This window comes from Ferrimonas sp. SCSIO 43195 (assembly GCF_023716685.1).
Lineage (GTDB): Bacteria > Pseudomonadota > Gammaproteobacteria > Enterobacterales > Shewanellaceae > Ferrimonas > Ferrimonas kyonanensis.
Map to the genome: position 1 here is coordinate 229,123 of NZ_CP072679.1, position 57,429 is coordinate 286,551.

52 protein-coding genes, 7 tRNA genes and 7 rRNA genes (2 of these 66 cut by a window edge) are annotated in these 57,429 nt (G+C 53.5%); 60 read left to right on the forward strand and 6 right to left on the reverse strand.

Annotated features, from left to right (window positions below):
• From gspL to cysQ, 5 genes are all read left to right on the forward strand, one after another.
• On the forward strand, positions 1–539 hold the 3' portion of the coding sequence (gene gspL / locus J8Z22_RS01065) for a type II secretion system protein GspL (protein ID WP_252008409.1). It extends 661 nt beyond the left edge of the window; the window shows 539 of its 1,200 coding nt (coding positions 662–1,200); its start codon lies off the left edge, out of view; it ends in the stop codon at positions 537–539.
• Positions 536–1,012 (forward strand): type II secretion system protein M, encoded by a 477-nt coding sequence (locus J8Z22_RS01070; protein ID WP_084144392.1) that lies wholly within the window; start codon positions 536–538, stop codon positions 1,010–1,012. Before gspL ends, J8Z22_RS01070 begins: the two co-directional genes overlap by 4 nt.
• Position 1,013: 1 nt before the next feature.
• Positions 1,014–1,766, forward strand: a complete 753-nt coding sequence (locus tag J8Z22_RS01075) for a type II secretion system protein N (protein WP_028112680.1) — start codon at positions 1,014–1,016, stop codon at positions 1,764–1,766.
• Positions 1,767–1,881: 115 nt separating this feature from the next.
• Positions 1,882–2,433 carry an ADP compounds hydrolase NudE gene (gene nudE, locus J8Z22_RS01080; protein ID WP_028112681.1) on the forward strand — a complete coding sequence of 184 codons (552 nt, stop codon included), beginning with the start codon at positions 1,882–1,884 and terminating at the stop codon, positions 2,431–2,433.
• A gap of 25 nt (positions 2,434–2,458) precedes the next feature.
• Positions 2,459–3,271: a 3'(2'),5'-bisphosphate nucleotidase CysQ gene (gene cysQ, locus J8Z22_RS01085; RefSeq protein WP_252008411.1), complete on the forward strand. Its 813-nt coding sequence runs from the start codon at positions 2,459–2,461 to the stop codon at positions 3,269–3,271.
• 28 nt (positions 3,272–3,299) lie between these two features.
• Here the strand turns inward: cysQ and mnmH are convergent, their stop codons facing one another.
• Together mnmH and selD are read right to left on the reverse strand one after the other, a co-directional pair.
• Positions 3,300–4,397, reverse strand: a complete 1,098-nt coding sequence (gene mnmH, locus J8Z22_RS01090) for a tRNA 2-selenouridine(34) synthase MnmH (protein WP_028112683.1) — start codon at positions 4,395–4,397, stop codon at positions 3,300–3,302.
• Positions 4,397–5,437, reverse strand: coding sequence for a selenide, water dikinase SelD (gene selD, locus J8Z22_RS01095; protein ID WP_252008413.1), 1,041 nt, complete (start codon positions 5,435–5,437; stop codon positions 4,397–4,399). The genes mnmH and selD overlap by 1 nt, the downstream gene beginning before the upstream one ends.
• 275 nt (positions 5,438–5,712) lie before the next feature.
• Here selD and J8Z22_RS01100 point away from each other — a divergent pair, with 275 nt between their 5' ends.
• A complete protein-coding gene (locus J8Z22_RS01100) occupies positions 5,713–7,014 on the forward strand; it encodes an endonuclease/exonuclease/phosphatase family protein (RefSeq protein ID WP_252008415.1) in 1,302 nt (433 codons plus the stop codon).
• Between the two features lie 24 nt (positions 7,015–7,038).
• Here the strand turns inward: J8Z22_RS01100 and J8Z22_RS01105 are convergent, their stop codons facing one another.
• Complete coding sequence (locus J8Z22_RS01105; RefSeq protein ID WP_252008417.1) at positions 7,039–7,908, reverse strand: alpha/beta fold hydrolase; 870 nt, start codon at positions 7,906–7,908, stop codon at positions 7,039–7,041.
• Between the two features lie 7 nt (positions 7,909–7,915).
• Positions 7,916–9,037, reverse strand: coding sequence for a fatty acid desaturase (locus J8Z22_RS01110; protein WP_252008419.1), 1,122 nt, complete (start codon positions 9,035–9,037; stop codon positions 7,916–7,918).
• Between the two features lie 145 nt (positions 9,038–9,182).
• Here J8Z22_RS01110 and fabR point away from each other — a divergent pair, with 145 nt between their 5' ends.
• Together fabR and J8Z22_RS01120 are read left to right on the forward strand one after the other, a co-directional pair.
• Positions 9,183–9,824 (forward strand): HTH-type transcriptional repressor FabR, encoded by a 642-nt coding sequence (fabR, locus tag J8Z22_RS01115; RefSeq protein ID WP_252008421.1) that lies wholly within the window; start codon positions 9,183–9,185, stop codon positions 9,822–9,824.
• 86 nt (positions 9,825–9,910) lie between these two features.
• Positions 9,911–10,627: a hypothetical protein gene (locus J8Z22_RS01120; RefSeq protein WP_252008424.1), complete on the forward strand. Its 717-nt coding sequence runs from the start codon at positions 9,911–9,913 to the stop codon at positions 10,625–10,627.
• Positions 10,628–10,693: 66 nt separating this feature from the next.
• On the opposite strand, the gene trmA is transcribed toward J8Z22_RS01120, so the two are convergent.
• A complete protein-coding gene (gene trmA, locus J8Z22_RS01125) occupies positions 10,694–11,794 on the reverse strand; it encodes a tRNA (uridine(54)-C5)-methyltransferase TrmA (RefSeq protein ID WP_252008426.1) in 1,101 nt (366 codons plus the stop codon).
• A 135-nt stretch (positions 11,795–11,929) separates the two neighbouring features.
• Here trmA and murI point away from each other — a divergent pair, with 135 nt between their 5' ends.
• The 13 genes from murI to birA all read left to right on the forward strand — a co-directional run bounded on the left by murI (position 11,930) and on the right by birA (position 27,484).
• The gene (gene murI, locus J8Z22_RS01130; RefSeq protein WP_252008428.1) at positions 11,930–12,697 is read left to right on the forward strand and encodes a glutamate racemase; all 768 of its coding nucleotides are present in this window, start codon (positions 11,930–11,932) and stop codon (positions 12,695–12,697) included.
• 395 nt (positions 12,698–13,092) lie between these two features.
• Positions 13,093–14,649 (forward strand): 16S ribosomal RNA (locus tag J8Z22_RS01135).
• A gap of 233 nt (positions 14,650–14,882) precedes the next feature.
• A 23S ribosomal RNA gene (locus tag J8Z22_RS01140) occupies positions 14,883–17,772 on the forward strand.
• A 94-nt stretch (positions 17,773–17,866) separates the two neighbouring features.
• A 5S ribosomal RNA gene (rrf, locus tag J8Z22_RS01145) occupies positions 17,867–17,981 on the forward strand.
• A gap of 45 nt (positions 17,982–18,026) precedes the next feature.
• A tRNA-Asp gene (locus tag J8Z22_RS01150) sits at positions 18,027–18,103 on the forward strand.
• Between the two features lie 1,305 nt (positions 18,104–19,408).
• Positions 19,409–20,965 (forward strand): 16S ribosomal RNA (locus J8Z22_RS01155).
• Positions 20,966–21,029: 64 nt separating this feature from the next.
• Positions 21,030–21,106: transfer RNA gene (locus tag J8Z22_RS01160), tRNA-Ile, on the forward strand.
• A gap of 35 nt (positions 21,107–21,141) precedes the next feature.
• Positions 21,142–21,217, forward strand: a tRNA-Ala gene (locus J8Z22_RS01165).
• A gap of 367 nt (positions 21,218–21,584) precedes the next feature.
• A 23S ribosomal RNA gene (locus tag J8Z22_RS01170) occupies positions 21,585–24,474 on the forward strand.
• 93 nt (positions 24,475–24,567) lie between these two features.
• Positions 24,568–24,682: ribosomal RNA gene (gene rrf, locus J8Z22_RS01175) — 5S ribosomal RNA — on the forward strand.
• Positions 24,683–24,742: 60 nt separating this feature from the next.
• A 5S ribosomal RNA gene (rrf, locus tag J8Z22_RS01180) occupies positions 24,743–24,857 on the forward strand.
• Together the 16S, 23S and 5S rRNA genes with 3 tRNA genes alongside form the textbook arrangement of a ribosomal RNA operon.
• 625 nt (positions 24,858–25,482) lie before the next feature.
• The gene (murB, locus tag J8Z22_RS01185) at positions 25,483–26,535 is read left to right on the forward strand and encodes a UDP-N-acetylmuramate dehydrogenase (RefSeq protein WP_245595646.1); all 1,053 of its coding nucleotides are present in this window, start codon (positions 25,483–25,485) and stop codon (positions 26,533–26,535) included.
• Positions 26,525–27,484, forward strand: a complete 960-nt coding sequence (gene birA, locus J8Z22_RS01190; RefSeq protein WP_028115011.1) for a bifunctional biotin--[acetyl-CoA-carboxylase] ligase/biotin operon repressor BirA — start codon at positions 26,525–26,527, stop codon at positions 27,482–27,484. Before murB ends, birA begins: the two co-directional genes overlap by 11 nt.
• A 4-nt stretch (positions 27,485–27,488) precedes the next feature.
• On the opposite strand, the gene coaA is transcribed toward birA, so the two are convergent.
• A complete protein-coding gene (coaA, locus tag J8Z22_RS01195) occupies positions 27,489–28,439 on the reverse strand; it encodes a type I pantothenate kinase (protein WP_028115012.1) in 951 nt (316 codons plus the stop codon).
• 199 nt (positions 28,440–28,638) lie between these two features.
• Here coaA and J8Z22_RS01200 point away from each other — a divergent pair.
• The 39 genes from J8Z22_RS01200 to secY form a co-directional block, all read left to right on the forward strand.
• Positions 28,639–28,714: transfer RNA gene (locus tag J8Z22_RS01200), tRNA-Thr, on the forward strand.
• 18 nt (positions 28,715–28,732) lie between these two features.
• Positions 28,733–28,817 (forward strand) — tRNA-Tyr (locus tag J8Z22_RS01205).
• 38 nt (positions 28,818–28,855) lie between these two features.
• Positions 28,856–28,930: transfer RNA gene (locus J8Z22_RS01210), tRNA-Gly, on the forward strand.
• 8 nt (positions 28,931–28,938) lie between these two features.
• A tRNA-Thr gene (locus tag J8Z22_RS01215) sits at positions 28,939–29,014 on the forward strand.
• A 111-nt stretch (positions 29,015–29,125) separates the two neighbouring features.
• A complete protein-coding gene (gene tuf / locus J8Z22_RS01220) occupies positions 29,126–30,310 on the forward strand; it encodes an elongation factor Tu (protein WP_252008430.1) in 1,185 nt (394 codons plus the stop codon).
• 229 nt (positions 30,311–30,539) lie between these two features.
• On the forward strand, positions 30,540–30,911 hold the full coding sequence (gene secE / locus J8Z22_RS01225; RefSeq protein WP_028115014.1) for a preprotein translocase subunit SecE: 372 nt from the start codon (positions 30,540–30,542) through the stop codon (positions 30,909–30,911).
• A gap of 3 nt (positions 30,912–30,914) precedes the next feature.
• On the forward strand, positions 30,915–31,460 hold the full coding sequence (gene nusG, locus J8Z22_RS01230) for a transcription termination/antitermination protein NusG (RefSeq protein ID WP_028115015.1): 546 nt from the start codon (positions 30,915–30,917) through the stop codon (positions 31,458–31,460).
• 115 nt (positions 31,461–31,575) lie between these two features.
• Positions 31,576–32,004 (forward strand): 50S ribosomal protein L11, encoded by a 429-nt coding sequence (rplK, locus tag J8Z22_RS01235; protein ID WP_028115016.1) that lies wholly within the window; start codon positions 31,576–31,578, stop codon positions 32,002–32,004.
• Positions 32,005–32,008: 4 nt separating this feature from the next.
• Entirely contained in the window at positions 32,009–32,713 is a 705-nt protein-coding gene (gene rplA / locus J8Z22_RS01240; RefSeq protein WP_028115017.1) for a 50S ribosomal protein L1, read from the forward strand.
• A gap of 234 nt (positions 32,714–32,947) precedes the next feature.
• Positions 32,948–33,451 (forward strand): 50S ribosomal protein L10, encoded by a 504-nt coding sequence (gene rplJ / locus J8Z22_RS01245; protein WP_028115018.1) that lies wholly within the window; start codon positions 32,948–32,950, stop codon positions 33,449–33,451.
• A gap of 50 nt (positions 33,452–33,501) precedes the next feature.
• The gene (gene rplL / locus J8Z22_RS01250; protein ID WP_028115019.1) at positions 33,502–33,867 is read left to right on the forward strand and encodes a 50S ribosomal protein L7/L12; all 366 of its coding nucleotides are present in this window, start codon (positions 33,502–33,504) and stop codon (positions 33,865–33,867) included.
• A gap of 231 nt (positions 33,868–34,098) precedes the next feature.
• Positions 34,099–38,127: a DNA-directed RNA polymerase subunit beta gene (gene rpoB, locus J8Z22_RS01255; protein ID WP_028115020.1), complete on the forward strand. Its 4,029-nt coding sequence runs from the start codon at positions 34,099–34,101 to the stop codon at positions 38,125–38,127.
• Between the two features lie 79 nt (positions 38,128–38,206).
• Positions 38,207–42,406: a DNA-directed RNA polymerase subunit beta' gene (gene rpoC / locus J8Z22_RS01260; RefSeq protein WP_028115021.1), complete on the forward strand. Its 4,200-nt coding sequence runs from the start codon at positions 38,207–38,209 to the stop codon at positions 42,404–42,406.
• A 251-nt stretch (positions 42,407–42,657) separates the two neighbouring features.
• Positions 42,658–43,032 (forward strand): 30S ribosomal protein S12, encoded by a 375-nt coding sequence (gene rpsL / locus J8Z22_RS01265; protein ID WP_028110710.1) that lies wholly within the window; start codon positions 42,658–42,660, stop codon positions 43,030–43,032.
• A gap of 82 nt (positions 43,033–43,114) precedes the next feature.
• Positions 43,115–43,585: a 30S ribosomal protein S7 gene (gene rpsG, locus J8Z22_RS01270; RefSeq protein WP_028115022.1), complete on the forward strand. Its 471-nt coding sequence runs from the start codon at positions 43,115–43,117 to the stop codon at positions 43,583–43,585.
• Positions 43,586–43,665: 80 nt separating this feature from the next.
• Positions 43,666–45,765 (forward strand): elongation factor G, encoded by a 2,100-nt coding sequence (fusA, locus tag J8Z22_RS01275; RefSeq protein ID WP_028115023.1) that lies wholly within the window; start codon positions 43,666–43,668, stop codon positions 45,763–45,765.
• 59 nt (positions 45,766–45,824) lie between these two features.
• Positions 45,825–47,009, forward strand: a complete 1,185-nt coding sequence (tuf, locus tag J8Z22_RS01280; protein ID WP_252008432.1) for an elongation factor Tu — start codon at positions 45,825–45,827, stop codon at positions 47,007–47,009.
• Between the two features lie 305 nt (positions 47,010–47,314).
• Positions 47,315–47,626 carry a 30S ribosomal protein S10 gene (gene rpsJ, locus J8Z22_RS01285; protein ID WP_028110655.1) on the forward strand — a complete coding sequence of 104 codons (312 nt, stop codon included), beginning with the start codon at positions 47,315–47,317 and terminating at the stop codon, positions 47,624–47,626.
• A gap of 29 nt (positions 47,627–47,655) precedes the next feature.
• A complete protein-coding gene (gene rplC, locus J8Z22_RS01290; protein ID WP_028115024.1) occupies positions 47,656–48,294 on the forward strand; it encodes a 50S ribosomal protein L3 in 639 nt (212 codons plus the stop codon).
• Between the two features lie 17 nt (positions 48,295–48,311).
• Positions 48,312–48,917 carry a 50S ribosomal protein L4 gene (gene rplD, locus J8Z22_RS01295; protein WP_028115025.1) on the forward strand — a complete coding sequence of 202 codons (606 nt, stop codon included), beginning with the start codon at positions 48,312–48,314 and terminating at the stop codon, positions 48,915–48,917.
• The gene (rplW, locus tag J8Z22_RS01300) at positions 48,914–49,216 is read left to right on the forward strand and encodes a 50S ribosomal protein L23 (RefSeq protein ID WP_028115026.1); all 303 of its coding nucleotides are present in this window, start codon (positions 48,914–48,916) and stop codon (positions 49,214–49,216) included. The genes rplD and rplW overlap by 4 nt, the downstream gene beginning before the upstream one ends.
• 18 nt (positions 49,217–49,234) lie before the next feature.
• Positions 49,235–50,059, forward strand: a complete 825-nt coding sequence (gene rplB / locus J8Z22_RS01305; protein ID WP_084144608.1) for a 50S ribosomal protein L2 — start codon at positions 49,235–49,237, stop codon at positions 50,057–50,059.
• Positions 50,060–50,077: 18 nt separating this feature from the next.
• The gene (rpsS, locus tag J8Z22_RS01310; protein WP_028115027.1) at positions 50,078–50,359 is read left to right on the forward strand and encodes a 30S ribosomal protein S19; all 282 of its coding nucleotides are present in this window, start codon (positions 50,078–50,080) and stop codon (positions 50,357–50,359) included.
• A 10-nt stretch (positions 50,360–50,369) separates the two neighbouring features.
• The gene (rplV, locus tag J8Z22_RS01315) at positions 50,370–50,702 is read left to right on the forward strand and encodes a 50S ribosomal protein L22 (protein WP_028110661.1); all 333 of its coding nucleotides are present in this window, start codon (positions 50,370–50,372) and stop codon (positions 50,700–50,702) included.
• A gap of 10 nt (positions 50,703–50,712) precedes the next feature.
• Positions 50,713–51,399 (forward strand): 30S ribosomal protein S3, encoded by a 687-nt coding sequence (gene rpsC / locus J8Z22_RS01320; protein WP_028115028.1) that lies wholly within the window; start codon positions 50,713–50,715, stop codon positions 51,397–51,399.
• 11 nt (positions 51,400–51,410) lie between these two features.
• The gene (gene rplP, locus J8Z22_RS01325) at positions 51,411–51,824 is read left to right on the forward strand and encodes a 50S ribosomal protein L16 (protein ID WP_028115029.1); all 414 of its coding nucleotides are present in this window, start codon (positions 51,411–51,413) and stop codon (positions 51,822–51,824) included.
• Positions 51,824–52,015: a 50S ribosomal protein L29 gene (gene rpmC / locus J8Z22_RS01330; protein WP_028115030.1), complete on the forward strand. Its 192-nt coding sequence runs from the start codon at positions 51,824–51,826 to the stop codon at positions 52,013–52,015. Before rplP ends, rpmC begins: the two co-directional genes overlap by 1 nt.
• On the forward strand, positions 52,015–52,266 hold the full coding sequence (gene rpsQ / locus J8Z22_RS01335) for a 30S ribosomal protein S17 (RefSeq protein ID WP_028115031.1): 252 nt from the start codon (positions 52,015–52,017) through the stop codon (positions 52,264–52,266). Before rpmC ends, rpsQ begins: the two co-directional genes overlap by 1 nt.
• Positions 52,267–52,431: 165 nt before the next feature.
• On the forward strand, positions 52,432–52,800 hold the full coding sequence (gene rplN, locus J8Z22_RS01340) for a 50S ribosomal protein L14 (protein ID WP_028115032.1): 369 nt from the start codon (positions 52,432–52,434) through the stop codon (positions 52,798–52,800).
• 11 nt (positions 52,801–52,811) lie between these two features.
• Complete coding sequence (gene rplX, locus J8Z22_RS01345; protein WP_028115033.1) at positions 52,812–53,123, forward strand: 50S ribosomal protein L24; 312 nt, start codon at positions 52,812–52,814, stop codon at positions 53,121–53,123.
• A gap of 16 nt (positions 53,124–53,139) precedes the next feature.
• Positions 53,140–53,679 (forward strand): 50S ribosomal protein L5, encoded by a 540-nt coding sequence (rplE, locus tag J8Z22_RS01350; RefSeq protein WP_028115034.1) that lies wholly within the window; start codon positions 53,140–53,142, stop codon positions 53,677–53,679.
• Between the two features lie 11 nt (positions 53,680–53,690).
• Positions 53,691–53,996 carry a 30S ribosomal protein S14 gene (rpsN, locus tag J8Z22_RS01355; protein ID WP_028115035.1) on the forward strand — a complete coding sequence of 102 codons (306 nt, stop codon included), beginning with the start codon at positions 53,691–53,693 and terminating at the stop codon, positions 53,994–53,996.
• Between the two features lie 20 nt (positions 53,997–54,016).
• A complete protein-coding gene (rpsH, locus tag J8Z22_RS01360) occupies positions 54,017–54,409 on the forward strand; it encodes a 30S ribosomal protein S8 (protein WP_028115036.1) in 393 nt (130 codons plus the stop codon).
• 11 nt (positions 54,410–54,420) lie between these two features.
• Entirely contained in the window at positions 54,421–54,954 is a 534-nt protein-coding gene (gene rplF / locus J8Z22_RS01365) for a 50S ribosomal protein L6 (RefSeq protein ID WP_028115037.1), read from the forward strand.
• A 9-nt stretch (positions 54,955–54,963) separates the two neighbouring features.
• Positions 54,964–55,314, forward strand: coding sequence for a 50S ribosomal protein L18 (rplR, locus tag J8Z22_RS01370; protein WP_028115038.1), 351 nt, complete (start codon positions 54,964–54,966; stop codon positions 55,312–55,314).
• 15 nt (positions 55,315–55,329) lie between these two features.
• Positions 55,330–55,830, forward strand: coding sequence for a 30S ribosomal protein S5 (gene rpsE / locus J8Z22_RS01375; protein ID WP_028115039.1), 501 nt, complete (start codon positions 55,330–55,332; stop codon positions 55,828–55,830).
• A gap of 6 nt (positions 55,831–55,836) precedes the next feature.
• Positions 55,837–56,016, forward strand: a complete 180-nt coding sequence (rpmD, locus tag J8Z22_RS01380; protein ID WP_028115040.1) for a 50S ribosomal protein L30 — start codon at positions 55,837–55,839, stop codon at positions 56,014–56,016.
• 1 nt (position 56,017) lies between these two features.
• Entirely contained in the window at positions 56,018–56,452 is a 435-nt protein-coding gene (gene rplO, locus J8Z22_RS01385) for a 50S ribosomal protein L15 (protein ID WP_028115041.1), read from the forward strand.
• A 14-nt stretch (positions 56,453–56,466) separates the two neighbouring features.
• On the forward strand, positions 56,467–57,429 hold the 5' portion of the coding sequence (gene secY / locus J8Z22_RS01390; protein WP_028115042.1) for a preprotein translocase subunit SecY. 360 nt of this gene lie beyond the right edge of the window; 963 of the gene's 1,323 nt are visible here — the first part of the coding sequence; its start codon is at positions 56,467–56,469; its stop codon lies beyond the right edge, outside the window.

Genomic DNA, 57,429 nt, shown 5'->3' on the forward strand with positions numbered 1-57,429 from the left:
GTATGGCCCAGTCGCGTTGCAACCTGCTCAGCGGTGAGTACGCCCCCAAGCGTGAATATGGCCGGGTCTGGCAGATCTGGGGCAAGGTAGCGGCGGTGGCGGCGGTGACCCTGTTATTGTCCATTGCCTATCAGGGCATGCAGTGGTATCAGCTCGACAGTAAGCGGGCGGCGGTCCGGGCCGAGTCCGATGCCATCTACAAGCGACTGTTCCCCAACGAGCGGGTGAACGCGGCGCTGCATCCAAGTCAGCTGATGGCGTCTAAGGTGCGCTCCCTGGGCGGTGGCAGTCAAAAGGGGCAGCTGCTGACCATGTTTGTGCAGTTGCAACCGGCCTTTGCCGCCATTCCCGATCTGAAGCCGGTGTCGCTGCGCTACAACGCCGATCGTGGCGAGATCAGGTTGCAGGTCAATGCCAAGAGTTTCGCTCAGTTTGAACAGTTTCAGCAGCACGCCGGTGGCCAGTTTGTGGTGGAAACCGGGGCGATGAACAATGAGGAGCAGGGGGTCAGTGGCGCCCTGACGGTGAGGACACGATGATGGCAGCAGTGAAACTCTGGTGGAGTAAATTGAATCCCCGTGAGCGGCAGATGCTGACTCTGGCGGCGCCGTTTCTGGTGGTCGGGCTGTTCTATTGGATGGTCTGGCAACCTCTGGGCAGCGCGGTGACTCAGGCCGAGCGCGGTCTCAAATCGGAGCAGGCCAAACTGGCCAGCCTGAAGGCCGATGCCAGTCGTTACCTGAATCAAAAGTCCGGCAGTGGCACCCAGGCGCGAGGCAGCCTGAGCCAGTTGGCTACCGAGAGTGCCAGACAGTTTGCCTTGTCCATCGATCGCATGCAGCCCCAGGGCGACAAGTTGCAGGTGTGGCTGGATGAGAGCAGTTTTGATGGTTTGTTGAATTGGTTGTCCTTCCTGTCTGAGCAAGGGGTACGGGTGGAAGCACTGGATCTGTCCAGAGCCGATACCAATGGCAAGGTAGAAGTTCGGCGCTTACAGCTGGTGAAGGGGTAACATGCGTTTTGTAAAATATGGCGTCGCCGCACTGGCGTTGTACATTGTGTTCCTGGTGATTACGGTGCCGGTCTCCGTGGTCTGGCAGTGGGCGCCCAAACCCAAAGGGGTGCAGGTGCAGGGGCTGGACGGCAGCCTGTGGCAGGGCCGGGCTGCAACCCTGACGGTGTCGGGACGCACCCTGGAAAACCTCAGTTGGAACGTGGCTCCCTGGTCACTGCTGCAAGGGAAAGTGGAAGCGGCGGTGTCGGTGAATGGCGCAATCAGTGGTCGCGGTACCGTGGCTTATGGCCTGTCTGGACTGGAGGTACAAGGCCTGCGTTTGGACAGTCCGGTTTCGGTGCTGGTGGGCAAACGACGGTTGCCGTTTCGAACCCAGGTGGCGGGTGACATCAACCTCAACCTGGCCGATGCTGCCCAGGGGCAGCCTTGGTGTGAGCGCCTCGATGGCCGCTTGATGGTCCAGCAGTTGGATGTGAATAATCAGTTCGGCCAGTTTCCTCTGGGCAACCTCAGCAGTAAGCTTAGCTGTCAGCAGGGCAATCTGATGTTGACCATGACCGAGCAGGACAATCGCATTGGCGTCTCCGGAACCGCCATGTTGAAAGCCAACATGCAGGTCGAGCTGGATGCTCGAATTCGGGCAACCGACAGTCAACCGGAAGCACTGACCAAGTCTCTGGGTTTTCTGGGTCAGGCGGATGCCAGTGGCGCTTATCCGCTGCAGTACTCGGGTCGCATCCCCGGGTTTTAGGTCGGGTTTGTCACTACAGGGTCGCTTCGGCGGCCCTTTTTATTATGTGACCAATATCAAATCGGCAGGCGAATGTGTATGCTAATCCCATACGCAACCCTGAATCCTGGAATCCATGAGTTCGCAACAAAAACCGCAGATTATCCACACCGAACTGGTGGCCAAGAGCCGATTGTTTCGGGTCGAGCAGGTCCATCTCAAATTCAGTAATGGCGTCGAGCGCGTGTATGAGCGGATGCAGGGCGGATCCCGTGGCGCGGTAATGGTGGTGCCGATGCTGGATGAGCACACCGTGTTGCTGGTCAAGGAGTACGCCGTTGGCACCGAGACCTATGAACTGGGTTTTGTGAAGGGGCTGATTGATCCTGGCGAAGATGCGCTGCAGGCCGCCAACCGTGAACTGCAGGAGGAGGCCGGTTTTCAAGCCGAACGGCTGACGCCACTGATGGAAGTGGCCTTAGCGCCTGGTTACTTTTCAAGCAAAATGAATATCTTGCTCGCTCAAGGACTGACGCCCAGCAAGTTAGAAGGGGATGAGCCTGAACCGCTGGAACTGGTGCCCTGGCCCATTGCCGATCTGGACGGGTTGTTGGCGCGCGCGGATTTCTCCGAATCCCGAGCGATCAGCGCCTTGTTTTTAGCGAGAAAAGCGCTGAAACTTAGTTAGAGATTTGCCGCGGTAGGTAGAGGTTGTGGAAAGAGATAACACGCTGTTAGAACCCGTCATTGAGATTGCGCGTCAGGCTGGCGAGCAGATTCGAACGATTTACGAACACGGTCATTATCAAGAGATCACCAAATCCGACAACACCCCGGTGACCAGCGCCGACCTTGCCGCCCATGAGCTGATCGTGGCGGCCCTGACCAAACTGGCGCCGGAGATTCCGATCCTGTCGGAGGAAGACGCCGACATTCCATTGAGTGACCGCCAAGGCTGGGGGCGTTACTGGTTGATCGATCCTCTCGATGGCACTCAGGAGTTTATCGCTGGCAGTGGCGACTTCGCGGTAAACATCGCCCTGATTGACAATCACGTGCCGGTGATGGGGGTGGTGTACGCGCCGATCTCCAAGGTGTGCTACTTTGCCGTGCAAGGTATGGGAGCGTTTAAGCGCGCCAATGGCGTTAACAGCGCCATTCACAGTCGTGAGGCCTCTCAGGTTGATAAGGAGATGGTGATCGCCGTCAGTCGCCGTCAGCGTCTGGAAGCGGTAACCGATCTGCTGGAGCCCGGACGCAATTACCGCTTTGTGCCCTTTGGCAGCGCATCGCTGAAGAGTTGTATGGTGGCCGAAGGGGAAGCGGACGTGTATTTGCGCCTGGGGCCGACCGGCGAGTGGGACACCGGGGCATCGCAGTGCATTGTCGAGCAGGCCGGCGGCCGGATTCTGGATATCGATTTGCAGCCATTGTCCTACAATGAGCGCGAGAGCCTGGAAAATCCCAACTATCTGGTTATGGGGGCACCAACGCTACCCTGGCGAGAGATACTGCAGCACGGATAAAAAAACGGCCCTCGGGGCCGTTTTTTTGTTACTGGTGCCTGGCCTTGTGATCCAGCCATTGGTGGACAGCCTGATGGTCTCCCTGGAAGACCACCCGTTGGCGTCGTTTCTCCAGTTGATGACGGTACATGGGGTCGTAGTAATCCTGCAGCAGAGAGTCGATCCATTGTCGGTGACCGTCCATATCGCCACTGGGCTGACGCTGCAGCGCCAACTCCATGACGCCGCGAAGTTGGCGGTATTTTTGATCGCCCAGACGTTTTTGTATTCGGTCCAGTGCGCCCAGCAGATGGTTCTGGAAGTTGGCGTAACCAAGTTCCTGGCCGTCCCTGTCGATGAAGGCCGTGGCCATGTCGGTGACATAATCACGCAAAATTCGTTCGATGCGGTCGTGGTGTGACACTTCCAGCAGTACCAGTGGCGCTGCCTGCATGCGCTCGTGCATCTCCAGGGGTAACGACACTCGGCCGATAAGACGGCTCTCATCCTCCAGCACCAATTGACGGTGGTGTTGCTGATGCTGCATCAGCGCCACCGCGAGGGCGTTTTCAAAATTGATCTGCACCGGTTGTTCGGTGATTTGACGGCCAAAGCTGGAACCCCGGTGGTTGGCCAACCCCTCCAGATCCACCATATCCTGGCGACACTTTAGGAAGTCGGTCTTACCGCAACCGGTCATGCCACCGATGATCCACATCGGCGTGTGCGCGGTGATGGTGTCAGTCTGGGTCATCAGGAAGCTGCGCATCGCCTTGTAGCCGCCCTCAATATAGGGGCGCTGGTGTCCGGCTTCGGCAATCCATTCCTGGCTCAGCTGGCTTCTGAGACCGCCGCGAAAGCAATACAGGTAGGCATCCGGGTGGCACTCAATGAACTCTCGCCAGGCGTGTTGTCGCTGAGCCTTGACCTTGCCATGAACCAGTTTATGGCCCAGTTCAATCGCCGCCATTTGACCCTGTTTCTTGTAACAGGTGCCTACGGCGGCGCGCTCTTGGTCGGTCATTAGAGGCAGGTTGACGCTGTTGGGGAAGGCGCCTTTGGCAAACTCCACCGGCGATCGCAGATCGATCAGCGGACGGTCGGAGAGCAGGATGTCACGGTAGTGTTCGGCACTGACGGTGGCCATTATTCAGTTACCTCGATGCGGCCTTCACCCTGGGGCTCGGCCAGGGTGCCGATGGGGTGCAGGGGCAGATTGGCGGCAGCCAGCAGGGCTTCGACCTGGGCAATCGCCTTAGGGTCCACCGCAATCAGCAGGCCACCGGAGGTTTGGGGGTCGCACATCAGGGTGCGGCTGCGCGGGTCCAGGGTCGGCAGTTTGTGGCCGTAACTGTCGAAATTGCGACCGGCACCGCCAGGGACGCAGCCCTGAGCCAGGTAGTGGTCGACCTGATCCAGCAGTGGCAATTTGGACAGAGACACCCGGGCTTTGAGGTTGGCGCCTTCGCACAGTTCGATCAGGTGGCCGGCCAGGCCAAAACCGGTGACGTCGGTCATGGCGCAGACACCGTCGATCTGTGCCAACTCGGCACCGATGGTGTTGAGCTGGCACATGGCTTCCACGGCGATGCCGTCGTGCTCTGGTGCCAGTTTCTTCTGTTTCTGAGCCGTGGTCAGAATGCCGACGCCCAGGGGTTTGGTCAGGTACAGGGTGCTGCCTGCGGTGGCAGTGTCGTTACGCTTAAGCTGGGACAGGGGCACCTGCCCGGTGACCGCCAGACCGAAAATCGGCTCTGGGGCGTCGATGGAATGGCCTCCGGCCAACATGATGCCGGCGTCGCGACAGGCGGCGCGGCCGCCTTCAATCACCTGTTGCCCCACCTCGGCTGGCAACAGGTTGACTGGCCAGCCGAAAATGGCGATGGCCATGATGGGTCGACCGCCCATGGCATAGATGTCGCTAATGGCATTGGTGGCGGCGATGCGGCCAAAGGTGAAGGGGTCATCGACGATGGGCATGAAGAAGTCGGTGGTGCTGATGATGCCTGTGGTGCCGTCGAGATCGTAGACGGCGGCGTCATCGCGGCTGGCATTGCCGACCACCAGACGCTGGTCATCAAAGGGCGTCAACTGACTGGCCAGTAAGGTATCCAATACCTTCGGGGAGATCTTGCATCCGCATCCCGCGCCGTGGCTGTATTCCGTCAGTTTGATGGGAGTGGTCATCGTCGTTCGCCTGTTTCGGTTTTGGTGGAAATGGCACTGATGATACCCCATGCGAAGGCCAAGGGAATCCATGTTGGCGCAGATTCTCACGATTAAATTCGATTGTTATTGCTTTCTTACTCTTGCTCAAATTACTTAGGTGCTGGATTTTAAAGGGAAATCGGTTTCCCGGTAAACATTTTCATCACAAATGCGCATCATTTATGTCCTTGATTTTATTCATGTTTGGTCGTAATTTGAGCGACTGTTCCATTAATCCAGTCAAGAGATCCCCGATGAATTTGAAACCCATGTTAGCGGTGACCACGGCGCTGTGGCTCAGTGCTTGCGGTGATTCCAGCGGCACCAATGATTTCAACGATACCATCCGCTTTGCCACCTACCATGCCGATATGGAGTTTTCCGATTACAACCAGGCGTTGAGTGAAACCGGCAGCGGCAACGAGCAGCGTCTGCAGAATGTGGCCGAAGTGATTCAACGGGCCAAGCCGGATGTGCTGCTGCTGACCGGGTTCTCCGGTGCCGACGGACTCGGCGGTGAAGAGTATCGCAAGCGGGCTCTGGAGCTGTTTGTCAGTGAGTATCTGAATCAGGCACAGGATCCGGACCTGGAGCCGGTCAGCTACCCCTATCTGTACCTGGCCACCAGTAACTCCGGCATTCCGGTGCTCGATGATCTGAATAAAGATGGCTCGGCGCCGGGCACCCTGCCGTTCGACGCCAAAGGCTATGGTCACTATGCCGGTGAGAAGAGTTTTGCGCTGCTGTCCCGCTATGCGCTGGATGAAAACAACGTTCGTACCTACCGGCAGCTGGAGTGGAAAAAGGTGCCGACCGCCGATGGTCAGCAGAAGCCTCAGGACGGCAGTGGCAATGATTGGTTTGCCACCGACACCTGGAACAGCCTGCCATTGATGGACACCAACTTTGTCGACATCCCCATGAGACTGCCAGACGGTCGCATGGTGCAGCTACTGACAACCTACCTGGGAGAGCCGGCGGAGGTGGACGCTTCTAACCGAGCCTACATGCGTAATCGCGCCCAGGTGGAGTTTGTGGCCGATTACATCAGTCAGGATAACAACAACTACATCGTCAATGACGATGATAACAACCGTCGCATCACCGGGGGCTACGACAGCAGCCGTCCTTTCGTGTTGATGGGTAACTTCTACAACGATCATGAGGGGGCCTGGGCCCTGGGCGCCGATGGTACCCCCAGCTACCGTGCCGATTCCAGCGCCATGCGGACTCTGGTCAACTCCAGCACCCTGCACCGCTTTACCGGGGTGAACTGGGAGGCCCCCACCAGTGCTGCCGGGGTCGATTATGCCCAAACCACGGCTAGTACCCACAGTATGCCTGGCATCATTACTGGCCTGAATGCGCTGCGTAACGACTACATCATGTTGGAGCAGCAACTGAAGTTTGTTGATCAGGGTATCGTCTGGGCTCAGCTCGGCGACGACGGCGAGGCGCTGTTCTATCGGGACAATGGTCAGGGGCAGATGGTGAACGATCCCCAGGCCAGTTCCTCTCACCGTTTGGTGTGGATGGACGTCAGTTTTAGTCAGTAGACCAGAGCCACCCATTGCACAGGGTCAGCCAGCGGCTGGCCCTGTTTGTTTTTGGCTGCGGTTAATGAAGTCCCGCCAGTGGCTCAGTACCCGCTCGGGGGCTTCCAGCTGTGGGTAGTGGCCGACCCGATCCAGTTCGCTGATGTCGGCATCGGCGATCAGCTGCCGATAGCGTTGCACCAGAGTGTGGCCCGAGATGGGATCCTGAGTGCCATCGATCAGCTTCAGCGGTACCTGTGTGTCCACCAGCGCCTGGGTCCAGCGTTGCTGGTGCTGTCGGCGCTGAGCCATGTAATCCAGAATCGATGGCATCACTCGCCGCCCCTGATTGAACAGCAGCAATTGCCACAGGGTGTCCAGTTCGGTTGTGGTGGGTTTCTGATCACCCCAGATGCGATTAAGGCTGGCGTCAAAACGGCGTCGGCCGAGAAACCGTATCAACAGCGGCCCCAGCGGTGAGGCCAGCAACGTCTGAATCTTCAGCGGCCGGTGGGCGTCGGCAAACAGGCCGCCATTGAGGAAACAGCAACTGAGCCAGCGGTCCGGGTCGATGGCCAGCAGTTCCTGGGCCACGCTGTCGCCGTAATCGTGGGCCAGGATGTGCGCCTTGTCTATGGACAACTGCTGCAGCAGAGCTTGCCAATCCCGAGCCTGATCGACGATGCGATAGCGATGGGGGTGCGGCTTGTCACTGAGGCCAAAGCCCAGCATGTCCATGGCGATGACCCGGTAGTCCCGGCTCAACTGCGGCAGCAGAGGGTGCCAGTCCCAACTGGCGGAGGGAAAGCCATGGATCAAAAGCAGGACCGGCCCCTGGCCTTGATCCAGATAGAAGCGCCGGTATCCGCCCTGATGGAACCAGCGGCCCTGCTGTTGCCACTGCTGCAGTGTCATGGCTGCATCAGCCGTTGGCCAGTGTGGCCGTTGCCAGTTGTTGCCGCAGTTTCAGCCATTGCTGCTGCTGTTCCTGCAGACACTGCTTCATCTCTTTCAACTGCGACTTGGCACTGCTGTCAAGATGCTGTCGCTTCTCTTTCAGCGTCTGCTGCTTGGCCTGATAATAAAGCTTCATTCGCTCCAGTACGCTCTGGTACTGATGCTCCAGTTTATTGAGCCACTCCTCCGGCAGTCCTCGATCCAGCAACATCGCCTTGCTCTGCTTCAGCTGCATCTGCAACTTGGCGGTTTCGATGCGTTCGGCCGGCACCTCCCTCAGGTTGGAGGCCAGTTTCAGCTTGGCCAGGGCGCCGATGAGCCATTTGGTCGGATCGAAATGGAACCAGCGAATGCCGTTGCGCCAGTCATACTCGAAGGTATGGTGGAAGTTGTGGTAGCCCTCTCCGAAAGTCAGCAGTGCAATGACGCCGTTGTCGCGGCTGGATTGTTTATCGCTGTAGGGCTGGCTGCCCCAGATATGGGCCAGGGAGTTAATAAAGAAGGTGCCGTGGTGCATCGCCACCAGTCGTACTACGCCGGCCATCAGGAAGGTGCCCCAGATGTCACCAATGAGCACGCCTGCCAGCAGTGGCAGGGCGATGTTGGTGGCTAATACCAAGACGGCATAATGTTTGTGTTGGAACATCACGATGGCATTTTTCTGTAGATCCCGGGCGTTACTGTAGTCCGGTTCGCCCTGATAATTTCGCAGCATCCAACCGATGTGGCTGTACCAGAAGCCACGGCTGGCGCTGTAGGGGTCTTTGCTGTCGTGATCCACATGCTTGTGATGGCGGCGGTGATCCGAGGCCCAGTGCAGGATGCTGTTTTGCAATGCCATGGCGCCGCCAATGGCCAGGAACCACTGTACGGCCGGGTGGGCCGCATAGGCCTTGTGGGACCAGAGGCGGTGATAGCCGGCGGTGATCGACAGGCCGTTCCAGGCCCACAACAGCACGGCCAGCACCAGGGTTTCAGTTTGGTAGCCGACCAGATACCCGTGCAGGGGCGCCAGGGTCAACGCGGCCAGGCCGGTGAGTCCGAAGATAAGGGCATTTAGTATGATCAGTGGCGGTTTAGGATTCATCCGTGATACTCATTCAGCTTACATCTGTGCGCTATTTTGGTGATCTTTGTCGAAGAACTCAAGCGGCAATTGATATAGGTCGCAGGTGAGCTTTGTCGACATTCAAGTTAGAATGGTCGACTTGTTCATTAAGGGTAGTAAATCAATGGGGATTCGAGCACAGCAAAAAGAGCGCACCCGGCGCGCATTGTTGGACGCGGCATTCAATCAGCTGAGTGCTGAGCGCAGCATCTCCAACTTGAGCCTGAGGGAAGTGGCCCGGGAAGCTGGCATTGCTCCAACCTCGTTTTATCGACACTTCAAGGATATGGAAGAGCTGGGCCTGACCATGGTGGACGAAGGTGGTCTGACATTGCGACAACTGATGCGTAAAGGGCGGCAGCGGGCAGAAGAGGGCGGTAGCGTGATTCGGGCCTCCATCGAGACCTTTATGGAGTTCATCGACAGCAACCCCAATGTGTTCCGTTTGCTGTTGCGGGAGCGCTCAGGCACGTCGTCGGCATTCCGTGGTGCGGTGAACCGGGAGATTCGCCATTTCATCGATGAATTGAATCACTACCTCCAAGCCAAGGCCGGCCGTCGACCGGATCTGGCCTACGCTCAGGCCGAAGCGCTGGTGACGCTGGTGTTTGCCAGTGGTGCCGAAGCGCTGGATCTGAATAAAAAGGAGCGCCAGGCCCTGGCCGAGCGACTGATCATCCAGTTGAAGATGATCGCCAAAGGCTCGGAGTCTCTGCAGCGAAGTGGCCGGGAAAAAGACCTGGAATCACAGGTTAACCAACCTTAAATCAATAGCTTGACCTTCTTTTGTGGTAGGCTGGGTTGCATCGGAGAGCGATTTGTATTCACCGGCGCAATGAAAAGGAAGGGATTGTGAATTGGAAACAACTTCAGGCTTTAGCGGTGTCTGTTGGGCTGAGTGCCGCGGTTAGTGGCTGCACAGACTCGGCGGTGGCCGAGGAAGCGAACAATGCTGAAATGCTGTGGATGGGAATGGTGTCGGTGGCGGGATTTGGTCGCCAGGCGTGTGTTTCCAGCTCCAGTTTTACTCGGCCGGGCTACGCCCTAAAGACCGACAGTGGCCAACTGCTGCTCGGCGTTTTTTCTCCCTCTCTTAGCCCATCGGGTCTGACGCTGTCAGCGTCCAATCAACTGTTGCCTGTAGGGGATGAGCAGCCCCCTCGACTGGCTCAGGTGCGTCAATCTGGTCATGAATTGCAGGTGTCCGCGTTTGCCGATCGCTATTGTGGTTCCGATACTGCGAGCGGCTCGACCGAGACTGCGATGGGGCTGGCGCTGTGGGAGGCCCGCATGGCCGCTTCCGATGCCCAGCCGGTGGCGTTCACTGCGCCGCTAAATAGCTGTACCTCTGACGGTTGTGTGGAGGTGGATGCCAATGGCGCGGTGGTGGTGTGCCATCAGGGCACCTGTACCCAATGGGGCATTCTGGACTTGTCCACCTCGTCAACGGGACGGTTGGCGTTCAGTGATCAAGAGGGTTTTCTGCAGCTGTTGCGGATTGAGGATGTCTGTCTGGGGATTGTGCATAGCAACGATGTCAATTTTGGTTTCATCGACACCTGCCGTTAGCACCATGCTTATGGCAACCAAAAAGCGCAGCCTCTTGGCTGCGCTTTTTGTTGGGGCGGTTAGTGCTTACTTACGTTCCAGCAGCACACCCGCTTCCATATGGTGGGTGTAGGGGAACTGATCAAACAGCGCCAGTCGGGTGATCTTGTGAGTCTGGCCCAGGGTTTGCAGGTTATCCAGCAGAGTCTCTGGGTTACAGGAGATGTAGAGGATGCGATCGTAACCCTGCACCATTTTTTCGGTGGCCTTATCCAGACCGGCTCGTGGCGGATCCACGAAGATGGTGTTGCAGTTAAAGGCGGTCAGGTCGATGCCCTTCAGGCGGCGAAACTCGCGGACGCCGTTCATGGCGTCGGTAAAGTCTTCGGCGGACATGCGAATGATGGTGACGTTGTCGATGTGGTTGGCAGCAATGTTGTGCTGAGCCGACTCCACCGATGGCTTGGCCAATTCGGTGGCCAGAACCCGTTCGAAGTTTTGTGCCAATGCCAGGGAGAAGTTGCCGTTGCCACAGTACAGCTCCAGCAGATCGCCGCTGCTGTTTCGAGTGCAGTCCACTGCCCACTCCAACATCTTTTCCGCCACTCGGCCATTGGGCTGGGTAAAGCTGTTTTCAATCTGGCGGTACTGCATCGGGGTGCCGTGAACCGTCAGGGTCTCGTCGACGTAGTCTCGCTCCAGGCAGATCTTCTGCTTCTTGGCCCGGCCAATGATGTCGACCTTATACCCCTGCTGTTGCCACTGCTGCCTCAACTCGGCGATGCCGGTTTCCCAGGCTTCATCCAGTTGGCGGTGATACAGCATGGAGATCACCAGCTCTCCACTGAGGGAGGAGAGAAAATCCACCTGGAACAACTTAAACCGCAGCGCCGGGAAGGGTTTGATGGCGGCCATCAATTTGGGCATAAAGGTGTTGATCAGTTCACTGGCGGGCAGGAACTGATCGGTGCGGACTTTGCCCCCTTTCGCCTGATCAAACATGATGTAATACAGGTCATCGTCATCGTGCCACACCCGGAACTCCGCGCGCATGCGGTAGTGGGTTGGCTCGGAGGCAAACACCTCCAGATCCGGAGCGTTAAAGGGCGCAAACATGGTGGTCATGCGCTCGCATTTTTGTGCCAATTGCTGATCGTAATTAGCTGGATCAAGAGCTTTCAGATCCATGGTGGTCTCCGGTAGCTGGGTAAAAGAGGGGGAATTCTAACCAAGCGCGACCGTAAGTCTAGTCCTCTTGGTAAATGCCCGGCTCTGTGTGAAAATCATCAGCTGCCATTTTCGCGTTAGATGATCCAGATTTCCATGAGTTCGATACTGTTGTTTGATTCCGGTGTAGGCGGCTTGTCGGTTTATAGCCATATCAGGCAGGCGTTTCCCGCCTGGCCGATCCATTATCTGGCTGACAATGCACGCTTCCCTTATGGAGAGTTGGAAGATCAGGAGTTGGTGTCGGGTTGTGTGGCGTTGATTGATGACGCGGTGAATACCCTAAAACCGGCATTAGTGGTGGTGGCGTGCAATTCTGCCAGTACGTTGGCCCTGCCGGCATTGCGGCAAAGACTGTCGGTGCCGGTGATCGGGGTGGTACCGGCAATTAAACCGGCGGCCCAATTGAGCCGCCGTAAGATGATCGGTTTGTTGGCCACCCCGGGAACGGTGTCCCGCTCCTATACGGATACCCTGGTGGATCAATTCGCTGCCGATTGTCGGGTACTGCGCCTGGGCAGCAGCGAACTGGTTCGGCTGTCCGAGGGCAAGCTCGCCGGCCAGGCCGTGCCGACCTCGACGCTGGCTGCCATTCTGCAGCCCTTTATGGCGGATGACGTTCGCCCCGATGTGGTGGTGCTGGGTTGCACCCACTTTCCTCTATTAAGAGCAGAGTTGTCTGCGGTGCTGGGGCCAGATGTGGCTCTGGTGGATTCCGGTGACGCCATTGCCCGCCGTGCGCAGACTTTACTTAGCCATCGGCTTGAGGCGCCGTTGTCGATACCAAATCGGTATTTGTGGAGCGGTGCTGCCCCTAGCATGGGGTTAAAACGGCTATTGAGGGGCTACGGGTTTGATCTTTAACCTGAATTTGTCTGCTTTTGAGGCTTTTAGGTCAGAATGATCACAAACGACCTTTTTTATCGAAAAACCCTCTTGCGTTCCGCTGGGGGCTCCCTATAATGCGCTTCCTGTCGACGGGGCACAGCGGCTTACTTCGTTAAGCACTGAGCAACAATTCGACACTCGGAAAAGCCTTTGAAAATAACGCTTGACGGGGATTGAGGAAAGCGTAAGATACGCAGCCTCAGCAACGGGAACCACGGTTCGGTTGCAACGCTCTTTAACAATTAGTCAGACAATCTGTGTGGGCACTCGCGCAGGATTGATATCTCATATATCAATGTTGCACTGAGTGACTATAACAAGTTAATTCAGTAATTCATTGAGTCGAAGTTTTCGGACTTCAAAAAACTTTTTAATTGAAGAGTTTGATCATGGCTCAGATTGAACGCTGGCGGCAGGCCTAACACATGCAAGTCGAGCGGAAACGACATCATTGAAGCTTCGGTGGATTTGATGGGCGTCGAGCGGCGGACGGGTGAGTAATGCTTAGGAATTTGCCCAGTCGAGGGGGATAACCATTGGAAACGATGGCTAATACCGCATACGCCCTACGGGGGAAAGAGGGGGATGCTTTTGCACCTTTCGCGATTGGATAAGCCTAAGTGAGATTAGCTAGTTGGTGGGGTAAAGGCTCACCAAGGCGACGATCTCTAGCTGGTTTGAGAGGATGATCAGCCACACTGGAACTGAGACACGGTCCAGACTCCTACGGGAGGCAGCAGTGGGGAATATTGCACAATGGGCGCAAGCCTGATGCAGCCATGCCGCGTGTATGAAGAAGGCCTTCGGGTTGTAAAGTACTTTCAGCGAGGAGGAAAGGTTAGTAGTTAATACCTGCTAGCTGTGACGTTACTCGCAGAAGAAGCACCGGCTAACTCCGTGCCAGCAGCCGCGGTAATACGGAGGGTGCGAGCGTTAATCGGAATTACTGGGCGTAAAGCGCATGCAGGCGGTTGATTAAGCGAGATGTGAAAGCCCCGGGCTTAACCTGGGAACTGCATTTCGAACTGGTCAACTAGAGTCTTGTAGAGGGAGGTAGAATTTCAGGTGTAGCGGTGAAATGCGTAGAGATCTGAAGGAATACCAGTGGCGAAGGCGGCCTCCTGGACAAAGACTGACGCTCAGATGCGAAAGCGTGGGGAGCAAACAGGATTAGATACCCTGGTAGTCCACGCCGTAAACGATGTCTATTAGGAGTCTGTGCCCTTGAGGCGTGGGTTCCAAAGCTAACGCATTAAATAGACCGCCTGGGGAGTACGGCCGCAAGGTTAAAACTCAAATGAATTGACGGGGGCCCGCACAAGCGGTGGAGCATGTGGTTTAATTCGATGCAACGCGAAGAACCTTACCATCTCTTGACATCCACGGAAGCTTGGGGAGACCCGAGTGTGCCTTCGGGAACCGTGAGACAGGTGCTGCATGGCTGTCGTCAGCTCGTGTTGTGAAATGTTGGGTTAAGTCCCGCAACGAGCGCAACCCTTGTCCTTAGTTGCCAGCACGTAATGGTGGGAACTCTAGGGAGACTGCCGGTGATAAACCGGAGGAAGGTGGGGACGACGTCAAGTCATCATGGCCCTTACGAGATGGGCTACACACGTGCTACAATGGTCGGTACAAAGGGTTGCCAGCTAGCGATAGTGAGCCAATCCCATAAAGCCGGTCGTAGTCCGGATTGGAGTCTGCAACTCGACTCCATGAAGTCGGAATCGCTAGTAATCGTAGATCAGAATGCTACGGTGAATACGTTCCCGGGCCTTGTACACACCGCCCGTCACACCATGGGAGTGGGCTGCAAAAGAAGTGGGTAGTTTAACCGTTCGCGGAGGACGCTCACCACTTTGTGGTTCATGACTGGGGTGAAGTCGTAACAAGGTAGCCCTAGGGGAACCTGGGGCTGGATCACCTCCTTACGAAACAGATACGGTTTTGCGTTGAGTGTTCACACAGATTGTCTGAAATCATCCTAACGGATGATTTTGGCGTTTTTGCTTTTAGCAAAAACTTGCTCTTTAACAATTTGGACAAGCTGATAAATTTCTCGAGATATTTGCAATTTTTGCAAGTGCCTTGAATATCTGGCGATAAATTAACGTATTGGTTGTTTGACTATGTTAAGCAACTCCAAGACTTATTGGGGTTGTATGGTTAAGTGACTAAGCGTACACGGTGGATGCCTAGGCAGTCAGAGGCGATGAAGGACGTAGTAACTTGCGATAAGCGATGATTAGGCAGTAACAGCCACTTGAGTCATCGATTTCCGAATGGGGAAACCCGGCCACGTAAGTGGTCACTGTGCACTGAATACATAGGTGTATGGAGCGAACCAGGGGAACTGAAACATCTAAGTACCCTGAGGAAAAGAAATCAATTGAGATTCCCTAAGTAGCGGCGAGCGAACGGGGATTAGCCCTTAAGCGCAGAGGGTGTTAGTGGAACGGTCTGGAAAGTCCGGCGATACAGGGTGATAGCCCCGTACACGAAAACTAACTTTGCGTGAAATCGAGTAGGACGGGACACGTGATATCTTGTCTGAACATGGGGGGACCATCCTCCAAGGCTAAATACTCCTGACTGACCGATAGTGAACCAGTACCGTGAGGGAAAGGCGAAAAGAACCCCTGTGAGGGGAGTGAAATAGAACCTGAAACCGTGTACGTACAAGCAGTGGGAGCCGACTTGTTCGGTGACTGCGTACCTTTTGTATAATGGGTCAGCGACTTACATTTTGTAGCGAGGTTAACCGCATAGGGGAGCCGTAGGGAAACCGAGTCTTAACTGGGCGAATGAGTTGCAAGGTGTAGACCCGAAACCCGGTGATCTATCCATGAGCAGGTTGAAGGTTGGGTAACACCAACTGGAGGACCGAACCCACTAATGTTGCAAAATTAGGGGATGACTTGTGGATAGGGGTGAAAGGCCAATCAAACCGGGAGATAGCTGGTTCTCCTCGAAAGCTATTTAGGTAGCGCCTCGTATCTCACCATTGGGGGTAGAGCACTGTTAAGGCTAGGGGGTCATCCCGACTTACCAACCCTTTGCAAACTCCGAATACCAATGAGTGCAATTACGGGAGACACACGGCGGGTGCTAACGTCCGTCGTGGAGAGGGAAACAACCCAGACCGCCAGCTAAGGTCCCAAAGTTCTAGTTAAGTGGGAAACGATGTGGAAAGGCTCAGACAGCCAGGATGTTGGCTTAGAAGCAGCCATCATTTAAAGAAAGCGTAATAGCTCACTGGTCGAGTCGGTCTGCGCGGAAGATGTAACGGGGCTAAACTAGACACCGAAGCTGCGGATGCACACTTGTGTGCATGGTAGAGGAGCGTTCTGTAAGCGGTTGAAGGTGTGTCGAGAGGCATGCTGGACGTATCAGAAGTGCGAATGCTGACATGAGTAACGTTAAAGCGGGTGAAAAACCCGCTCGCCGGAAGACCAAGGGTTCCTGTCCAACGTTAATCGGGGCAGGGTGAGTCGACCCCTAAGGCGAGGCCGAAAGGCGTAGTCGATGGGAAACGGGTTAATATTCCCGTACTTCTTCTTACTGCGATGGAGTGACGGAGAAGGCTAGGCCAGCGCACTATCGGATGTGCGTTTAAGGTTGTAGGCTGTGTGTTTAGGCAAATCCGGACACACATTAGGCTGAGAGCTGATGACGAGGTGCTACGGCACTGAAGTGGTTGATGCCATGCTTCCAGGAAAAACTTCTAAGCTTCAGGTAAGAAGGAATCGTACCCCAAACCAACACTGGTGGTCAGGTAGAGAATACCAAGGCGCTTGAGAGAACTCGGGTGAAGGAACTAGGCAAAATGGTACCGTAACTTCGGGAGAAGGTACGCCGCTGACGGTGATGGGACTTGCTCCCTAAGCTGTTGGCGGTCGCAGATACCAGGTGGCTGCAACTGTTTATCAAAAACACAGCACTGTGCAAACTCGTAAGAGGACGTATACGGTGTGACGCCTGCCCGGTGCCGGAAGGTTAATTGATGGGGTTACTCTTCGGAGGAAGCTCTTGATCGAAGCCCCGGTAAACGGCGGCCGTAACTATAACGGTCCTAAGGTAGCGAAATTCCTTGTCGGGTAAGTTCCGACCTGCACGAATGGCGTAATGATGGCCACGCTGTCTCCACCCGAGACTCAGTGAAATTGAAATTGCGGTGAAGATGCCGTATACCCGCGGCTAGACGGAAAGACCCCGTGAACCTTTACTACAGCTTGGCACTGAACATTGACCCTACATGTGTAGGATAGGTGGGAGGCTTTGAAACCATGTCGCTAGATGTGGTGGAGCCGACCTTGAAATACCACCCTTGTAGTGTTGATGTTCTAACTTAGGCCCCTGAATCGGGGTTGAGGACAGTGCCTGGTGGGTAGTTTGACTGGGGCGGTCTCCTCCCAAAGAGTAACGGAGGAGCACGAAGGTTGGCTAAGTATGGTCGGACATCATACGGTTAGTGCAATGGCATAAGCCAGCTTAACTGCGAGACAGACACGTCGAGCAGGTACGAAAGTAGGTCATAGTGATTCCGGTGGTTCTGCATGGAAGGGCCATCGCTCAACGGATAAAAGGTACTCCGGGGATAACAGGCTGATACCGCCCAAGAGTTCATATCGACGGCGGTGTTTGGCACCTCGATGTCGGCTCATCACATCCTGGGGCTGAAGTCGGTCCCAAGGGTATGGCTGTTCGCCATTTAAAGTGGTACGCGAGCTGGGTTCAGAACGTCGTGAGACAGTTCGGTCCCTATCTGCCGTGGGCGTTTGAGAATTGAGAGGAGCTGCTCCTAGTACGAGAGGACCGGAGTGGACGAACCTCTGGTGTTCCGGTTGTCACGCCAGTGGCATTGCCGGGTAGCTAAGTTCGGAATCGATAACCGCTGAAAGCATCTAAGCGGGAAGCGAGCCTCAAGATGAGTTCTCACTGGGACTTTAAGTCCCCTGAAGGGCCGTGGAAGACTACCACGTTGATAGGCAAGGTGTGTAAGCGTTGTGAGGCGTTGAGCTAACTTGTACTAATGACCCGTGAGGCTTAACCATACAACACCCAATGGGTTTTGATATCCCAGATAGTTAAGCGCTTGCAAGAATGCAAACGAGAAAATCAGCTTGTGCGAATTGATAACAGTTTTTGTCTGACGACAATAGCGCTGTGGCCCCACCTGATCCCATGCCGAACTCAGAAGTGAAACACAGTAGCGCCGATGGTAGTGTGGGAGTTCCCATGTGAGAGTAGGTCATCGTCAGACTCCCTTTTAGAGAATCGATACGTCGGTTGTCTACACAGATTGTGCGGAGTGGTAGTTCAGTTGGTTAGAATACCGGCCTGTCACGCCGGGGGTCGCGGGTTCGAGTCCCGTCCACTCCGCCAACAAACGAAATAGCCCTGACCTTTTGGTCAGGGCTTTTTTCGTTTGTGCCTTATAGTGGACTACCCGAGTCGCTTTTTAGGGCATTGGAAGTCAATCGCTCCTTGAGTGATTAAACCCGTCCCTGGTGGATCCCTCGGCTCTGCGTCCTGCCTCGCGTTTCTCGCGCTGCGAAGCTTTGCTTCGGTCACTCGAAACCCACTCCGCCAACTATTTAGATAAAACCCAGCCTTGTGCTGGGTTTTGTCGTTTCTGTGATTTGAAAAAATGCACCGCATCGATCGGTACCCACTAATCCGGCCTAATAGCACCGTCGCTCATTGCGAATGCGAGGCCCCAGTGTCTTCGGTTTTGAGTACGGTTAATGAAAGCCACTGGGTACCCGCGTGCGTGGGCACGACGGAGGGATGATTGAGGTTGGTGTGGTAACCAACTGCACCGAGCTCTGTCGATGGCCCTGACCTAACGGTCAGGGCTTTTTTCGTTTCTGAACCTGGAAAAATACAGAGCGCTGCTCGGTTACTTTTTACCTTAACAATAACCACCGTCGCCCTTGCGAACGCGAGGGCCCAGAGTCTTGGTTTTTAGTGCGGAGAATAAAAGCCACTGGGTACCCGCGTGCGCGGGCACGACGGAGGGATGGTTGGGGTACGTTCGAAACGACTAGCACCGATCTTTGCCGATACTGCAATAACTGCCGGATAACGACCAGCGCTACCAGCTGAACTTGGTCGTGGAATGGGTTGGTTCGAGGTTTGCTTATTCCCTGGTGGGTGATTTCTCTCATTCAAAGCGAGCTGGGTGGTGCAAAACCGCTGTTGTGGCCGTTCAGTTGCGGTTGAGGCTGCGTGTTCTACACTCTGATACTCTTCGAAATCGAAGGCAGCAAAACGAAAGTCAGTGGATAACACTGTGGGTAATGTGTGGGATTGCGGTGGGTTTCGCCGTTTAAACCGATATTGAATGAAAAGATGGTATTGGTGCTTGCGGAACCGAATTTGCTCCCTATAATGCTCATCTGTCGACGGGGCACAGCGGCTTACTGAGTAAGACACTGAGCAACAATTCGACACTCGGAAAAGCCTTTGAAAATAACGCTTGACGGGGATTGAGGAAAGCGTAAGATACGCACCTCGCTTCGCTACTCCAACGAGCTGGCAAGCAACGTTCTTTAACAATTAGTCAGACAATCTGTGTGGGCACTCGCGCAGGATTGATATCTCATATATCAATGTTGCACTGAGTGACTATAACAAGTTAATTCAGTAATTCATTGAGTCGAAGTTTTCGGACTTCAAAAAACTTTTTAATTGAAGAGTTTGATCATGGCTCAGATTGAACGCTGGCGGCAGGCCTAACACATGCAAGTCGAGCGGAAACGACATCATTGAAGCTTCGGTGGATTTGATGGGCGTCGAGCGGCGGACGGGTGAGTAATGCTTAGGAATTTGCCCAGTCGAGGGGGATAACCATTGGAAACGATGGCTAATACCGCATACGCCCTACGGGGGAAAGAGGGGGATGCTTTTGCACCTTTCGCGATTGGATAAGCCTAAGTGAGATTAGCTAGTTGGTGGGGTAAAGGCTCACCAAGGCGACGATCTCTAGCTGGTTTGAGAGGATGATCAGCCACACTGGAACTGAGACACGGTCCAGACTCCTACGGGAGGCAGCAGTGGGGAATATTGCACAATGGGCGCAAGCCTGATGCAGCCATGCCGCGTGTATGAAGAAGGCCTTCGGGTTGTAAAGTACTTTCAGCGAGGAGGAAAGGTTAGTAGTTAATACCTGCTAGCTGTGACGTTACTCGCAGAAGAAGCACCGGCTAACTCCGTGCCAGCAGCCGCGGTAATACGGAGGGTGCGAGCGTTAATCGGAATTACTGGGCGTAAAGCGCATGCAGGCGGTTGATTAAGCGAGATGTGAAAGCCCCGGGCTTAACCTGGGAACTGCATTTCGAACTGGTCAACTAGAGTCTTGTAGAGGGAGGTAGAATTTCAGGTGTAGCGGTGAAATGCGTAGAGATCTGAAGGAATACCAGTGGCGAAGGCGGCCTCCTGGACAAAGACTGACGCTCAGATGCGAAAGCGTGGGGAGCAAACAGGATTAGATACCCTGGTAGTCCACGCCGTAAACGATGTCTATTAGGAGTCTGTGCCCTTGAGGCGTGGGTTCCAAAGCTAACGCATTAAATAGACCGCCTGGGGAGTACGGCCGCAAGGTTAAAACTCAAATGAATTGACGGGGGCCCGCACAAGCGGTGGAGCATGTGGTTTAATTCGATGCAACGCGAAGAACCTTACCATCTCTTGACATCCACGGAAGCTTGGGGAGACCCGAGTGTGCCTTCGGGAACCGTGAGACAGGTGCTGCATGGCTGTCGTCAGCTCGTGTTGTGAAATGTTGGGTTAAGTCCCGCAACGAGCGCAACCCTTGTCCTTAGTTGCCAGCACGTAATGGTGGGAACTCTAGGGAGACTGCCGGTGATAAACCGGAGGAAGGTGGGGACGACGTCAAGTCATCATGGCCCTTACGAGATGGGCTACACACGTGCTACAATGGTCGGTACAAAGGGTTGCCAGCTAGCGATAGTGAGCCAATCCCATAAAGCCGGTCGTAGTCCGGATTGGAGTCTGCAACTCGACTCCATGAAGTCGGAATCGCTAGTAATCGTAGATCAGAATGCTACGGTGAATACGTTCCCGGGCCTTGTACACACCGCCCGTCACACCATGGGAGTGGGCTGCAAAAGAAGTGGGTAGTTTAACCGTTCGCGGAGGACGCTCACCACTTTGTGGTTCATGACTGGGGTGAAGTCGTAACAAGGTAGCCCTAGGGGAACCTGGGGCTGGATCACCTCCTTACGAAACAGATACGGTTTTGCGTTGAGTGTTCACACAGATTGTCTGACGAAAGTAAAGATTCGATGGGTCTGTAGCTCAGTTGGTTAGAGCGCACCCCTGATAAGGGTGAGGTCGGTAGTTCAAATCTACTCAGACCCACCAATTCCTTTTTGGAGTTGGCATCGAGACCAAGATTTGGGGCTATAGCTCAGTTGGGAGAGCGCCTGCTTTGCACGCAGGAGGTCTGCGGTTCGACCCCGCATAGCTCCACCACTCTCTTAGTTAGAAATCGAATCAAAGAATGGCAAGAGGCCAAAGCTAAATTGAAGAATTTATCTTTGGCTTTTTTTGAGCCTCGGCTCACTAAAACCATGCTCTTTAACAATTTGGACAAGCTGATAAATTTCTCGAGATATTTGCAATTTTTGCAAGTGCCTTGAATATCTGGCGATAAATTAACGTATTGGTTGTTTAATCGATTAATACAAACTCAAAATCCGGTATTGCGCCGAGATTTGGTTTCCAGTTGAGGAGAAGCTTGAGCGAGCAAGGGAGTTAACGTCCGTTAATGACCGCCGCGAGCGAAAGGTTCGACGAAAAATGGGAAGCAAAGATCAAGCAAGACCCATTGGGGTTGTATGGTTAAGTGACTAAGCGTACACGGTGGATGCCTAGGCAGTCAGAGGCGATGAAGGACGTAGTAACTTGCGATAAGCGATGATTAGGCAGTAACAGCCACTTGAGTCATCGATTTCCGAATGGGGAAACCCGGCCACGTAAGTGGTCACTGTGCACTGAATACATAGGTGTATGGAGCGAACCAGGGGAACTGAAACATCTAAGTACCCTGAGGAAAAGAAATCAATTGAGATTCCCTAAGTAGCGGCGAGCGAACGGGGATTAGCCCTTAAGCGCAGAGGGTGTTAGTGGAACGGTCTGGAAAGTCCGGCGATACAGGGTGATAGCCCCGTACACGAAAACTAACTTTGCGTGAAATCGAGTAGGACGGGACACGTGATATCTTGTCTGAACATGGGGGGACCATCCTCCAAGGCTAAATACTCCTGACTGACCGATAGTGAACCAGTACCGTGAGGGAAAGGCGAAAAGAACCCCTGTGAGGGGAGTGAAATAGAACCTGAAACCGTGTACGTACAAGCAGTGGGAGCCGACTTGTTCGGTGACTGCGTACCTTTTGTATAATGGGTCAGCGACTTACATTTTGTAGCGAGGTTAACCGCATAGGGGAGCCGTAGGGAAACCGAGTCTTAACTGGGCGAATGAGTTGCAAGGTGTAGACCCGAAACCCGGTGATCTATCCATGAGCAGGTTGAAGGTTGGGTAACACCAACTGGAGGACCGAACCCACTAATGTTGCAAAATTAGGGGATGACTTGTGGATAGGGGTGAAAGGCCAATCAAACCGGGAGATAGCTGGTTCTCCTCGAAAGCTATTTAGGTAGCGCCTCGTATCTCACCATTGGGGGTAGAGCACTGTTAAGGCTAGGGGGTCATCCCGACTTACCAACCCTTTGCAAACTCCGAATACCAATGAGTGCAATTACGGGAGACACACGGCGGGTGCTAACGTCCGTCGTGGAGAGGGAAACAACCCAGACCGCCAGCTAAGGTCCCAAAGTTCTAGTTAAGTGGGAAACGATGTGGAAAGGCTCAGACAGCCAGGATGTTGGCTTAGAAGCAGCCATCATTTAAAGAAAGCGTAATAGCTCACTGGTCGAGTCGGTCTGCGCGGAAGATGTAACGGGGCTAAACTAGACACCGAAGCTGCGGATGCACACTCTGTGTGCATGGTAGAGGAGCGTTCTGTAAGCGGTTGAAGGTGTGTCGAGAGGCATGCTGGACGTATCAGAAGTGCGAATGCTGACATGAGTAACGTTAAAGCGGGTGAAAAACCCGCTCGCCGGAAGACCAAGGGTTCCTGTCCAACGTTAATCGGGGCAGGGTGAGTCGACCCCTAAGGCGAGGCCGAAAGGCGTAGTCGATGGGAAACGGGTTAATATTCCCGTACTTCTTCTTACTGCGATGGAGTGACGGAGAAGGCTAGGCCAGCGCACTATCGGATGTGCGTTTAAGGTTGTAGGCTGTGTGTTTAGGCAAATCCGGACACACATTAGGCTGAGAGCTGATGACGAGGTACTACGGTACTGAAGTGGTTGATGCCATGCTTCCAGGAAAAACTTCTAAGCTTCAGGTAAGAAGGAATCGTACCCCAAACCAACACTGGTGGTCAGGTAGAGAATACCAAGGCGCTTGAGAGAACTCGGGTGAAGGAACTAGGCAAAATGGTACCGTAACTTCGGGAGAAGGTACGCCGCTGACGGTGATGGAACTTGCTTCCTAAGCTGTTGGCGGTCGCAGATACCAGGTGGCTGCAACTGTTTATCAAAAACACAGCACTGTGCAAACTCGTAAGAGGACGTATACGGTGTGACGCCTGCCCGGTGCCGGAAGGTTAATTGATGGGGTTACTCTTCGGAGGAAGCTCTTGATCGAAGCCCCGGTAAACGGCGGCCGTAACTATAACGGTCCTAAGGTAGCGAAATTCCTTGTCGGGTAAGTTCCGACCTGCACGAATGGCGTAATGATGGCCACGCTGTCTCCACCCGAGACTCAGTGAAATTGAAATTGCGGTGAAGATGCCGTATACCCGCGGCTAGACGGAAAGACCCCGTGAACCTTTACTACAGCTTGGCACTGAACATTGACCCTACATGTGTAGGATAGGTGGGAGGCTTTGAAACCATGTCGCTAGATGTGGTGGAGCCGACCTTGAAATACCACCCTTGTAGTGTTGATGTTCTAACTTAGGCCCCTGAATCGGGGTTGAGGACAGTGCCTGGTGGGTAGTTTGACTGGGGCGGTCTCCTCCCAAAGAGTAACGGAGGAGCACGAAGGTTGGCTAAGTATGGTCGGACATCATACGGTTAGTGCAATGGCATAAGCCAGCTTAACTGCGAGACAGACACGTCGAGCAGGTACGAAAGTAGGTCATAGTGATCCGGTGGTTCTGCATGGAAGGGCCATCGCTCAACGGATAAAAGGTACTCCGGGGATAACAGGCTGATACCGCCCAAGAGTTCATATCGACGGCGGTGTTTGGCACCTCGATGTCGGCTCATCACATCCTGGGGCTGAAGTCGGTCCCAAGGGTATGGCTGTTCGCCATTTAAAGTGGTACGCGAGCTGGGTTCAGAACGTCGTGAGACAGTTCGGTCCCTATCTGCCGTGGGCGTTTGAGAATTGAGAGGAGCTGCTCCTAGTACGAGAGGACCGGAGTGGACGAACCTCTGGTGTTCCGGTTGTCACGCCAGTGGCATTGCCGGGTAGCTAAGTTCGGAATCGATAACCGCTGAAAGCATCTAAGCGGGAAGCGAGCCTCAAGATGAGTTCTCACTGGGACTTTAAGTCCCCTGAAGGGCCGTGGAAGACTACCACGTTGATAGGCAAGGTGTGTAAGCGTTGTGAGGCGTTGAGCTAACTTGTACTAATGACCCGTGAGGCTTAACCATACAACACCCAATGGGTTTTGATATCCCAGATAGTTAAGCGCTTGCAAGAATGCAAACGAGAAAGTCAGCTTGTGCGAATTGATACAGTTTTTGTCTGACGACAATAGCGCTGTGGCCCCACCTGATCCCATGCCGAACTCAGAAGTGAAACACAGTAGCGCCGATGGTAGTGTGGGAGTTCCCATGTGAGAGTAGGTCATCGTCAGACTCCAATTTTAGTTACGGCTGTTACAGCGGTAACGATGCTGAGATGCATCCATCAGTTTTGCCTGATGACAATAGCGTTGTGGCCCCACCTGATCCCATGCCGAACTCAGAAGTGAAACGCAATCGCGCCGATGGTAGTGTGGGAGTTCCCATGTGAGAGTAGGTCATTGTCAGGCACCAAATACGAGAAAGCCCGTTGCTCACGCAACGGGCTTTTTTCGTTTTTAGTGCTGTGATAGTTACCTTCTCCTGGACTATTTGCCGCCCTACTACCAACCCAAAGCCGCTGGACCCGCGCGTTCGCAAGGGCGACGGTGCGAGATGGTAGGGTTTGTGGTAGCCGGATCGTTAATGTGGTTCGGCAGAGCTTAGCGCGGTTGGTTATCACACCAACCCCAAACATCCTTCCGTCGTATCCGTGTACGCGGGTACCTGCATTCAACTCAAAACTGATGACACTACCCTCGCGTTCGCAAGGGGACGGTGCGAGATGGTAGGGATTGTGGTAGCCGGGTCGTTAATGTGGTTCGGCAGAGCTTAGCGCGGTTGGTTACCACACACCAACCCCAAACATCTTTCCGTCGTATCCGTGTACGCGGGTACCTGCATTCAACTCAAAACTGATGACACTACCCTGGGGTTCACAAGGGAACAGAGAGGAAAGTCGGGGGCCTGACAGAGGTTGATGCTGACCTAATGCCTTGACTGATGCTGAAAATATCGCCGCCGTCGTCGATTTTTGAAGGCAACTGCTATATTATCTGCCGCCTCGCACGACCGTAAAACCGCTTCGGAGACACAGTGGCATTAGATATTCGCACTAATTGCAGCCTTATTCCCTACCACAGCTTTGGCTTGCAAAGCACCGCAAAGGCCTTGGTGGAGGTTCACTCTGCCGATGAGTTGAGGCAGGCCTATTTTGCCCCTGATTACCAAGACGTTCCTAAGTTGGTATTGGGCAGTGGCAGTAATACCGTGTTTCTGCAGCCGTTTGAAGGCCTGATTATCATTAATCGTATTATGGGGCGCTCTCTGCAGCAGACGGAAGAGGGGGTGTTGGTGCACCTGGGAGCCGGAGAGGATTGGCACACTTCGGTGATGTGGTCACTGAGCGAAGGCATTCACGGGCTCGAGAACCTGGCACTGATCCCAGGAACTGCCGGTGCCGCTCCGGTACAGAATATTGGTGCTTACGGTGTGGAGTTTGCCTCGGTGTGCGCTTACGTCGACGTGATGGACATCGACACTGGCGCGATGCGCCGACTCGCGGCGGAGGCCTGTCAGTTTGGCTACCGGGACTCGATCTTCAAAGGCGAGTTGAAAGGCAAGGTGGTGATTGTCGGTGTCGGCCTGCGTTTGTCCCGAGACTGGCAGCCCCAATTGGGCTATGGGCCGTTGAAAACGCTGCAGAGCCGGCAGGCTTTAACCGCCGCAGTGGTTGCAGAGCACATCATGACGGTGCGTAAGCAAAAGCTGCCGGATCCCAAGTTGTTGGGCAATGCCGGCAGCTTCTTCAAAAACCCGGTAGTGAGCCAACCCTGCTATTTGGCGTTGAAGCGCCGCCACCCGGAGATGCCAGCGTTTGCTACTGGTTCAAATGGTGACATGAAGTTGGCGGCAGGCTGGCTTATTGATCAGGCTGGTCTGAAGGGGTACCGGCATCAAGGGGTAGGTGTGCATGAACAGCAGGCGCTGGTGTTGGTTAACTATGGCGACGGCACCGCCGACGATTTGATCGGTTTGGCGTCTAAGGTGGTGGCCGAGGTGGAGTCTCGCTTTGGCGTGACCCTGACTCCGGAGGTGAGATTGCTGGACCGCAGTGGCAACCAATGTTGGGGGGATCATGCCGAGTAACCGTAATCGCCATCAGCTGCTGCAGCGACTGATTGACGGCGAGTTTCACTCAGGGTCTACCCTGGCTGATGCCATGGGCATCAGCCGCACTGCGGTGAATAACCATATCCAGGCTTTGCAAGAGTTAGGGCTGGACATCTACAGCGTGAAAGGCAAGGGGTACCGGTTGGCGCGGAGTATTACTCTGTTGGATGCTGAAGCCATCGACGGCGGCTCTGGTCGAGTGTTTCTGCTGGATGACGTGAATTCCACCAACAGTTATCTGCTTGACCGCGTGGCCCAGCTCAACTCCGGTGACTGCTGCCTGGCTGAACGGCAGACGCAAGGGCGGGGGCGGCGTGGGCGCCAATGGGTGTCTCCCTATGCCGGTTCGCTGTATCTGTCGATGTATTGGCGGCTTGAGCACGGTGTGGCGCAATCGGCCGGGTTGAGCCTGGCTGTGGGGGTGTTACTGGTGGAGGCGCTTGAGAGCCTGGGCATTGCCGGTGTGGGGTTGAAATGGCCCAACGACCTCTACGTGGGGCCGAGCAAGCTGGCTGGAATTCTGGTGGAGATGCGAGGCCAGTTTGGTGAACCGGCGGATATGGTTCTGGGGTGTGGTATGAACGTGTCACTGGGGGCTCAGGCGGCGGCCGGCATCGATCGTGCCTGGACCGATCTGGCGAGTCACTGTGGCGACGATGTGGATCGCAACCGGCTGGCAAGTGCCGTCATTGCGCATTTGCAAGCCGGTTTGCGACAGTTTGAAGCCGAGGGCCTGGCAGGGTTCTTACCCCGATGGCAGAAATATGACCTGTTCTGGGATCGCGAGGTGAACATTCACCTTGGGGAGCGGGTCATTAGTGGTCGGGCAGTGGGCATTGACGAGCAGGGGGCATTGTTGCTCGAGTCAAGCGAGGGCCTGAAGAGTTACAACAGTGGTGAAGTAAGCCTCAGGCCGACGGTTTGAGGAATCAGCGGCGCATCCAGACGCGATCGACGTGGTGATCCTCGCCTTTGGTTAGAATCAGGTTGGCTCGACTGCGGGTGGGCTGAATGTTGCTGACTAGGTTGGGGCCGTTGATGTCGTCCCAGATCTTACTGGCAGTTTTGCTGGACTCGCTTTCCGACAACTTAGAGTAGTGGTGGAAATAGGAGTTGGGATCGGTAAAGGCGCCGTTTCTAAAGCTGTTAAAGCGTTCGATGTACCAGCGTTTGAGCAGATCATGGTGCGCGTCGACGTAGATAGAAAAGTCGACGAAGTCAGATACGAACAAGCGGTTGCCTGAGTCTGGGTAGTCATGGGCGGTCTGCAGTACATTCAGCCCTTCCAGAATCAGAATGTCCGGTTTACGAATGATGTGGTGCTGATCGGTTAACCGGTCGTACTCCAGGTGAGAGTAGATCGGCGCCTTGACCTCTTCTTTGCCGGACTTGATGTCCTTAACGAAGTCCAGCAGCATCTTACCGTCGTAACTCTGGGGAAAGCCCTTTTTGCTCAGCAGTTGCCGTTTGGTCAACTCCTTCAGGGGGTAAAGGAAGCCGTCGGTGGTCACCAGCTCCACCTTGGGGTGTTCTGGCCAACGCTGCAGCAGGGCCTGCAACAGACGGGCGGTGGTGCTTTTGCCGACGGCTACCGACCCGGCCACACTAATAATGTAGGGGCCTTTTTCCGGCTTCTTTCCCAGAAACTCTTCAACGACTTTACCGCGGCGCTGGTTGGCGTACACATAAAGGTTCAATAGCCTGGACAGGGGCAGGTACACCGTCTCTACCTCTTGCAGAGAGATGTCCTCATTGATGCCTTTTAACTTTTCCAGTTCGCCCAGGCTTAATGGCAGCGGCACAGCATCGCGCAATGCGGCCCATTGTTGCCGGGTGAACTCCAGGTAGGCATCCTGTGTTGTAGATGGATTTGCAGGCATATGAACTCCTTACGTGCGTTGGCAAAACTACACCATCGACCTGTAAAGGTACAGTACCGGATGCGCTGGAGGTGCGATTGCCCAATGAGGCAGCAATAAGACTATTTCTCAGCCAATCGAAACGATTACACTGCTTTTTTTAAAAATGGGCTTGCACTGTCTGAGCCAATTTCCTATTATGCGCTCCGCACAAAGCAATGCCGACTTAGCTCAGTAGGTAGAGCAACTGACTTGTAATCAGTAGGTCGCCAGTTCGATTCCGGCAGTCGGCACCATTGTTTTGTTTGGCTCGTGGAGGGGTTCCCGAGTGGCCAAAGGGATCAGACTGTAAATCTGACGGCTCCGCCTTCGAAGGTTCGAATCCTTCCCCCTCCACCATTTTTTCTCGGTTCGAGGTAGCCTGAAGATAGTTTTTAGCGGGCATCGTATAATGGCTATTACCTCAGCCTTCCAAGCTGATGATGCGGGTTCGATTCCCGCTGCCCGCTCCAAGAAATTTGCTGATATAGCTCAGTTGGTAGAGCGCACCCTTGGTAAGGGTGAGGTCCCCAGTTCAACTCTGGGTATCAGCACCATTTCTTTCCTCTCTTCACGCTGCGTCAATCCTTGTTTATACTCATACTCTTTCACGAGTATCTATCGTCAAACGTGGAAAACCACCACCTTGTTTGGATTGAGGCACTGTCATGTCTAAAGAAAAATTTGAGCGTTCGAAACCGCACGTTAACGTTGGTACCATTGGCCACGTTGACCACGGTAAAACCACTCTGACCGCAGCTATCACTAATGTACTGGCTAAAGTATACGGTGGTGAAGCTAAAGATTTCGCTTCTATCGATAACGCTCCAGAAGAGCGCGAGCGCGGTATCACCATCTCTACCTCTCACGTAGAGTACGATACTCCTACTCGTCACTACGCTCACGTTGACTGCCCAGGACACGCTGATTACGTTAAAAACATGATCACCGGTGCTGCTCAGATGGACGGCGCAATCCTGGTTGTTGCTGCGACTGATGGCCCAATGCCACAGACTCGTGAGCACATCCTGCTGTCTCGTCAGGTAGGCGTACCTTTCATCATCGTATTCATGAACAAGTGTGACATGGTTGATGACGAAGAACTGCTGGAACTGGTAGAGATGGAAGTTCGTGAACTGCTGTCTGAGTACGAATTCCCAGGTGATGACCTGCCAGTAATTCAGGGTTCTGCTCTGAAAGCTCTGGAAGGCGAGAAAGAGTGGGAAGACAAGATCGTTGAGCTGGCCGAAGCTCTGGATAACTACATCCCAGAGCCAGAGCGTGCTATCGACGGTGACTTCATTCTGCCTATCGAAGACGTATTCTCCATCTCCGGTCGTGGTACCGTTGTTACCGGTCGTGTAGAGCGCGGTATCATCAAAGTTGGTGAAGAAGTAGAAATCGTTGGTATCCAAGAGACTACCAAGACTACTTGTACCGGTGTTGAAATGTTCCGCAAGCTGCTGGACGAAGGTCGTGCCGGTGAGAACTGTGGTGTTCTGCTGCGTGGTACCAAGCGTGACGAAGTACAGCGTGGTCAGGTACTGGCTAAGCCTGGTTCCATCAACCCACACACTACTTTCGAGTCTGAAGTATACGTACTGTCTAAAGATGAAGGCGGTCGTCACACTCCATTCTTCAAAGGTTACCGTCCTCAGTTCTACTTCCGTACAACTGACGTAACCGGTACCATCGAGCTGCCAGAAGGCGTTGAGATGGTAATGCCAGGTGACAACATCAAGATGGTTGTTACTCTGATCTGCCCAATCGCGATGGACGAAGGCCTGCGCTTCGCTATCCGTGAAGGTGGCCGTACCGTTGGTGCGGGTGTTGTGGCTAAGATCGTAGAGTAAAACTCTGCTCTCAGCTAAAAAAGGGCGCCTAAAGGCGCCCTTTTTGCATTTGTCTGGCTGTGTGGCTTGTAAGCGCTATGCAGAATGAATAGAATCTAGGGCTGCTTTTTTAACGGTGGTAGCCGGGGTGTGGTAGCTCACCCAGCGGTCAGTGGATCCATACTCTGGCAGGCTGTCATCGCAACAACGGCGAACTTTGGATAGTTCACTGGTAGACGGGATTGTTGTAATGAGTACCAATATTGAAAATCAAGGTGGCTCCTTGGATACCCTGAAATGGGGTGTGGTCGTGCTGGTTTTACTGGCCGCCGTTGTCGGAAACTACTATTTTGATAGTGTCTCTGTTTTGGTTCGTGCCATTGGTGTTGTCGTTGCGATCGCAGCGGGCCTGGGCATCGCAGCCACGACAGTTAAAGGCAAGACAGCCTGGGAATTTGCTCAGGATGCTCGCCAGGAAGTTCGTAAGGTTGTATGGCCAACCCGTCAGGAAACCATGCAGACCACGTTGATTGTTTTTGCGGTTACCGCAATTCTGGCGTTGGTGCTGTGGGGCCTGGATGCGATCTTGGTTCGTTTGGTCGGCTTTATCACTGGGGTTTAATACATGTCTGAAGAACAAAACATGCGCTGGTACGTGGTGCAGGCTTTCTCTGGTTTTGAGTCACGTGTGGCCAAGACTCTGTTAGAGCATATCAAAATGCACGGTATGGAAGATCTGTTTGGTGAGGTACTGGTACCGACCGAAGAGGTGGTTGAGATGCGTGCTGGCCAACGTCGTAAGAGTGAGCGCAAGTTCTTCCCAGGCTACGTGTTGGTTCAAATGGAGATGAATGACGCTTCCTGGCACCTGGTGCGTAACACACCACGTGTAATGGGCTTCATCGGCGGCACCTCAGACCGTCCGGCTCCAATTACCGAGAAGGAAGCGAACGCCATTCTGAACCGTCTGCAGGAGTCCACCGAGTCTCCACGTCCGCGCACTCTGTTTGAGCCGGGCGAAGTGGTACGGGTCAATGACGGTCCGTTTGCTGACTTCAACGGCACCGTTGAAGAGGTGGATTACGAGAAGAGCCGAGTGAAAGTGTCGGTGCTGATCTTCGGTCGTTCCACTCCGGTAGAGCTCGATTTCTCTCAGGTCGAAAAGTCCTGATCAGAAATTCGACAAAAAAATTTGTTGAGGGGCCGCGTATTTGTATATAATCCGCTGCCCCTTTTTCACGGGGAGTCAGTGAACCTGACGCTAGAACCCAAATGAGGTATAGAAAATGGCTAAGAAAGTTACAGCTTACATCAAGCTGCAAGTAGCAGCCGGTGCTGCGAATCCGTCACCACCAGTAGGTCCAGCTCTGGGTCAACACGGTGTGAACATCATGGAATTCTGTAAGGCGTTCAACGCCCGTACTGAAAAGGTAGAGAAAGGTCTGCCGATTCCTGTTGTTATCACTGTATACGCAGATCGTTCCTTCACCTTCGTAACCAAGACTCCACCAGCTGCAGTTCTGCTGCTGAAAGCTGCTGGCCTGAAGTCCGGTTCCGGTCGTCCGAACACCGAGAAGGTAGGTACAGTAACCGACGCTCAGCTGCAAGAGATTGCTGAGACCAAGGCTGCTGATATGACTGGTGCCGATATTGAAGCTATGAAGCGTTCAATTGCTGGTACTGCTCGTTCCATGGGCCTGGTAGTTGAGGGATAAGACGATGGCTAAACTGTCTAAGCGCATGCGCGTTATCCGCGAGAAAGTTGACGCTACTCGCGAGTACGAAATCAACGAAGCCGTTGCTCTGCTGAAAGAACTGGCGACTGCCAAGTTCGTTGAGAGCGTTGACGTTGCTGTAAACCTGGGCGTTGACCCACGTAAATCCGACCAGAACGTACGTGGTGCTACCGTACTGCCTCACGGTACCGGTCGTGAAGTGCGCGTTGCTGTGTTCACCCAAGGCGCTAACGCCGAAGCTGCTAAAGAAGCAGGTGCCGACATCGTTGGTATGGAAGAGCTGGCCGCACAGGTTAAGAAAGGCGAAATGAACTTCGACGTAGTGGTTGCTTCTCCGGATGCAATGCGCGTTGTTGGTCAACTGGGCCAGATCCTGGGTCCACGTGGCCTGATGCCTAACCCTAAGACTGGTACTGTGACTCCTAACGTTGCTGAAGCGGTTAAAAACGCTAAAGCGGGTCAGGTTCGCTACCGTACCGACAAGAACGGCATCATCCACAGCACCATCGGTAAGGTTTCTTTCGACGCTGAACAGCTGAAAGAAAACCTGGAAAGCCTGCTGATCGCTCTGAAGAAGGCCAAGCCTGCTTCTGCTAAAGGTCAGTACATCCAGAAAGTAGCTGTGTCTACTACCATGGGTGCTGGTGTTACCGTAGACCAGGCGTCTCTGGAAACTCAGACCGCTTAAGTTTACAGGGCGCATAATTATCCGTATAATTTTGCGCCCTATAGGTCGAAGCCAGTTTACTGGCTTTCGTCCAAGACCGTAGGTGCCGCGAGGCTTAATTCCCTACGTAGACGGTGTCACAGGACCTAAGAAGATTTTTAATCTTCTGGAACCTTACCACCGTATCGCTCCCCAGAGATGGGGTTGTTAATTTCTAGGTGTCACAGCCTAGGTGGAATCCAGGAGTAAAAGCCAATGGCATTAGGACTCGAAGACAAGAAAGCAATTGTCGCTGAGGTCAACGAAGCTGCCAACGGTGCTCTGTCTGCTGTAGTTGCCGATTCTCGCGGCGTTACCGTAGGCAGCATGACTGCTCTGCGTAAAGAAGCTCGTGAAGCTGGTGTTGTTATGCGCGTTGTGCGTAACACCCTGGCCAAGCGTGCTGTTGAAGGTACTCCTTTCGAGTGCCTGACCGACGCATTCAGTGGTCCAACTCTGATCGCATTCTCTACTGAGCACCCAGGTGCTGCAGCGCGTCTGTTTAAAGACTTCGCTAAGTCAGAAGAAGCGTTCGAAGTTAAAGCACTAGCTTACGAAGGGGAACTGATCCCTGCCGAGCAAATTGACCGTCTGGCGAAGCTGCCAACTTACGACGAAGCAATTGCACAGCTGATGATGACCATGAAGGAAGCATCTGCTGGCAAGCTGGTTCGTACTCTGGCTGCTCTGCGTACTCAAAAAGAAGAGCAAGCTGCCTAATTCGGCTCGCTGCTTAAACTTTTTAAACTAATTTATTAGGATTGTTAGTAATGTCTATCACTAAAGACCAAATCATCGAAGCCGTAGCTGAAATGTCCGTAATGGACGTTGTTGAGCTGATCGAAGCTATGGAAGAAAAGTTCGGCGTTTCTGCTGCTGCTGCAGTAGTTGCTGGTGGCGGCGAAGCTGCTGCTGCTGAAGAGCAAACCGAATTTGACGTAATGCTGACCGGCGCTGGCGCTAACAAAGTTGGTGCTATTAAAGCTGTTCGTGGCGCAACCGGCCTGGGCCTGAAAGAAGCCAAAGCCATGGTTGAAGCTGCTCCAGTAGCAGTTAAAGAAGCTGTTTCTAAAGAAGAAGCAGAAGGTCTGAAAGCTCAACTGGAAGAAGCCGGTTGTTCTGTTGAGATCAAGTAAGCTATCCTATAGCTTACGAGCCTAAGCTTCGGCTTAGGTAAGGCTGGTGGTTTTTTAACCACCGGCCTTTTTGCGCTATAAAAAGCGCTGACAAACTTCCCACCGTTTGTCGCCGATCATAGGATCGCGGACCTGACAGAGATTACTGGTTGGGTTCTTGCACCCCGAGAGTGGCGTGTTGCAAGTCGAGTGGGCTCAGATGGGTCACCATAGAGCGAGAAGAGGAACCAAATGGTTTACTCCGATTTTCAAAAAAAACGCATCCGCAAGGACTTTGGTAAGCGTCCAAAAGTACTGGACATCCCTTACCTGCTGTCGATCCAGCTGGACTCGTTCCAAAACTTCCTGGAGCAGGATGCCGAGGGTGAGCGTGGTCTGGAAGCGGCTTTCCGCAGTGTCTTCCCGATCAAAAGCTTCTCCGGTTATTCCGAGCTGCAGTACGTAAGTTACAAGCTGGGCGAGCCTGTATTTGACGTTAAAGAGTGCCAGATTCGTGGCATTACCTACTCCGCACCTCTGCGAGTAAAGCTGCGTCTTGTTCTGATGGACAAAGAGAACGGCGGTGCCGTTAAAGACATCAAAGAGCAAGAAGTGTACATGGGCGACATTCCGCTGATGACCGAAAACGGCACCTTCGTCGTTAACGGTACTGAGCGTGTGATCGTTTCCCAGTTGCACCGTAGCCCGGGTGTGTTCTTCGACCACGACCGTGGTAAGACGCACTCTTCCGGTAAAGTTCTTTATAACGCTCGTGTTATCCCTTACCGCGGCTCCTGGCTGGACTTCGAGTTCGATCCAAAGGACAACCTGTTTGTTCGTATCGACCGTCGTCGTAAGCTGCCAGCTACCATCATGCTTCGTGCGCTGGGCTACAGCACCGAAGAGATGCTGGAGATGTTCTTCGAGAAGGTGGAATTCACCATCAAGAAGGACAAGCTGGTTATGGCTCTGGTTCCAGAGCGCCTGCGTGGTGAAACCGCCGTTTTCGACATCAAAGATGCCGAAGGTAACGTCGTGGTTGAAACCGGCCGTCGTGTGACTGCCCGTCATATCCGCGCCATGGACAAAGCCGGCCAGACTGAACTGGAAGTGCCAGTTGAGTACCTGGTAGGCAAGACTGTCGATAAAGATTACGTCGATGAAGCTACCGGCGAATTGCTGGTTGCCGCTAACCAGGAGATGAGCCTGGAAGACGTGGCCAAGCTGTCCCAGTCTGGTATCAAGTCATTCAAGACTCTGTACACCAATGACCTGGACCACGGTGCTTACATCTCCACCACCCTGAAAGTGGATTCCGCCCAAGAGCGTATGGAAGCTCTGGTTGAGATCTACCGCATGATGCGCCCGGGTGAGCCACCAACACGTGACGCGGCGGAAGCCCTGTTCCAGAACCTGTTCTTCTCCGAAGAGCGCTACGATCTGTCTACTGTTGGTCGCATGAAGTTCAACCGTCGCCTGGGCCGTCAAGAGTCCACCGGCGCCGGCATCCTGGACAAAGACGACATCGTCACCGTTATGAAGAAGATCATTGAGATCCGTAACGGCCTGGACGAAGTTGATGACATCGATCACCTGGGTAACCGTCGTATCCGTTCTGTAGGCGAAATGGCCGAGAACCAGTTCCGTGTCGGTCTGGTCCGGGTTGAGCGTGCCGTACGTGAGCGTCTGTCTCTGGGTGATCTGGACAGCCTGATGCCTCAGGACCTGATCAACGCCAAGCCAATTTCGGCGGCGGTGAAAGAGTTCTTCGGTTCCTCGCAGCTGTCCCAGTTTATGGACCAGAACAACCCGTTGTCTGAGGTGACCCACAAGCGTCGTATCTCAGCCCTGGGTCCTGGTGGTCTGACTCGTGAGCGTGCCGGTTTCGAAGTTCGAGACGTACACCCGACTCACTACGGCCGTCTGTGTCCGATTGAGACCCCTGAAGGTCCAAACATTGGTCTGATCAACTCCCTGGCGAGCTACTCTCGTACCAACGAGTACGGCTTCCTGGAGACTCCTTACCGTCGCGTCGTTGACGGTGTGGCTACCGAAGAGATCGATTACCTGTCTGCCATTGAAGAAGGTAACTTCATCATTGCACAGGCGAACGCCACCCTGGACGAAAACAACCGTCTGCCTCAGGACGAGCTGATCGCCAGCCGTCACAAGGGCGAGTCCGGTTTCCAGAGTGCCGATCAGATTCAGTACATGGATATTTCTCCGCAGCAGATCGTTTCTGTGGCGGCGTCACTGATTCCATTCCTGGAGCACGATGATGCTAACCGCGCCTTGATGGGTGCGAACATGCAGCGTCAGGCCGTTCCGACTCTGAAGGCCGACAAGCCTCTGGTTGGTACCGGCATGGAGCGCAACGTAGCCATCGACTCCGGTGTAACTGAAGTGGCCAAGCGTGGCGGCGTAGTGGACTACGTCGATGCCGGCCGCATCGTGATCAAGGTGAATGAAGATGAGCTGGTACCAGGCGAAGCCGGTATCGACATCTACAACCTGACCAAATACACCCGTTCTAACCAGAACACCTGCATCAACCAGCGTCCTATCTGTAACGTTGGTGAGCCGGTGACCCGTGGTGACGTACTGGCCGATGGCCCGTCCACCGACCTGGGTGATCTGGCTCTGGGTCAGAACCTGCGTGTCGCGTTCATGACCTGGAACGGTTACAACTTTGAGGATTCCATCCTGCTGTCCGAGCGTGTGGTTCAGGAAGATCGCCTGACCACCATTCACATTCAGGAACTGTCCTGTATTGCTCGTGACACCAAGCTGGGCTCCGAGGAGATCACCGCCGATATTCCTAACGTAGGCGAATCCGCTCTGTCCAAACTGGACGAGTCCGGCATCGTATACGTGGGCGCCGAGATGAAGCCTGGCGACATCCTGGTAGGTAAGGTGACTCCGAAAGGTGAAACTCAGCTGACTCCAGAAGAGAAGCTGTTGCGTGCCATCTTCGGTGAGAAGGCGTCCGACGTGAAGGACTCCTCTCTGCGCGTGCCTAACTCCGTGTTCGGTACCGTCATCGATGTACAAGTCTTTACCCGCGACGGCGTGGAAAAAGACAAGCGTGCCATCGAGATCGAAGAGATGCAGCTGAAAGAAGCCAAGAAGGATCTGACTGAAGAGTTCAGCATCCTGGAAAATGGCGTCTTCGACCGTGCCCGCAACCTGCTGCTGAACTCCGGCATGACCGAAGCTCAGCTGGAGAAGATGGATCGCGCCAAGTGGCTGGAACTGCCTCTGGATGACGAAGCCAAGCAGACTCAGCTGGAGCAGTTGGCCGAGCAGCACGAAGAGCTGCGCGCCGAATTCGATAAGAAGTTCGAAATCAAGCGTCGTAAGATCACCCAGGGTGATGATCTGGCGCCTGGCGTTCTGAAGATCGTTAAGGTGTACCTGGCCGTTAAGCGTCGCATTCAGCCTGGTGATAAGATGGCCGGTCGTCACGGTAACAAGGGTGTAATTTCCACCATTGTGCCTGTTGAAGACATGCCACACGACGAAACCGGTACTCCGGTAGACATCGTACTGAACCCGCTGGGTGTACCATCGCGTATGAACATCGGTCAGATTCTGGAAGTTCACCTGGGTGCGGCAGCGCGTGGTATCGGTACCAAGATCACCGCCATGATGGAGCAGCAGAAGGCCGTGGCCGAACTGCGTGACTTCATGCAGCAGGCGTACGACCTGGGCGAGACTCAGCAAGTGGTTGACCTGAACACCTTTACCGACGAAGAAGTGATTCGTCTGGCGAAGAACCTGCAGGGCGGTATGCCAATCGCCACGCCGGTATTCGATGGTGCTAAGGAAGCCGAAGTTAAGGACCTGCTGGCCCTGGCTGACTTGCCGAACTCCGGTCAGATCACCCTGTATGACGGTCGTACCGGTGACTCCTTCGAGCGTCCTGTAACCGTGGGTTACATGTACATGCTGAAGCTGAACCACCTGGTTGATGACAAGATGCACGCTCGTTCCACCGGTTCTTACAGCCTGGTTACTCAGCAGCCGCTGGGTGGTAAGGCTCAGTTCGGTGGTCAGCGATTCGGTGAGATGGAAGTGTGGGCACTGGAAGCATACGGTGCCGCTTACACTCTGCAGGAGATGTTGACTGTGAAGTCGGATGACGTGAACGGTCGTACCCAGATGTATAAGAACATCGTTGACGGTAACCACTCCATGCAGCCTGGTATGCCTGAATCCTTCAACGTACTGTTGAAAGAGATCAAGTCCCTCGGTATCAACATCGAGCTGGACCAGGAATAAGCCATCCGCTGACGCGGAACTTAAGTGTGCTCCGCCTGCGGGCGGGGCACCGAAGTTAAACCTCCACTAGGAGATGAACGTGAAAGACTTACTCCAGTTTCTGAAGAAGCAGAACAAGTCTGAAGAGTTTAACGGTATCAAGATCGGTCTGGCGTCCCCGGACATGATCCGTTCTTGGTCTTTCGGTGAAGTTAAGAAGCCGGAAACCATTAACTACCGTACCTTCAAGCCTGAGCGCGACGGCCTGTTCTGTGCGCGTATCTTCGGCCCGGTAAAAGACTACGAGTGTTTGTGCGGTAAGTACAAGCGCCTGAAGCACCGTGGTGTTATCTGTGAAAAATGTGGTGTTGAGGTAACTCAGACCAAGGTACGCCGTGAGCGTATGGGCCACATCGAGCTGGCCAGCCCGGTTGCCCACATCTGGTTCCTGAAATCACTGCCGTCCCGCATCGGTTTGCTGCTGGACATGACTCTGCGTGACATCGAGCGCGTGCTGTACTTCGAAAGCTACGTAGTGATCGAAACCGGCATGACTTCTCTGGAAAAAGGTCAGATGCTGACCGAAGAGGAGTACCTGGATGCCCTGGAAGAGCACGGTGATGAGTTCGACGCCCGCATGGGTGCCGAAGCGATTCTTGAACTGCTGCGCGCCATCGATCTGGAAGCCGAAATCAACGAAATGCGTGAAGAGTTGCCTCAAACCAACTCCGAAACCAAGCGCAAGAAGCTGACCAAGCGTCTGAAGCTGATGGAAGCCTTCCATCAGTCCGGCAACAAGCCGGAGTGGATGATTCTGGCGGTTCTGCCAGTTCTGCCACCGGATCTGCGTCCTCTGGTACCGCTGGACGGCGGCCGTTTCGCGACCTCGGATCTGAACGATCTGTACCGTCGTGTGATTAACCGTAACAACCGTCTGAAGCGTCTGCTGGACCTGGCTGCTCCCGACATCATTGTCCGCAACGAAAAGCGTATGCTGCAGGAATCTGTAGATGCGCTGCTGGACAACGGTCGTCGCGGTCGTGCCATTACCGGTTCTAACAAGCGTCCTCTGAAGTCCCTGGCCGACATGATCAAGGGTAAGCAGGGTCGTTTCCGTCAGAACCTTCTGGGTAAGCGTGTGGATTACTCCGGCCGTTCGGTAATTACCGTAGGTCCGACTCTGCGCCTGCACCAGTGTGGTCTGCCTAAGAAGATGGCACTGGAACTGTTCAAGCCCTTCATCTACGGCAAGCTGGAAGGTCGTGGCCTGGCCACCACCATCAAAGCCGCCAAGAAGATGGTTGAGCGTGAAGTTCCGGAAGTATGGGACGTTCTCGATGAAGTGATTCGTGAGCACCCGGTACTGCTGAACCGTGCACCTACTCTGCACCGTCTGGGTATCCAGGCGTTTGAACCTGTACTGATTGAAGGTAAGGCGATTCAGCTGCACCCGCTGGTCTGTGCGGCGTACAACGCTGACTTCGATGGTGACCAGATGGCGGTACACGTACCGCTGACTCTGGAAGCTCAGCTTGAAGCTCGTGCCCTGATGATGTCCACCAACAACATCCTGTCGCCTGCTTCCGGTGATCCTATCATCGTACCGTCTCAGGACGTGGTACTGGGTCTGTACTACATGACCCGTGAGAAGATCAACGACAAGGGTGAAGGTATGGTGTTTGCTTCCGTTGAGGAAGCCGAGAAAGCCTACCGCACCAAGACGGCAGCACTGCACGCTCGAGTGAAAGTACGAATCCAGGATTCCTACAAGACCGAAGACGGTGAGATCAAAGAAGAGAGCAAGATCATCGATACCACCGTTGGTCGTGCCATTCTGTCCATGATCCTGCCGCACGGTATGTCTTTTGACCACATCAACAAAGATATGGGCAAAAAGCAGATCTCCGGTGTTCTGAACAGCTGCTACCGTATTCTGGGCCTGAAGCCGACCGTCATCTTTGCTGACCAGCTGATGTACACCGGTTTCCACTACGCCACCCTGTCCGGTACCTCCGTAGGTATCAACGACATGGTGATCCCAGAAGCCAAGAAGACCATTATCGAATCTGCCGAAGAGGAAGTGACTGAAATTCAGGAACAGTTCCAGGCAGGTCTGGTAACCGCAGGTGAGCGTTACAACAAAGTAATCGACATCTGGGCCAGCGCCAACGAGAAAGTCTCCAAGGCGATGATGGAAAACCTGAAGACCGAAACCGTTGTCAACCGTGATGGCGAAGAGGAAGAGCAGGGCTCCTTCAACAGCATTTACATGATGGCCGACTCCGGCGCTCGTGGTAGTGCGGCGCAGATTCGTCAGCTGGCCGGTATGCGAGGCCTGATGGCTAAGCCGGATGGCTCCATTATCGAAACCCCGATTAAAGTGAACTTTAAAGAGGGTCTGTCGGTAGCGGATTACTTCATCTCCTCTCACGGTGCTCGTAAAGGTCTGGCGGATACCGCACTGAAGACCGCGAACTCCGGTTACCTGACTCGTCGTCTGGTGGATGTGGCCCAGGATCTGGTGATCATCGAGAGCGACTGTGGTTCCGAAGAGGGTCTGACCGTTAAGCCGCTGATTGAAGGCGGTGATGTGGTTGAGCCGCTGCGTGAGCGCGTACTGGGTCGAGTCATCGCCAAGGACGTGATCAAGCCAGGCACCGAAGACGAAGTGCTGCTGCCTCGTAACACCCTGCTCGACGAGAAGATGTGTGACATCCTTGAAGAGTTCTCGGTGGACGAAGTACTGGTACGCTCCGTGATTACCTGTGAGACCGACTTCGGCGTTTGTGCCCACTGTTACGGTCGCGATCTGGCCCGTGGCCACATCGTTGGTAAGGGTGAGGCCATTGGTGTGGTTGCCGCTCAGTCTATTGGTGAGCCGGGTACCCAGCTGACCATGCGTACCTTCCACATTGGTGGTGCGGCATCGCGTGCGTCTGCCGAATCCAACGTACAGGTGAAGAACGCGGGTAGCATCAAGCTGCACAACGCCAAGTTCGTAACCAACTCCGAAGGCAAGATCGTGGTGACCTCCCGTTCAACCGAACTGGCGATCATCGATGACCTGGGTCGTGAGAAAGAGCGTTACAAACTGCCTTACGGTGCCGTTCTGGAGAAAGGTGAAGATCAGGCGGTTGCCGCCGGTGACATCATCGCTAACTGGGATCCGCACACGCACCCAATCATCACCGAAGCGGAAGGTCAGATTAAGTTCGTTGACATGATCGACGGCGTGACCATGAAGCGGGAAACCGATGAGCTGACCGGTCTGAGCCGTATCGAGATCCTGGATCCGAACGAGCGTACCAGTGCCGGTAAAGAGATGCGTCCAGCGGTTAAGCTGCTCGATGCTTCTGGCAACGACATCCTGATCCCGGGTACCGAAGTTGCGGCCCAGTACTTCCTGTCCGGCAAAGCGATTGTTGGTGTGGAAGATGGCTCTCCGGTTAACGTGGGTGATGCCCTGGCCCGTATTCCTCAGGAATCCGGCGGTACCAAGGATATTACCGGTGGTCTGCCACGAGTGGCCGATCTGTTTGAAGCCCGTAAGCCGAAAGAGCCTGCGATTCTGGCTGAAATTACCGGTACCATCTCCTTCGGTAAAGAAACCAAAGGCAAGCGTCGCCTGGTGATCACTCCTCACGATGGTGCCAAGCCATACGAAGAGATGATTCCTAAGTGGCGTAACCTGAACGTGTTTGAAGGTGAAAAAGTGGAGCGCGGCGAAGTGATCGCCGATGGTCCGGAAGCACCGCACGACATTCTGCGTCTGCGTGGTGTCCGTGCCGTTGCCAACTACATCGTCAACGAAGTTCAGGAAGTGTATCGTCTGCAGGGCGTGAAGATTAACGATAAGCACATCGAGGTGATCATTCGCCAGATGCTGCGTAAGTGCATCATCTCCAGCGCTGGCGATTCCGATCTGCTGGAAGGCGAACAGGCTGAAGTGGCCCGGGTTAACATCATTAACCGCGAACTGCTGGCCGAAGGCAAGCAGCCGGCCACCTTCGAGCTGGAGCTGTTGGGTATCACCAAGGCCTCGCTGGCCACCGAATCGTTCATCTCTGCGGCTTCCTTCCAGGAAACCACTCGAGTACTGACCGAAGCGGCGGTAAGTGGCAAGCAAGACGACCTCCGTGGTCTGAAAGAGAACGTGATCGTGGGTCGTTTGATTCCTGCGGGTACGGGCTATGCTTACCACGAGCAGCGTAACGCCAAAGAGGAGCCGGTGGCTCCGGTGGTCACTGCTTCCGAAGCGGAGCAGAACCTGGCCGACCTGCTGAATGCAGCGGACGACTAAGCCTCTTAGTTGAAGGTACGAAAAGGGGCGCTTCGGCGCCCCTTTGTTGTTTTGTGTGGCGGGTAGAGAGCGTAGAAACTTTGTTCATGCTGAATGTGGGCCGCAGACAGGATTTATTTTGCTGTGAAAGGCCAAACACATTGGCTAAATCTTGACACCCGCTCACTAGGTGCTTAAAATTCCGCGTCCCCTTTTTTGGGATCGATTTTTCGCACCTGAAAATGAGTAGTAAACATCAATTGGAGTAATCAATGGCTACTGTTAACCAGTTGGTACGCAAGCCTCGCCAATCGAAAGTCGTAAAGACTAACGTTCCGGCTCTGGAAGCGTGTCCACAAAAACGTGGTGTATGTACTCGTGTGTACACCACCACCCCTAAGAAGCCGAACTCTGCACTGCGTAAAGTGTGCCGTGTTCGCCTGACCAACGGCTTCGAAGTGACTTCCTACATCGGTGGTGAAGGTCACAACCTGCAAGAGCACTCTGTTGTTCTGATCCGTGGCGGTCGTGTAAAAGATTTGCCAGGTGTGCGTTACCACACCGTTCGTGGCGCTCTGGATACCGCTGGCGTGAGTGATCGTCGCCAAGGCCGTTCCAAGTACGGTGCCAAGCGTCCTAAGTCTTAATGGTTCTCCGTTAAGTAAGGCCAAGCAACTTTAATTTCGTACATCCTGTTTTGGATATACCTGAAGCAATCGGAGAATTCCCATGCCAAGACGTCGCGTCGTAGGTCAACGTAAAATTCTGCCGGATCCTAAGTTCGGATCTGAGCTGTTAGCTAAATTTGTAAACGTGGTTATGCAGGACGGCAAAAAGTCTACTGCTGAGCGCATCGTATACGGTGCACTGGAAGCGGCTGCTGCCAAATCCGGTAAAGACCACATCGAAATGTTTGAGACTGCACTGGAAAACATCCGCCCAGCCGTCGAGGTTAAATCTCGTCGTGTAGGTGGTTCAACCTATCAGGTGCCGGTTGAAGTTCGTCCAGTCCGTCGTAACACCCTGGCCATGCGCTGGTTGGTGGAAGCTGCTCGTAAGCGTGGCGAAAAATCGATGGCTCTGCGTATGGCAGGTGAACTGCTTGACGCATCCGACAACAAAGGTTCTGCGGTTAAGAAGCGTGAAGACGTTCACCGTATGGCCGAAGCCAACAAGGCATTTGCCCACTACCGTTGGTAAGCTTGCCGGCGCAGCACTCAAAGTGCTGCGCCTGTTTTGCATTTTTCCCGGAACCTGGTTCCGGGTGAGAGGAAGAAATCGTGGCTCGTACAACTCCACTAGAGCGCTACCGCAACATTGGTATTTGCGCTCACGTTGACGCCGGTAAAACCACCACCACTGAGCGGGTGCTGTTTTATACCGGACTGTCTCACAAAATCGGTGAAGTACACGATGGCGCCGCAACCATGGACTGGATGGAGCAGGAGCAGGAGCGTGGTATCACCATTACCTCTGCTGCGACCACCACCTTCTGGCGTGGTATGGAAGGTCAGTACCCTGAGCATCGCGTAAACATCATCGACACCCCCGGACACGTGGACTTTACCATCGAGGTAGAGCGTTCCCTGCGTGTGCTGGATGGTGCAGTGGTGGTTTTCTGTGGTTCCTCTGGTGTTGAACCTCAGTCTGAGACCGTATGGCGTCAGGCTGACAAATACCAAGTGCCTCGCATGGTGTTCGTCAATAAGATGGACCGTGCCGGCGCAGACTTTGAGCGAGTTGTTGAGCAAATCCGTGATCGACTGGGAGCCACTTGTGTGCCTATCCAGCTGAACATCGGTGCTGAGGACGAATTCAAAGGCGTAATCGACCTGATCAAGATGAAGGCCATTAACTGGAACGAAGCGGACCAGGGCATGACCTTTAGCTACGATGAGATCCCTGCTGAGCTGGCCGATCAGGCCGCGGAATGGCGGGAGTATCTGATCGAGGCTGCTGCAGAAGCTTCTGACGAGCTGATGGATAAGTACCTGGAAGAGGGTGAACTGTCCGAGCAGGAGATCAAGCAGGCGTTGCGCACTCGTACCCTGAACAACGAAATTGTTCTGGCCACCTGTGGTTCTGCATTTAAGAACAAAGGTGTACAGGCTGTTTTGGACGCAGTGGTCGAATTTCTGCCCGCCCCCATTGACGTGCCAGCCATTAAAGGTCTCGACGAGCGTGACAACGAAGTCGAGCGCCACTCAGACGACAACGAACCGTTCGCGGCGTTGGCGTTTAAGATTGCGACCGACCCCTTCGTTGGTACCCTGACTTTCTTCCGCGTTTACTCTGGTGTGGTGAGCACCGGCGATACCGTTTTCAACTCTGTTAAAGAGAAGCGAGAGCGGTTCGGTCGTATCGTGCAGATGCACTCTAACGATCGTAAAGAACTGAAAGAGGTTCGCGCCGGCGACATCGCAGCAGCAATCGGTCTGAAAGATTGCACCACAGGTGATACCCTGTGCGATCCAAACCACAAGGTGGTACTGGAGCGTATGGAGTTCCCTGAGCCGGTCATTCAGATCGCGGTCGAGCCTCGTACTAAGGTTGACCAAGAGAAGATGGGTATTGCCCTAGGCAAACTGGCTGCCGAAGACCCGTCGTTCCGGGTGGAATCCGACGAAGAATCCGGCCAGACCCTAATCTCTGGTATGGGTGAGCTGCACCTTGATATCATTGTTGATCGAATGAAGCGTGAGTTCAGCGTTGACTGCAACGTTGGTAAACCTCAGGTGGCTTACCGTGAAACTATCCGCTCTAAGGTGGAAGTGGAAGGTAAGTTCGTTCGTCAGTCCGGCGGTCGCGGTCAATACGGTCACGTATGGCTGAAGATGGAGCCGAACGAAACGGGCGAAGGCTTTGAGTTCGTCAACGAAATTGTGGGCGGTGCGGTTCCTCGCGAATACATCCCTGCAGTGGAAAAAGGCTGTAAAGAACAGATGGACATGGGTGTCCTGGCCGGCTATCAAATGCTGGACGTCAAAGTCACCCTGTTCGATGGATCGTTCCACGATGTTGACTCCAACGAAATGGCGTTTAAGATCGCGGGGTCCATGGGCTTCAGAAAAGGTGCCCTGGAAGCCGATCCGGTTCTGCTCGAGCCGATGATGAAGGTAGAGATTACCACTCCAGAAGATTGGATGGGTGATGTCGTAGGTGACGTAAACCGTCGCCGCGGTATGATCGACGGTATGGATGATGGTCCTGCGGGACTGAAAATCATCCGCGCTAAGGTGCCATTGGCTGAAATGTTTGGCTATGCTACTGATCTGCGTTCCGCTACCCAAGGTCGCGCTTCCTACTCCATGGAATTCCTGGAGTATAACGAAGCACCGCAAAACGTAGCTCAAGCTGTAATCGATGGCCGACTAGGCTAATTCACTTAGACTCGGATTAATGTCTTTCCGAGTCCTTTGAACATTGAAAGGAACACGACGTGTCTAAAGAAAAATTTGAACGTTCGAAACCGCACGTTAACGTTGGTACTATCGGCCACGTTGACCACGGTAAAACCACTCTGACTGCTGCTATCACCAACGTACTGGCTAAAGTATACGGTGGTGAAGCTAAAGACTTCGCTTCTATCGATAACGCTCCAGAAGAGCGCGAGCGCGGTATCACCATCTCTACCTCTCACGTAGAGTACGATACTCCTACTCGTCACTACGCTCACGTTGACTGCCCAGGACACGCTGATTACGTTAAAAACATGATCACCGGTGCTGCTCAGATGGACGGCGCAATCCTGGTAGTTGCTGCGACTGATGGCCCAATGCCACAGACTCGTGAGCACATCCTGCTGTCTCGTCAGGTAGGCGTACCTTTCATCATCGTATTCATGAACAAGTGTGACATGGTCGATGACGAAGAGCTGCTGGAACTGGTAGAGATGGAAGTTCGTGAACTGCTGTCTGAGTACGAATTCCCAGGTGATGACCTGCCAGTAATTCAGGGTTCTGCTCTGAAAGCTCTGGAAGGCGAGAAAGAGTGGGAAGACAAGATCGTTGAGCTGGCCGAAGCCCTGGATACTTACATCCCAGAGCCAGAGCGTGCTATCGACGGTGACTTCATTCTGCCTATCGAAGACGTATTCTCCATCTCCGGTCGTGGTACCGTTGTTACCGGTCGTGTAGAGCGCGGTATCATCAAAGTTGGTGAAGAAGTAGAAATCGTTGGTATCCAAGAGACTACCAAGACTACTTGTACCGGTGTTGAAATGTTCCGCAAGCTGCTGGACGAAGGTCGTGCCGGTGAGAACTGTGGTGTTCTGCTGCGTGGTACCAAGCGTGACGAAGTACAGCGTGGTCAGGTACTGGCTAAGCCTGGTTCCATCAACCCACACACTACTTTCGAGTCTGAAGTATACGTACTGTCTAAAGATGAAGGCGGTCGTCACACTCCATTCTTCAAAGGTTACCGTCCTCAGTTCTACTTCCGTACAACTGACGTAACCGGTACCATCGAGCTGCCAGAAGGCGTTGAGATGGTAATGCCAGGTGACAACATCAAGATGGTTGTTACTCTGATCTGCCCAATCGCGATGGACGAAGGCCTGCGCTTCGCTATCCGTGAAGGTGGCCGTACCGTTGGTGCGGGTGTTGTAGCTAAGATCGTAGCTTAATCCCTACGTCTTGCTAACAAGAGGGTGCCTTAGGGCACCCTTTTTTATTGGTGAGCGGCAACCGTGCCGTCACCGATACGCCGCCGCAGAAAAACTTGCAAACGAATTTGGGGTGAGTATAATACCCTTCGTTCGCAAAGACTGCGGACGCGTAATATACGCCGTGGTGCAATTGGCATCACTTACACAGCGACTCCGATTTGGAGTCGAATGGTTGCGATAGTCATCGTCTTTGACCCACTTTAATAGATAGGGGTTCAAGGGCTGGTGGTTTTTGCGTAATTATTGGTTGGAGCTCTGGTCAAATGCAGAACCAAAGAATCCGTATCCGCCTGAAGGCTTTTGATCATCGTCTGATCGATCAGTCTACCGCGGAAATCGTTGAGACTGCGAAGCGCACAGGGGCTCAAGTACGGGGTCCAATCCCGCTGCCCACCCGTAAAGAGCGCTACACAGTGCTGATTTCTCCTCACGTGAACAAAGATGCACGTGACCAGTACGAAATCCGCACTCACAAGCGTATGGTGGACATCGTTGAGCCTACCGATAAGACTGTGGACGCTCTGATGCGTCTGGATCTGGCTGCCGGCGTTGACGTGCAGATCAGTCTGGGTTAATCCCCAGATTCGGAATAGAGGTTAGATACATGGCAATCGGTCTTGTAGGTCGTAAAGTAGGAATGACTCGCATCTTCGCTGAAGATGGCGCGTCCATTCCGGTTACCGTTATCGAAGTTGAACCGAACCGCGTAACTCAAGTAAAGACTCTGGAAAACGATGGCTATCGTGCTCTGCAGGTAACTGTAGGCAGCAAGAAAGCCAACCGCGTTTCCAAGCCTGAAGCGGGTCACTTTGCTAAAGCTGGTGCTGAAGCAGGTCGTGGTCTGTTTGAGTTCCGCCTGGCAGACGGTGAAGGCGAAAGCATCGAAGTTGGTGCTGAGCTGAAAGTAGAAACTTTCGAAGACGGTCAAATTGTAGACGTTACTGGTCGTTCTAAGGGTAAAGGTTTCCAGGGTGGCGTTAAGCGCTGGAACTTCCGTACTCAGGACATGACTCACGGTAACTCTTTGAGCCACCGTGCTCCTGGTTCTATCGGTCAGAACCAGAGCCCAGGTAAAGTGTTCAAAGGCAAAAAAATGGCTGGTCACATGGGTGACGAGCGCGTAACTACCCAGAATCTGGAAGTAGTACGCGTAGACGCCGAGCGCAACTTGCTCCTTATCAAAGGTGCGGTCCCTGGCGCGAACGGCGGCAACGTTATCGTTAAACCTGCCGTTAAAGCGTAACGTCTGAGGAGATAGTAATGGAATTGGTAATGAAAGACGCGCAGAGCGCTCTTGAAGTTTCCGAAACTACCTTCGGACGTGAGTTCAACGAAGCTCTGGTACACCAGGTTGTTACTGCTTTCGCAGCTAACGCCCGTCAAGGTACCCGTGCTCAGTTGACCCGCGCTGAGGTAACTGGCACTGGCAAAAAGCCATGGCGTCAGAAAGGTACTGGCCGTGCACGTGCCGGTACTGTTAAGAGCCCAATCTGGCGCTCTGGTGGTGTGACTTTTGCTGCTAAGCCGCAAGATCACTCTCAGAAGGTTAACAAGAAGATGTACCGCGCGGCCCTGCAGAGCATTCTGTCTGAGCTGGTACGTCAAGACCGTCTGATCGTGGTTGAGCAGTTCGGCGTTGAAGCACCGAAGACCAAAGAATTGGTAGCTAAGCTGAAAGAATTGTCTGTAGAAGACGTTCTGATCGTTACTGGTGAAGTTGATGAGAACCTGTTCCTGGCTTCTCGCAACTTGTACAAAGTTGACGCTCGTGACGTTGCAGCAATCGACCCAGTTAGCCTGATCGCATTCGACAAGGTGCTGATGACTGCTGACGCAGTTAAGCAGATTGAGGAGATGCTGGCATGATCCGTGAAGAACGTTTGCTGAAAGTGCTGCTTGCTCCGCACATCTCTGAAAAGAGCACCATGGCCGCTGAACTGAGCAACACTATTGTGTTCAAAGTTGCCACCGACGCCACTAAGGCTGAAGTGAAAGCGGCTGTCGAAAAGCTGTTCGAAGTTGAAGTTACCGGTGTTCGCACCGTAAACGTCAAAGGCAAGACTAAGCGTACTGGCGCTCGTTTCGGTCGTCGTTCCGACTGGAAGAAAGCGTACGTTACTCTGGCTGAAGGCGCAGACATCGACTTCGTCGGCGGCGCTGAATAAGGACGAGGAGTTTTATAAATGGCTATTGTTAAATGTAAGCCTACCTCCGCGGGCCGTCGCCACGTCGTTAAGGTGGTAAACAAAGAACTGCACAAAGGTAAGCCTTTTGCAGCTCTTCTGGACAAGAAGTCTAAGTCTGGTGGTCGTAACAACGCTGGTCGCATCACTACCCGTCACATCGGTGGTGGTCACAAGCAGCACTACCGTATCGTAGACTTCAAGCGTAACAAAGATGGTATCCCTGCGACTGTAGAGCGCATCGAATACGATCCAAACCGCAGCGCTAACATCGCTCTGGTTCTGTACGCTGATGGTGAGCGTCGCTACATTCTGGCTCCTAAGGGCCTGACTGCTGGTGACAAAATCATGTCCGGTGCGGAAGCTGAAATCAAAACTGGTAATGCTATGTCTATGCGTAACATTCCAGTTGGTTCTACCGTTCACAACGTAGAAATGAAGCCAGGCAAGGGTGGTCAGATTGCTCGCTCTGCTGGTGCTTACGTACAGATCGTAGCCCGTGATGGTGCCTACGTGACTCTGCGTCTGCGTTCCGGTGAAATGCGTAAGATCCCTGCTGATTGTCGCGCTACCCTGGGTGAAGTTGGCAATGCTGAGCATATGCTGCGTTCACTGGGTAAAGCGGGTGCAAGCCGCTGGCGTGGTGTTCGTCCTACCGTTCGTGGTGTTGCCATGAACCCGGTAGATCACCCACACGGTGGTGGTGAAGGTCGTACCTCTGGTGGCCGTCATCCAGTATCTCCATGGGGCGTTCCTACCAAAGGTAAGAAAACCCGCTCCAATAAGCGTACCGACAAGTACATCGTACGTCGTCGTACCAAGTAAACTAATTGAGGATTCACCATGCCACGTTCTCTCAAGAAAGGTCCATTTATTGACCTGCACTTGCTGAAGAAGGTAGAGAAAGCGGTGGAAAGCGGGGATAAAAAGCCGGTTAAAACCTGGTCCCGTCGTTCTATGATCATTCCAGATATGATTGGTCTGACCATCGCTGTCCATAATGGTCGTCAGCACGTTCCAGTTTTCGTTACCGAAGATATGATCGGTCACAAACTGGGTGAGTTTGCGCCTACTCGTACTTATCGCGGCCACGCTGCTGATAAGAAAGCGAAGAAGAAGCGTTAAGGGGTAGATGATGGAAGTTTTAGCTAAACACCGTTTCGCCCGCACTTCTCCTCAGAAGGCGCGCTTGGTAGCTGATCAAATCCGTGGTCTTCCGGTAGATCGCGCTCTGGAAATTCTGACCTACAGCCCTAAGAAAGCGGCCGTACTGGTTAAGAAGGTACTGGAGTCTGCCATTGCCAACGCGGAGCACAACGAAGGTCTGGACATTGACGACCTGAAAGTTGCCAAAGTCTTCGTAGACGAGGGTCCGACCATGAAGCGCATCATGCCACGTGCTAAAGGTCGTGCCGATCGCATCCTGAAACGTTCCAGCCACATCTCTGTGGTTGTGGCTGACAAGTAAGGGCACTGCAATGGGACAAAAAGTACATCCTAACGGTATCCGCCTGGGTATTACCAAACCTTGGATTTCTACCTGGTACGCGGAAAAGAAAGATTACGCTGATAACCTGATCGGCGACCACGAAGTACGTTCTTTCCTGAAAAAGGAACTGAAGAGCGCTTCTGTGTCTAAGATCACTATCGAACGTCCAGCCAAGAGCATCCGTGTGACCATTCACACCGCTCGTCCTGGCGTTGTTATCGGTAAAAAAGGTGAAGATGTTGAGAAGCTGCGTCAGAAAGTTGCAAAACTGACTGGTGTACCTGCTCAGATCAACATCTCTGAAGTTCGTAAGCCAGAGCTGGACGCTCAACTGGTAGGTGACTCCGTTGCCTCTCAGCTGGAGCGTCGTGTTATGTTCCGTCGCGCTATGAAGCGTGCGGTACAGAACGCCATGCGTCTGGGTGCCAAGGGCATCAAGATCGAGGTTTCTGGTCGTCTGGGTGGCGCTGAGATCGCACGTACCGAATGGTACCGTGAAGGTCGCGTGCCTCTGCATACTTTGCGTGCCGATATCGATTACGCTACTTCTGATGCTCACACCCAATACGGTGTGATCGGCATTAAAGTCTGGATCTTCAAAGGTGAAGTTCTGGGTGCTATGCCTCTGACTCAGGAGCAGCCTAAGCCGGCAAAACGCAAAGGTCGTGGTAAGTAAGGGGAACCGAAATGCTACAACCGAAACGTACCAAGTTCCGTAAGGTTCACAAAGGTCGTAACCGTGGTATGGCTACCACTGGTGATAAGGTTAGCTTCGGTTCTTTCGGACTGAAGTCTACCTCCCGTGGCCGTATCACTGCTCGCCAGATCGAAGCGGCGCGTCGTGCTATGACCCGTCACGTTAAGCGTCAAGGTAAAATCTGGATCCGGATCTTCCCGGACAAGCCAATTACCGAAAAGCCGCTTGAAGTGCGTATGGGTAAAGGTAAAGGTAACGTTGAATACTGGGTTGCCCAGATTCAACCTGGCCGTGTTCTGTACGAAATGGAAGGTGTGCCAGAAGATCTGGCTCGTGAAGCCTTCGCCCTGGCTGCTGCTAAGCTGCCAGTACAGACCACCTTTGTAACTCGGACGGTGATGTGATGAAAGCTACTGAACTGCGTGAAAAAAGCGTTGAAGATCTGAACGCGGAGCTGCTGAGCCTGCTGCGTGAACAGTTCAATCTGCGTATGCAGAACGCGACTGGTCAGCTGAAGCAGACCCACGAGCTGAAGAAGGTACGCCGCAGCATCGCGCGCGTTAAAACCATTCTGACTCAGAAGGCAGGTGCGTAATGAGCGAGATTATCCGTACTCTTCAAGGTCGTGTAATCAGCGATAAGATGGACAAGTCCATCACCGTAGCCATCGAGCGCAAAGTAAAGCACCCGATCTACGGCAAGTATGTAAAGCGTACAACTAAGTTGCACGCTCACGATGAAACTAACCAATGTGGTATCGGCGACGTGGTAGAAATCCGCGAATGTCGTCCACTGTCTAAGACTAAGACTTGGACTCTGGTTAACGTAATCGAAAAAGCTCTGTAATTACAGAGTCTTACATGCAAAAGTGATGGCCGGCCCAGATTTTTTTCTGGTCCGGCTATTTTTTGTTTACTTTTTGGCTGCTAGTGGTGTTATAATTTCGCGCCTTTTAAAGGTAGCCAGGCCCCGATTTTGGGGTGAAATGTTGTAAAACAGCGGAGCACTGAAATGATCCAAATGCAATCTGTGCTGGACGTTGCCGATAACTCCGGCGCACGCAGCGTGCAGTGTATTAAGGTCTTGGGTGGCTCTCACCGTCGTTACGCCGGCATCGGCGATATCATCAAGGTTTCTGTTAAGGAAGCCATTCCTCGCGGTAAAGCGAAGAAAGGTGATGTATTTAACGCGGTGGTAGTACGTACCAAGAAGGGCGTTCGTCGTCCTGACGGTTCTGTTATTCGCTTTGACCGCAATGCGGCTGTGTTGCTGAATGCAAACCAACAGCCTATTGGTACTCGTATTTTCGGCCCTGTGACACGTGAACTGCGCAATGAGCAGTTCATGAAAATCGTGTCCCTTGCGCCAGAAGTACTGTAAGGAGCAAAGAGATGGCAGCAAAAATCCGTCGCAATGACGAAGTTGTTGTACTGGCCGGTAAAGACAAGGGTAAGCGCGGTAAGGTTACCCTGGTACTGTCTGACGGCAAAGTAATCGTTGAAGGCGTTAACCTGGTGAAGAAACACCAGAAGCCAAACCCTCACATGGGTGTGGCTGGTGGCATCATTGAAAAAGAAGCCGCTATTGACGCATCAAACGTCGCGATCTTTAACCCTGCTACCAGCAAGGGTGATCGCGTAGGCTTTAGACTGGAAGAAGGCAAGAAAGTACGCTTCTTCAAGTCTAATGGTGAACTCGTTTAAGTAATTGGAGTAAACGATGGCGAAACTGCATGATTACTACAAAGATACTGTAGTAGCAGGACTGACCAAACAGTTCGATTACAAAAGTATCATGCAAGTCCCTCGGGTCGAAAAGATCACCCTGAACATGGGTGTTGGTGAAGCCGTGGCTGACAAAAAGGTTCTGGATGCAGCAGTTGCTGATATGACTGCTATCTCCGGCCAAAAGCCACTGATTACCAAAGCTCGCAAATCTGTTGCTGGCTTCAAGATTCGTGATGGCTATCCGATCGGCTGTAAAGTAACCCTACGTGGCGAGCGTATGTGGGAGTTCCTGGAACGCCTGGTCTCTATCGCTGTTCCTCGTATCCGTGACTTCCGTGGTTTGAACCCGAAGTCTTTTGACGGTCGCGGTAACTACAGCATGGGCGTTCGTGAGCAAATCATCTTCCCTGAAATCGACTACGACAAAGTAGACAAGATTCGTGGTATGGACATCACCATTACCACATCTGCGAATTCAGACGAAGAAGGTCGTGCTCTGCTGGCTGCCTTTAACTTCCCATTCCGCAAGTAAGGTGTAGGGTTATGGCTAAAGTATCCATGAAGCAGCGCGAAATTAAGCGCGCTAAGCTGGTTGCAAAGTATGCTGAAAAGCGTGCTGCTCTGAAAGCAACCATCAACGACGTTAACTCAACTGACGAAGCTCGTTGGGAAGCCGTTCTGAAACTGCAACAACTTCCACGTGACTCCAGTGCCTCACGTCAGCGTAACCGCTGTAACATCACTGGTCGTCCGCACGGTGTGCTGCGCAAATTCGGCCTGAGCCGTATTAAGTTGCGTGAAGCCGCCATGCGTGGTGAAGTTCCTGGCCTTAAAAAGGCCTCTTGGTAAGCCAACGGGAGTAAGCCAATATGAGCATGCAAGATCCGATCGCGGATATGCTGACGCGCATCCGTAACGGCCAGGCTGCCAACAAAGTTGCAGTTAAAATGCCGTCTTCTAAGCTGAAAGCAGCTGTCGCCGATGTCCTGAAAAAAGAAGGTTACATCGTTGATTTCGCTGTTTCTGGCGACGTTAAACCGGAACTGGAAGTTACTCTTAAGTACTTCGAAGGTAAGCCGGTAGTTGAGAAACTTGAGCGAGTTAGCCGTCCTGGCCTGCGCATCTACAAGAAAAAAGATGAGCTTCCAAAGGTTATGGGTGGTCTAGGTATCGCTGTCGTGTCCACTTCTCAAGGCGTGATGACCGACCGTGCAGCCCGTAAGCTGGGCATGGGCGGCGAGATCGTCTGCTACGTGGCATAAGGAGAGTAACAATGTCTCGAATTGCAAAGGCACCTGTTACAATCCCTGCGGGCGTAGAGGTGACTCTAAACGGTCAACAGATCGTAGTTAAAGGTGGTAAAGGCACTCTGTCTCACGACATCAACGCTGCCGTTGAAGTTGTGAAAGAAGAGAACGAGCTGAAGTTCGCCCCACGTGAAGGCGTTGCTAACGCCAACGCGCAGGCCGGTACTGCTCGTGCCGTGGTTAACAACATGGTAGTCGGCGTTTCAGAAGGTTTCGTTAAGAAACTGCAACTGAACGGCGTTGGTTACCGTGCTGCCGTTAAAGGCAACGCAGTTAACCTGACACTGGGCTTCTCTCACCCGGTAGAACATGTTCTGCCTGAAGGTGTGAAAGCTGAGTGCCCAAGCCAAACTGAAATCGTTCTTTCTGGCGCAGACAAGCAAGCCGTTGGTCAAGTGGCTGCTGAGATTCGCGCGTACCGTGCTCCTGAACCTTACAAAGGTAAAGGTGTTCGTTATGCTGACGAAAATGTGCGTCGTAAAGAAGCCAAGAAGAAGTAAGGTAATACGATGGACAAAAAAGCAGCACGTCTTCGTCGCGCAACTCGCGTACGTAAGCAAATGCAAGAACTGGGCTCAACTCGCCTGGTTGTGCACCGTACTCCACGTCACATCTATGCTCAGGTTATCAACGCTGAAGCCCAGGTGCTGGTGGCAGCCTCTACTGTTGAAAAAGCAGTGGCAGCTGACCTGAAAAGCACTGGTAACACCGACGCCGCTAAGGCCGTTGGTAAGCTGGTAGCCGAGCGCGCTCTTGAAAAAGGCGTTAAGAGTGTGTCTTTCGACCGCAGCGGTTTCAAGTATCACGGCCGTGTAGCTGCACTGGCTGATGCTGCCCGTGAAGCTGGTCTCCAGTTCTAAGGTTGGGAGTGGATCATGGCAAATATTGAAAAGCAAGCCGGTGACCTGCAAGAGAAATTGATTGCAGTTAACCGTGTTTCCAAAGTAGTTAAGGGTGGCCGAATCTTTAGCTTCACCGCTCTGACTGTAGTTGGTGATGGTAATGGCCGCGTTGGTTTCGGTTACGGTAAAGCACGTGAAGTGCCTGCCGCTATCCAGAAAGCAATGGAAAAGGCTCGCCGCAATCTGGTATCCGTGCGTCTGCACAACGGTACCCTGCAGCACCCTGTTAAAGGCCGTCACTCTGGCTCTAAGGTATACATGCAGCCTGCTTCAGAAGGTACCGGTATTATTGCTGGTGGTGCTATGCGCGCCGTTCTGGAAGTAGTTGGTGTACACAACGTACTGTCTAAGGCGTACGGTTCTACTAACCCGATCAACATCGTTCGTGCGACTATCGACGCACTGACTTCGATGCATGCTCCGGATCAAGTAGCAGCCAAGCGTGGCCTTAGCATCGACGAAATCTTGGGGTAATCTGACATGGCTAAAACTATCAAGGTTACTCAGACCAAGAGCGCTATCGGTCGTCTGCCTAAACATCGGGCGACACTGGTAGGCCTGGGTCTGCGCAAAATCGGCCACACCGTTGAACTGGAAGATACTCCTTCTGTTCGCGGTATGGTGAATAAGGTTTACTACATGGTTAAGGTGGAGGACTAAGATGCGTTTGAATACTTTGTCTCCAGGCGCTGGTGCTAAAACCTCTGCCAAGCGTGTAGGTCGCGGTATCGGTTCTGGCCTGGGTAAAACCGGCGGCCGTGGTCATAAAGGCCAAAAGTCCCGTTCCGGTGGTGGCGTACGTCCAGGTTTTGAAGGTGGTCAAATGCCTCTGAAACAGCGTTTGCCGAAGTTCGGTTTTACCTCTCGTAAGAGCCTGGTAACTACCGAAATTCGTCTGAACGAGCTGTCAAAGGTTGAAGGCGATCTGGTAACTCTGGAAACCCTGAAAGATGCTGACATCATTTCTGCAAACATTAAGTTTGCGAAAGTTGTACTTTCAGGTAAAATCGAGCGCCCTGTGACCATCAAAGGTCTGAAAGCGACCAAAGGTGCGCGTGAAGCCATCGAGGCTGCGGGCGGCAAAATCGAAGAATAACGGGATAGTACAATATGGCTAAGCCAGGTGTTGATTCAAGTAGTGCGAAGGGCGGCCTTTCGGAACTCAAAGCGCGTCTATTATTCGTTTTAGGCGCAATTATCGTCTTCCGTGCAGGTTCTTTCGTACCAATTCCTGGTATTGACGCCGCAGTACTGGCCGAGCTGTTCGATCAGCAACAGGGTACCATCGTGAGCATGTTCAACATGTTCTCCGGTGGTGCTCTGGAACGCGCCTCCATCTTTGCATTGGGGATCATGCCGTACATTTCGGCGTCGATCATCATGCAACTTCTGACGGTAGTTCATCCAACTATGGCGGAACTAAAGAAAGAAGGGGAGGCGGGTCGCCGCAAAATTAGCCAGTACACCCGTTACGGGACACTGGTATTGGCTACGTTCCAGTCGTTTGGTATTGCGACTGGTTTGCCTAACATGATCTCCGGACTGGTGGTTGCCCCGGGTCCTGCGTTTTACTTTACCGCAGTGATCTCCCTGGTAACCGGTACCATGTTCCTGATGTGGTTGGGTGAACAGATTACTGAACGTGGCATTGGCAATGGCATCTCAATCCTGATTTTTACAGGTATTGTGGCTGGCTTGCCATCGGCGATTGGCCAAACTGCAGAACAAGCGCGTCAAGGTGAATTGCACATTTTGTTGCTGCTGGTATTAGCGGTCATTATCTTTGCCGTTACTTACTTCGTGGTATTCATGGAGCGCGGACAGCGCCGTATCGTGGTAAACTATGCCAAGCGTCAGCAAGGCCGCCGCGTATTCGCTGCTCAAAGCACCCATTTGCCGCTGAAAGTGAACATGGCTGGTGTGATTCCGCCAATCTTCGCGTCCAGCATCATTCTGTTCCCGGGCACACTGGCTCAGTGGTTCGGTAACAATGAAGGCTTGCGTTGGTTGTCTGACATCTCAGTGGTTCTGTCCCCGGGACAGCCTCTGTATGTGATGATCTATGCAGTAGCG

Coding starts and splice junctions, on each gene's coding strand:
- J8Z22_RS01070 (WP_084144392.1), top strand. CDS start 536: ATGATGGCAGCAGTGAAACTCTGGTGGAGTAAATTGAATCCCCGTGAG.
- J8Z22_RS01075 (WP_028112680.1), top strand. CDS start 1,014: ATGCGTTTTGTAAAATATGGCGTCGCCGCACTGGCGTTGTACATTGTG.
- nudE (WP_028112681.1), top strand. CDS start 1,882: ATGAGTTCGCAACAAAAACCGCAGATTATCCACACCGAACTGGTGGCC.
- mnmH (WP_028112683.1), bottom strand. CDS start 4,397: ATGGCCACCGTCAGTGCCGAACACTACCGTGACATCCTGCTCTCCGAC.
- selD (WP_252008413.1), bottom strand. CDS start 5,437: ATGACCACTCCCATCAAACTGACGGAATACAGCCACGGCGCGGGATGC.
- J8Z22_RS01100 (WP_252008415.1), top strand. CDS start 5,713: ATGAATTTGAAACCCATGTTAGCGGTGACCACGGCGCTGTGGCTCAGT.
- J8Z22_RS01105 (WP_252008417.1), bottom strand. CDS start 7,908: ATGACACTGCAGCAGTGGCAACAGCAGGGCCGCTGGTTCCATCAGGGC.
- J8Z22_RS01110 (WP_252008419.1), bottom strand. CDS start 9,037: ATGAATCCTAAACCGCCACTGATCATACTAAATGCCCTTATCTTCGGA.
- fabR (WP_252008421.1), top strand. CDS start 9,183: ATGGGGATTCGAGCACAGCAAAAAGAGCGCACCCGGCGCGCATTGTTG.
- trmA (WP_252008426.1), bottom strand. CDS start 11,794: ATGGATCTGAAAGCTCTTGATCCAGCTAATTACGATCAGCAATTGGCA.
- murI (WP_252008428.1), top strand. CDS start 11,930: ATGAGTTCGATACTGTTGTTTGATTCCGGTGTAGGCGGCTTGTCGGTT.
- birA (WP_028115011.1), top strand. CDS start 26,525: ATGCCGAGTAACCGTAATCGCCATCAGCTGCTGCAGCGACTGATTGAC.
- coaA (WP_028115012.1), bottom strand. CDS start 28,439: ATGCCTGCAAATCCATCTACAACACAGGATGCCTACCTGGAGTTCACC.
- tuf (WP_252008430.1), top strand. CDS start 29,126: ATGTCTAAAGAAAAATTTGAGCGTTCGAAACCGCACGTTAACGTTGGT.
- secE (WP_028115014.1), top strand. CDS start 30,540: ATGAGTACCAATATTGAAAATCAAGGTGGCTCCTTGGATACCCTGAAA.
- nusG (WP_028115015.1), top strand. CDS start 30,915: ATGTCTGAAGAACAAAACATGCGCTGGTACGTGGTGCAGGCTTTCTCT.
- rplK (WP_028115016.1), top strand. CDS start 31,576: ATGGCTAAGAAAGTTACAGCTTACATCAAGCTGCAAGTAGCAGCCGGT.
- rplA (WP_028115017.1), top strand. CDS start 32,009: ATGGCTAAACTGTCTAAGCGCATGCGCGTTATCCGCGAGAAAGTTGAC.
- rplJ (WP_028115018.1), top strand. CDS start 32,948: ATGGCATTAGGACTCGAAGACAAGAAAGCAATTGTCGCTGAGGTCAAC.
- rplL (WP_028115019.1), top strand. CDS start 33,502: ATGTCTATCACTAAAGACCAAATCATCGAAGCCGTAGCTGAAATGTCC.
- rpoB (WP_028115020.1), top strand. CDS start 34,099: ATGGTTTACTCCGATTTTCAAAAAAAACGCATCCGCAAGGACTTTGGT.
- rpsL (WP_028110710.1), top strand. CDS start 42,658: ATGGCTACTGTTAACCAGTTGGTACGCAAGCCTCGCCAATCGAAAGTC.
- rpsG (WP_028115022.1), top strand. CDS start 43,115: ATGCCAAGACGTCGCGTCGTAGGTCAACGTAAAATTCTGCCGGATCCT.
- rpsJ (WP_028110655.1), top strand. CDS start 47,315: ATGCAGAACCAAAGAATCCGTATCCGCCTGAAGGCTTTTGATCATCGT.
- rplC (WP_028115024.1), top strand. CDS start 47,656: ATGGCAATCGGTCTTGTAGGTCGTAAAGTAGGAATGACTCGCATCTTC.
- rplD (WP_028115025.1), top strand. CDS start 48,312: ATGGAATTGGTAATGAAAGACGCGCAGAGCGCTCTTGAAGTTTCCGAA.
- rplW (WP_028115026.1), top strand. CDS start 48,914: ATGATCCGTGAAGAACGTTTGCTGAAAGTGCTGCTTGCTCCGCACATC.
- rplB (WP_084144608.1), top strand. CDS start 49,235: ATGGCTATTGTTAAATGTAAGCCTACCTCCGCGGGCCGTCGCCACGTC.
- rpsS (WP_028115027.1), top strand. CDS start 50,078: ATGCCACGTTCTCTCAAGAAAGGTCCATTTATTGACCTGCACTTGCTG.
- rplV (WP_028110661.1), top strand. CDS start 50,370: ATGGAAGTTTTAGCTAAACACCGTTTCGCCCGCACTTCTCCTCAGAAG.
- rpsC (WP_028115028.1), top strand. CDS start 50,713: ATGGGACAAAAAGTACATCCTAACGGTATCCGCCTGGGTATTACCAAA.
- rplP (WP_028115029.1), top strand. CDS start 51,411: ATGCTACAACCGAAACGTACCAAGTTCCGTAAGGTTCACAAAGGTCGT.
- rpmC (WP_028115030.1), top strand. CDS start 51,824: ATGAAAGCTACTGAACTGCGTGAAAAAAGCGTTGAAGATCTGAACGCG.
- rpsQ (WP_028115031.1), top strand. CDS start 52,015: ATGAGCGAGATTATCCGTACTCTTCAAGGTCGTGTAATCAGCGATAAG.
- rplN (WP_028115032.1), top strand. CDS start 52,432: ATGATCCAAATGCAATCTGTGCTGGACGTTGCCGATAACTCCGGCGCA.
- rplX (WP_028115033.1), top strand. CDS start 52,812: ATGGCAGCAAAAATCCGTCGCAATGACGAAGTTGTTGTACTGGCCGGT.
- rplE (WP_028115034.1), top strand. CDS start 53,140: ATGGCGAAACTGCATGATTACTACAAAGATACTGTAGTAGCAGGACTG.
- rpsN (WP_028115035.1), top strand. CDS start 53,691: ATGGCTAAAGTATCCATGAAGCAGCGCGAAATTAAGCGCGCTAAGCTG.
- rpsH (WP_028115036.1), top strand. CDS start 54,017: ATGAGCATGCAAGATCCGATCGCGGATATGCTGACGCGCATCCGTAAC.
- rplF (WP_028115037.1), top strand. CDS start 54,421: ATGTCTCGAATTGCAAAGGCACCTGTTACAATCCCTGCGGGCGTAGAG.
- rplR (WP_028115038.1), top strand. CDS start 54,964: ATGGACAAAAAAGCAGCACGTCTTCGTCGCGCAACTCGCGTACGTAAG.
- rpsE (WP_028115039.1), top strand. CDS start 55,330: ATGGCAAATATTGAAAAGCAAGCCGGTGACCTGCAAGAGAAATTGATT.
- rpmD (WP_028115040.1), top strand. CDS start 55,837: ATGGCTAAAACTATCAAGGTTACTCAGACCAAGAGCGCTATCGGTCGT.
- rplO (WP_028115041.1), top strand. CDS start 56,018: ATGCGTTTGAATACTTTGTCTCCAGGCGCTGGTGCTAAAACCTCTGCC.